Below are 57671 nucleotides of genomic sequence, written 5' to 3' on the forward strand. Positions count from 1 at the left end.
CATATGAATTTTGTATCGCAAAAATGCTGCAATTAAGATGCCAAACAATCATCTCTTTCTTGAAAATAAATCATGCAGATCACGTTTTTTAGGAGGTTTGTGTTCATGGAATATCGGGATTGGCTTATTATAAAAGTACTGTTTGAAGAAAAAAACATTACTAAAACTGCCAATAGCTTATTTATATCCCAGCCCGTACTTACCGTACGTTTGCGCCAAATCGAAGAAGAATTTGGTGTAAAAATAGTACATCGAGGTAACAAAGGCGTTTTCTTTACCCCAGAAGGTGAATACTTAGCACATTGTGCTGAAAGCGCATTAGCCGACCTACATAAGATAAAAGAACGTGTTGCCAATATTGGCAGTGAAATGACAGGCACTTTACGTTTAGGCGCATCAAATTATGTGACTAAATATCAGTTGCCCTGTTTGCTCAAATTATTTAAAGATAAATACCCCAATGTTGAATTAAAAGTGACTACTTCTTGGAGTAAAGACATACTTAACTTAGTCTACAATCAAGAAATACACGTAGGTTTTGTAAGGGGAGACTATAGCTGGCGAGATGAAAAAGTTCTACTCTTTACAGAGCCAATCTGTCTTGCATCAATGGACGAAATACATCTGAAGGATCTGCCTAATCTCCCTAAAATCGATTATCGAACGGAAAATACAATTCAGACTTTACTTGATAATTGGTGGAGAGAGAATTACTCAAGACCCCCCTTAATCAGTATGACTGTAAATAATGTTGATACATGCAAGGAAATGGTCATAAATGGTTTGGGTTACGCCATATTGCCTGATAGAATTGTAAATGAGATACCAGGTATTTATAAAATTTATATAAGAGATAAAAAAGGAATACACGTTTTACGAAATACCTGGATGCATTTTCAAAAAGAATCCTTGGAAACAAAGATCATTCATGCTTTTGTTAATTTTGTTAAAGGTTATAAATTTTAGAAATATTTATAAGGATTTCATAAAGAAAATGGTAAAGGCCTCCTCGTTGGTGATACAACGTCGGAGGCCTTTACCATTAGATAGTACTTGCATAAAAGTACTGATTTTCTTTTTGTATAAAACTACTTTTCACACAGTCTACCGTCCCCTCGTCCTTGTGTTAGGATCAGCAAGCAGAAAAACGATATTTCTCAAACCATCTCCTTTTGTCCCAAAATCTAGTGTATTATATATAATAGAGCCTTTTTTTGCAACTTCAGTAATATCATTTTATTGCTGTATACGAATTATCTACTTAGATTGGAGATTTCTATGAAAGTTACTAAATTTATAATTTTGCTGATTAGTATTACCTTACTATTTAGTTTTACCTTAACATTAAATTCTTCCGTAACATCGAGTGTTTCTGTAGTTCAGACCAATAAGATCTATCTTGCATGGAAAAATAGCGAAGATGCCGTTGCTTATGAAATGGAGATCACGACCAAACCTTATAAGCCAAGTGATTCCGTACCAGCTGAAGAGATCATCTACCATACAGTGGGTATTTTTACTCCTGGCATTGAATTAGACTTAAATCCCCTTCCGATTCAGCATATTGATAAGACATATTATAGAGTTAGACCCTTAGATTTAGACAGGAAGCCTCTCGCGACCTTTTCTGAACCTATGCCCTTATCAAGTGGGCAATTAAATCCTACTAAGCCACAGCCAACAGCTCTTTTTAATACGAATCGGCCAGTACCACTTTACCCGACATATTCTTGGATCCCAGTACTCGGAGCTGAGCATTATGTTGTTGAGGTTACTAAGGGCGTTCCTGAAAACCCGAATGGAGTTACCCCCTCAAAAAAACAAATATATAGTTACACCGTGGATGAAGGATTTGATTGTTATGACACACATGCTTATGTCGATGAAGGTACCTATTACTGGAGAGTCATTGCACTTAATAAAGACGATTCCCCGATAGGTACTTACTCAGATGCTATTCCTTTCCATATTTCGATAAAGCATTATACGTGGGCAGTTTTTGGTGACAGTATTACTCATGGTGGAGGAGCTATATCGAATTCACCTTCAGATATTAGATTTGATTACTCATCGTACCTACCGTATGAAATTAAAAACTTGGGGAGAAGCGGCGACAGCGTTGAATCGTTAGTTGAACGTTTCAATAGTGACGTTTTGCCATTTCATCCTAAGTATCTTTTTATACTTGAAAGTGGTAACAGTATAAGAGGCGGAACGAAGGCCGAGGATGTAATTAAGCAATTCCAACGATTAATCAATAAATGTAAGCAAAATGACATAACTCCAATTTTTTTAACGATTCCACCGATCAATCCAGACAGAATTGAACGAGTCTTTCATAAGCCCTCTGTTGAAGATTGGCAGAGCCAAACCGCTATCGTCAATACTTTTCTAAAAGAACAACAATATGTAATTGATGTTAATCCTTTATTAAGTGATAATAGAGGGTTTCTGCCAACTATGTATTCACAAGATGGCTTACATCCTGATATCTCAGGTAAAAAGGTAATAGCGGATGCTGTAATTCGATTCCTTCTTACTTTTGATAATCCTTCAGTTGTCTCCTATTAGGATCACCTCTTGTATACTATACAATATATACTCGACAAGAGCATTTCAAATTATATATTAGATATCCCGGCAGTTGAAAAATTATCTTCTGCTAGGATATCTAATAATAATTATCACATGCTGAATTGAAAAAGCACTATATCAAATAATTGGGCTTATCTGATATAGTGCCAAGTTGAGCGTACCACAAATACCCTAACGGAATAAACCACAAGGGGAGCATTTTAATTTCACGACTCTATTTTTTAGCCAGCATTTCAAGAATTGTTTGTGAAAATCAAAATTTAAATGGTGGAGGTGGTCTACAATCTTGTAAATTGATTATTCAGTAGTCAAATAGGTCGAAGAACAGCATCCAACTCATTTGCTTTAGCACTTCTAAATGATAAAATTAACATGTAAGCTTTACGAATACGATCTGCATCTGGATTATTTTCTTCCCACTCTTCTAAGTTATCAACTAACGTGGGAATATTGTATTTTACTTCTAACTCGGTAAGGATATCAACCAATCCTACGTCATTACCTTTGACCGATTCTGCACGATTGAGGAATTGTTCTAACTCAGATATGATTTCCATAATAATACCATCCTTTAGCTATTTATCTGCCAATTTCTCTTGTCTTGCTCTAGATGATTGAACTTCATCTGTATAAAGTTCAATCATCAAAAAGTCATCACGATTCCATCTAGATGACTGTATCTAACAATATTATACAAAAACTACATAAATTTTTAATCAAATAAGGAAATTTAGCAATTTTTTCGATAAAATTGACGAAATATAAAAAACCATGTATCGTATTGACACATGGCAAAATATCTTCTATTGATTATGCAGTAGAATGAAAAAACACTCTCTAGCCTTTTCCTTATGTATCCTACTAATTGGTATGACTGTACCATCTCTCAGTATAAACTTATCACTAACGTATTGCTCAATATATAAAAAATTGACAACATAACTTTTATGAGACCGTATCCACATTTTTGATTGATGATACTGTACGAATTCATCCAGGGTAGTGTAAACAGCGATTCTTTCTTTTGTCCGTGCTAGAACAATATTAACCTTATTTTTTTGACTTTCTAGATAAAGGATATCCGTTGTCAGTATTCGCTGTGTTACGCCACCTCTGCTAATCGCTATGCTTTCTTTCATTACATCTTTAATTTCGGCAATTGTTTTGTCCAATGCAACAGTTAACTTTTTCATATTTACAGGTTTGACCAAATAAGCTGTGGCATTGACCTCATAGCCCTCATAAACATAATCTGTAGAACTGGTTAAAAATATAATCTGGATCAGTTTATCCTGCTGGCGAATCCACCGCGCGCAAGTCATGCCATCCATGTCACCCATAATTATATCTAGGAAGATAATATCAAAATGTAATTTTTTATCCCCTATGGCAGAGATTAACTTTTCAGCACAATCAAAAACGAAAACTTTCCCGTCGATACGATGAGTTTGTATATAGTCTTCTATGGCATTACATACTTGAGTTCTATCTGTATGATTATCGTCACAAACCCCAATGCTTATCATTAAACTCCCCTCACAACCTTAATGGTAGTCTGCGAGCAATTGTCCTATTGACTGTGAATCCTTCGATACCACTCGCAATATGCAGTTATCCTATAAGAAGGAAAACCTTCGAATTATGTCGAACTATATTTTGTATATTCTACATAATTATGGATAGTCCTTCTTTTTAATGTAGCACTACTCTATGCTTTACCATAGGATTTTGGGAGGTTGTATGTCCGAATCTACGCTGATTTTATTTCATTTAAGCAGAGTTGTCTTTGCAATATCGAATATTTTGCTTACTTATTCCTTCTTAACATCAAAACGTCCTTTGTGGCTTCAGACGATAGCCTTTGCTAGTACAGTGATTACTCACTTTTTCTTGCGTGACTTTTTAACTCCAATGGGGCTCGACCCTTTTTTAATTGGTTATATACTGGTTTTATTGTATTTAGTTCCTATTACCCTAGTTTTTAAGGAAACAATTCATACTAAATTTTTTGTTGTTTTTATGGTTATTTCTTTGTCCCAATTTAATTTTCTTTTCTGTTTATTTTTAGAGCAATTAGTATTTGACCATATGGTTGGCGGTTTGATTTTGATAGGTCAATTGCTAGAACTATCCTTTATACCATTAATGAGAAAACATATAACGCCCCATATTAAAAACATTCTTGAAATTATTAATCACAAAAATCGTATTTTTACATTATTTCCGTTTTTTTCTTTTCTATTATTGGCTTTCTATGGTGTACAAAGAAAGTATCTGTTGTCTGCTTTTATTCCCTTAGTACTATCTACTATCATTATTTTCATTTCCTATTACCTAATCGCCATATCCATCACACAAACTAAGCGTCACCAACAGCTTGAGAAACAATTGACTTTGCAACGTGATCACTATCGTAATCTAAATGACAGTATTACTATGGCCAAAGCAACTCGCCACGACATGCGTCATCATCTAGTGACAATCTCGGAGTTTTTAGGCAAAAAAGATGTTGCTACCGCGCAAGAATATTTGAACAAGCTCTGTCATTCCTATGACGACAGTTCTATCCCTACAGTATGCCAAAACCAATCTGCCGATGCGCTTATCTGTTATTACTTAAAGCTAGCGAATCAACAAAAAATCAACTTTGTCGCCAATCTTCATATACCTGACAATTTAGGCATCAATGATTTGGATTTGTGCGTTGTTATCGGTAACGGTTTGGAAAATGCCATCGAAGCCTGCGGTAAGATGATCGATGGAAAGCCGCGTTTCATCGACATAAAAGCCAAAATAAGCAAGGGATATCTTGTCATTAAGATTACGAATTCATTCAATGGTCTCGTTCAGTATCAGGATGATGCTTTTATCTCTTCTAAAAAGGGTAATGGCAACGGAATCGGTCTTTTTAGTGTGAAAACACTAGCAGCTAAATACCAAGGGCATTGCATGATTTCCTTTGATCAACAGATTTTTGAAGTGTCTATCTCTCTAAAAACTTCATAAATCCTTACATCTACCCAAAAGGAATATAGGGGCAGGTGTATGTCATTAACTGGTCTCTTGTTCCATTATGAGATAATATTTACAGATAAAACACCACGGTGTCGATTTATTAAAATGACAAAAAGTATCGTACCCTGCATCTCAGCGTTTTATCCCATATCACAAGATTGATTTCAGTAACTTGCGGTGCCCACGCTGCAAGTTGACTTTCCCTATAATCTTTTGTATTGATTGAATGAACAGTATTAAACAGTATAAACCACTCATTATCTCCTACAAAGGTAGATAATGAGTGGTTTAATTTTTAAAAGACTTAGGCTATATACAAAACTCAGCCTCACACCCCACTACTTTCTAAATCTCCTAAATAAATCCTTAGAACGTTTGGAATTTCAAGATCCATTGTACCTGCACCATAAGCAATTTTATTAACCTTTAGCTCTTTAGATACGTGTCCGAAAGATTTTGCTAACGTTGCTACGATAGCTGCACCAGTAGGGGTAACCAATTCGCGTTTAATATCCCCTGTATAGAATGGAATACCTTTAAGTAACTCAGCTGTCGCTGGAGCAGGAACAGGCATACGCCCATGTTGGCATTTTACGAATCCACCTCCAGCGTGAAGAGGCGAAGCCTGTACATTTTTTATACCTAGATATTCAAGACCAATAAAAGTCCCCACAATGTCTATGATACAATCGACTGCACCAACCTCATGAAAGTGGACTCTATCAACAGGTATCCCATGGACCTTAGCCTCTGCTTCAGCCAATATAGAAAAGACGGAAATCGCACCCTGTTTTACGGATTCGGATACACTGCTGTTATTAATAATATCACGGACATTATAGAGGTTCCTTGATTTTTGAAACCATGATCTTTTTAACTCTACATTAAAATAGTTAGCACTTATCCCTTTTTTTGTTACTCTTTTATTAATGAGTCTATAGGAAGAAATCGGTAGCTTACTAAGCTCCGTCTGTAGGTATTCGAAAGGTAGGCCGGCATCAATCAAAGCACCTATCATCATATTTCCGCTAATGCCTGAAAAACAGTCTAAATAAATTGTTGTCATTTGTTCACCTCAATAATTGAATTGACGCTACTCGTCAGCTATTTTTACCATTTACAAGTCAACTTGGATCACCACGATATATATGTTACCGCCCTGAACAATTTAAATTTGTTCTGTGTTTTTTATGCTAACTATGTAAATTTCTATATCTTAGATTCATTTTCCTTTATTATATTAAGTAAAATATATACGTAGGCACAAAAACTATAATATAAAAATGCAGCCAACCTACACGAAAGTTGACTGCATTTTTATATTTTATTTCTTGTAAGCTATTATCTCATTGTTATCACGGGGAGCAAAGCTTTGTGAAAGTATCATACTTGTAACGCTTTAATGAGTCCTGTAAGTTCTTTAATTTCATTAATTTGTTTGCCATATAAAAGTAACTGTTCTGCTAACTTTATAATAAATTTCTGCCCAATTCCTCGTTTTTCTAGATCATCAATCCTTCTAAAATCAAAAGGTAATCCTTCATCATAGATGCGACTTATGGAAGAACAAGCAATGAAGCCTATGGTTTCTTTTAGTATGGATTTTCTGTAAAATTGATTGTAATATGTCTGATAATTATTGCTTTTATTAGAATGCTGTACCCATGCCTTATGAAATGTATCGCTGAACTCTTGGTAAATCCCTTCTATCATTTCCAATAAATACTCATGGTAATCCTTTTTTTCACTTTCGGATATGTCATCTAGACCAAGTAAGGAAGCATAGGTCAAAATAATACTGCCGAGTATTCTGCCGATATCAAAAGATATTGGCCCATATGTAGCATACTCGGTGTCAAATACTTTCATTTCATTATAATCTATAAAAATATTAGATGTATGGAAATCAGAATGGATTAAACATTGCATCTTGTTCACATAAATATCTCTTAATTGGATAACCTCTTGCCTTATCTTTCGATTGCTACAAAAAGTAGCTACATCTTTTTGTATATTTATATTCATGTGATAATTACTATTATCTAAAATAGCGCCCATAAACATAAAATCATCCCATAAATATTTTATATTGCAGGTAGTAAACCTATTTTTAAGATTGATTTTCTCCTTGTGGGTTAAAAATAAATCCGATGTATAAAATGCGGTTTTTCCCAAGAATGTTCCTAGTTGCTTAGGCAATTTAGGGAATTTTTTTCTTTTCAACAATTCTGAACTCATTATTTTTAATCTGCTTAAATCTTCCATTATAATGATTTTATGTACATCATCCCATACATAAATTTTAGGCACAGAATTGGGGCAAATCATATCCCAACATTTAATCGAGTCAACCTCTGCCTTGATTCTATCTAACGGTATTAGTTTATATACTTTATTGCCTGTAGAACTTTTGAGATGTGGCATTACCTGCTTTAAAATAACAGATTTATTATTTTTTACTGATTGAATGGCTATAATCACATTTACGTATCCATCCACACTAGGACTGTTTCCAGATACTTGTTTTGCAACCAATTCATCCTCTTTCGGAAACAGAGTAATGTATGTACGTATATAGCTTATCGCTTCTGCAGGAGTCAATACTTTATATGTATCCACAAAGTAACCTTCTTCCTCTTTGTTATAAATAAGCAAACTTATATATTATAATAAAGTTAAAGATCCGCATTGTAAATGGCAACAGACTAAAGCCTTATATCAATGCTATGTTAGAGCAAAAAATAACTGATTATCAAAAGCAAAACTCATGCAGCAATTTTATGATTGAATTACTGCATGAGTTTTTGCATTTTATTACTCATTCATTCTTTTCCTACCATGAAGAGTGACAAAAGAATATGATTTGTATAGTTATGAGCATTAATGAAATACTACTTATAGTTACTATTTTTCAGGAGGGATTTATAGTATGGCTGATCAAAAAGATACTAAAACAATAATGGATGATCATCAACCATCACTTTCTAACCGTGATGTAACGATGGATCATCATGATTACAGTGCTACTCATGATGAAGAAGGAACTACTCCACAGAAACTCCATGATGATACAATCTATGATAATATGATTTTCCCCAGTTAAATGAAAAGGTTATTGCTGCATCACTAGCAATAACCTTTTCATTTTCATCATTTCTTGTAAGTCTTGAGCTAATTTAGATACTAAACGAGTCCTACATATACTTTAATTTCAATATCATCTACTAAAAAATGAATGACAATTGTTTTAGGTACTGACAAAGTAGCTTGCCCCCCCTGAGCAATCATAAGAATTGGAGGTGAGATATCAAGGCCAGCTATACCGCTTTTACTATACTGGGTACAAGCATTGGCACAAACCATGTTACCCATTTCTGAAACTGCACTCTGTGCCAGTTGGTCAAATTCGAGAACTTCCATTCCCATCATCATTCTCGACGCAAAACGTTTTGCAGAATCAACATCCATGCCAATCATAATGACGCCTTTGATTGGACCCACTACGGAGAGACTAATCAATATTCCGTCATATTTGAAAGTAGATCCTACTACTGAAAGACTCTTTTTTTCGATGGTTTGGAAACCGATTTGTGGAATGATCTCACCAAAAGCAGATAGGATTGGATTAATAAGTTTTACATCCATAATACCGACCCCTTTTTAAACCCAACACCCAAAAATATACTTCCAAAATCAGTTTCAGCAATAGCTTTTTGAATTTTGACGCTTGGACTTACAATTTCTGCTGTATTACCGTGGAATAAACTAGGAGGAGATACGCGTAAACCAAAAGCTTTATCCTTTTTATTGAGCATAGAACAAGCAATCCCTGCAATGATATTAGCAAGTTCCGATACCATTGCTAATACCTCTTCTCGACTTTTTGAAGGACGTTTTAGAATTGCTTCCGCTATTTTTTCTGCAGACTCAACAGATAGATCCATAATCATTGAACCTGATGATTGTCCAATAATACCAATTACAGTTGTAATCCCTTGGGATATGTAAGGAGCATCGTTATTTTCGATTGCTGTAAAGGTTATTGGTGTTTTAGCCATACGTGTGACGTTTTGGGCAAGAGCTTCTTTGAAGGTTTCGAGTCCTCTTTCAATCAATTGTTCATAAAGAGAATCAGGTGACATGATATTAGTAATGACTTTAACCAAAGTTTCAGCATCCACTGGCTTTTGCACATAGCCAGAAACTCCAATGCGTTTAGCTTCAGCTTCCGTCTCTTCATCTTTCATGGAACTAACAAGTATTATTTTGGCTTTGGGATCATGTATACGAAGTTCTCGACTGCACTCAAACCCATCAGCCCCTGGCATTGCTATATCCATCGTTACAATGTCTGGCTTGCAAGTTGTGTATGTTTCAATTAAATCCTCTAATGTATCTACCTCGCCGACAACTTCGTATCCATTTTCCGATAACGCTTCTGAAATCATCATTCTGGAAAACGGAGAGTCATCCATAACCATCACTTTAATACTCATTTACTTCACTCCTTTAAATAAAACAGATATATTTTAAAAATTCAATATATTTAAATTTGAATAGATACATAGCAACCTGGAATGTCGATTATAATGTTTGTTTTTCACATAATGTTTAACACTCCTTTTACATTTGATTTAAATAATTATTACAAATTATATTTCTATATGAATTCGCGCTTTTTCGAGCCAATTCCTTTTAATTTTTAATATTTTTATTCAGATCTACCTAATTATTTTAATTTAATAAGATGAAAATTTCGTTTAATTATCTTAATAGTTAATCATCAAATACATTTAATTTTGTCTTAAAAAAAATACAGTACTCCCACAAGAGAAACTTGTTGGAGTACTGTATTTTTCTTAAGATTAGATTTTTGTAAGTGTATTATTGTGGGGCGGATTGCTTTCGACGATTGAAAATACAGAGCGTTCCACCGCGACGGAAACATTTGTTACAGGAAACGCATTTTGCAGATTTCATATCCCCATCTTGCCAGCGTTTAATTAAATCACTTTCGCAAATCAGCGGTCTGGAGAGGGCAATATATTCAATAGGCAGTTCATTAATCAGTTTAGTTATGGATGTGAATTCTCGATTTCCACCTACGGCGATAACTGGTACATGAATTTCTTGTCCTATTTCTGCAGCGTAGCGCTTAAAATATTCTTCTTGCTCAGGGGCCTTTATCCCTCGAACAACACCTTCGTTGAGTCGGGATGAAGGACTGCCGCCACTTATTTCAACTGCATTGATTCCTAATGCTGTTAGCTTTTGGCATACATATTTACATTCTTCAAAACTCATGCCGTCATCCATAAAATCATCGCTGTTGATTTTAATCAAAATTGGATATGTTGGTCCTACTTTTTCTCTGATGGCTTGATATGTTTCAAAAATCATTCTAGCCCGATTCTCAATAGTGCCACCATAGTTATCAGTGCGGCGATTATAATAAGGCGTTAAAAATTTACTTAATAAGTAGCCATGGGCCGCATGGAGTTGGATGCCATCAAATCCTGCTTTTTGAGCGCGGAGTGCAGCGTCAGCAAAAGCTGTTTGTAAGAAGGATATGTCTTCTAGAGTCATCTCTTGCGGCGTGACTTTATAGTTAGAGTCTTCTACTGCACTGGGGCCCCACACGACCTTACCAGTGGTTTCGCTAGGGGAATTTTGGGAACCGAGACTGGCAAGTTGAACAATAATATTGGTATCATGTTGGTGAATTACGTTAATTAATCTTTTATATTCAGTGATAAATGAGTCATCATAGATACCCATCTGACCCGGGCTAAGTTGCTCTCGATCAGTCACAGCGGTTAGACCTGTGATAATGGTACCGACTCCTCCTTTTGCCAAATTCTCATAGATTTGAAATAATTCTTCTGTTACGTGTCCGCCCTCATCGGCAACGCCATCATAGGTAGCCGATCGGATAAATCTGTTTTTTAACTTGAGTCCGGCAAATTCTGTTTGGTCAAATAATGATTTCATTTAAGTCTCTCCTCGTTTATAAAATTCATTGATATGAGTAGTTATAAAATTTAACATTCGTGTGTAAATTTTATGTGTATATACATGTAAAAGAAGAAAAATTTTATTCTACTATTTGCTCAAGCTCTTTCAGCATTTTCAGAAAGTCATGAAATCGTTCTTTACCCATTCCTTGTTCGATCTGCAATTGGGCCTGCTCCCACAATGGTATAGCTTCCGCAATTTTTTGCGCACCTTCATCTGTTATGGAGATGGATTTTTTCCTTGCATCACTTTCTTCTTTAATAATCGTAATGTACCCCTGTTTCTTCAATAAATTGATATTGCGCGTTACTGTGGTTTGGTCCATCAGTAGGCGGCTCCCCAACTCGCTGACTGAAATATTTTCGTGTAAGTAAATGTTGATTAGTAATGAACATTGGGTACTGCGCAAGCCTGTTGATTGCAGGTAACGGTCATAAAATTGTGTAATTGTTCGCGTTGTTTTTCGAACATTTCCACAAGCACAATATGCCATATGTTTTATATCTAATTGCTTTGAATGAGCTGGCATTAGTATCACTCCATATCTTTGCATGTATATGCATATGTTATTGTGTTGAAAGATAAATGTCAAGTATATTTTGGAAAATCTTCTCTGAAAATGAGATACTTTGATAAATTTATCATTTAAGTATTGACATTTTCTCAAAAAGTTCGTATTATATGTAAAGTAGTTAAAAATAATTGTTATTAACAAGGAGAAATTATTATGAAAAAGTTTATTTGTGCAATCTGTGGTTATGCTCATGAAGGCGAAGGTGCTCCAACATCCTGTCCACAATGTAAGGCTCCTAGTGAAAAATTTGTTGTAAAATCAACGACTGGCCTAAGCTGGGCAGATGAACATAGAATCGGTGTTGCGGCTGGTGTTGATCCTGAAATTATTGAAGGTCTTAGAATGAATTTTGTCGGTGAATGTACAGAAGTCGGCATGTATTTAGCAATGAGTCGTCAAGCAGATAGAGAAGGATTTCCGGAAGTAGCAGAAGCTTATAAAAGAATTGCATTTGAAGAAGCCGAACATGCTGCAAAATTTGCTGAATTATTAGGTGAAGTTGTATTTCCTTCCACTAAGAAAAATCTTGAACTTCGCGTTGAGGCCGAATATGGTGCTTGTGAAGGAAAATTAGGCTTAGCTAAAAAAGCTAAACAACTCAATCTAGATGCTATTCATGATACTGTACATGAAATGTGTAAAGATGAAGCTCGTCATGGCGCAGCCTTTAAAGGGCTTTTAGACAGACACTTCAGTAAATAATACATACTTAAAAAATAGAAGCTCATATCCTCATTTTTCGAGGATATGAGCTTCTATTGCATGATGGTTTAGAGTTAAGATACAACTCTATTCCCTATTACAGTTTCATGGCTTGATTGATTTGTGTCGCTAATGGATCGGCGACTGTACCCACGACAACTTGATAGTTTGTATTGTTCATTTTCATGACACCAGTTGCACCAAGCTGCTTTAATTTTTTTTCATTGACCAAAACGCCATCTTTTACTGCTACACGTAAACGTGTAATGCAGGCATCAAGGTTGACTATATTAGTTTTGCCACCTAGGGCTTCTATGATATCTTGCGCACGGAGGGTAAGATCGGATTGATTAAGACCCTTTAGTATTACTGATTCTTCCCCTATATCCTCTTCTCTGCCTGGAGTAGGCAGATTGTATTTTTTAATGACTGTCAAAAATACTACATAATAAATGGCTCCAAAAACTAAACCGACTCCTAGTAATTCCCATGGCTTAGTCGCAATTCCTTTGCTCAAAACCCAGTCAATGGCTCCCGCTGAAAAGCCAAAACCACATTTTATACCTAAACTTGCAGTAACGAACATTGCAAGACCTGTTAATACTGCGTGAACAGCATAGAGGGCTGGTGCTAAGAATAAGAAGGTAAATTCAATTGGCTCAGTAATACCTGTTAAAAAAGAAGTTAGTGCAATACCAAGTAACATACCCGTTACAGATTTACGTTTTTCTGGTTTCGCTGCCGTAATCATGGCTAAGCAAGCAGCAGGTAAGCCAAACATCATAATCGGAAAAAAACCAGTCATGAAAAGGCCAGCTGTAGGATCTTGGGCAAAAAAACGTGATAGATCACCTGTTACAATTTTACCTGCTTCTGTAGTGAACGTTCCAAATTGGAACCACACTAGACTATTCATTACATGATGAAGGCCGAAAGGAATAAGAGCGCGATTTAAAACACCAAAAATTAATGCGCCAAATGATCCAGAAGTTGCTATTGCATTACCAAAAGCATTTAATCCATGTTGTAACATTGGCCAAATATAACCAGCCAGAACACCAAAAATTAACATATAAAAAGACGTGATAATGGGTACAAAGCGTCGTCCGCCAAAGAAACCTAAAAAATCCGGTAAACGAATATCATTGTATTTATTATAAAGATAGCCAGCTACGATACCTGAGAAGAAACCTGCTAGTACGCCCATATTAATAGTTTTATCAAAACTAATCGCTACTTTTGTTAAGACAAAGTAACCGATCAAGGCCGCTAAGCCTGCGACACCATTATTTTCTTTTGCAAGACCGATTGCAATACCGACTGCAAATACAAGGGCAAGATTAGCAAAAATCGCATCCCCTGCTTCAAACATCCACTTCCAAGCCAAAATATCAGGGGCACCTAAACGCAGCATTAAAGCTGCCGCCGGCAATACTGCGACGGGAGTCATGAGAGCCTTACCAAGTTTTTGTACATAAGACATACTATTTGACATAAGATAGGCCTCCTTATTTTTAATAAAAATGGTTAGAAACTACTTTAGTTTGTAGGAAAAAATAACATCTTTACCAGTTGATACTTGCTTAACGACATTTACTGATAGTTGAGCGATATTCTCTTTTGTTGTAATGATAACAGGACTAATGATGGAACGACCAGAAGTTACGATCACATTACGATTAAAACGAATCACAGGATCACCAGCTTTTACGACACTCCCCTCCTCGACTAAACGTTCGAAACCTTCCCCATTAAGTTCTACCGTATCAATCCCGATATGCACAAGAATCTCAACATCATTTTTCATTTTAACTGCAAACGCATGATTAGTGCGAAAAATAAGAACAATCGTACCATCAACAGGAGCGCACGCAATATCACCTTGTAAATCGTCAATTGCTACCCCATCACCCACTATTCGTTGTGAGAAAACAGGATCTGGAACTGATTCGAGGGGAACCATTTTACCATTTAATGGTGATAGTACCTTGAACTCTTTTTTAAATAAGCCAAACATCTTTTTACCTCCTCAAAATGTTAAATGGATAAAATTCTATTTTTATGAATGATATAATTTGGGTTTTAATAGTTGTGCTGCATTTTCTTCTACGATGACAGTAACATCCTGATGAAGCTGTAAGATCGATGCTGGGACCTCTGGAGTAATTCCTTCAAAAAGAGCACGAAAAATAACTTCTGCCTTATTTTCACCGCTTGCTAACAAAATGATTTTTTTGGCATGCATAATGGTCTTAATACCCATACTAATGGCAAATCTTGGTACTTCCTCAATTGTTGAAAAAAAGCGAGCATTGGCATTAATGGTTTCATCATCCAACTTTACTTTGTGTGTTGTTGCTTCAAATTTAATATCAGGTTCATTAAAACCAATATGTCCATTTGTACCAATGCCTAAAACTTGCAAATCAATACCTCCTTTCTTTTGAATTTTATCATCATAATTTTTACATTCTAATTCGACATCGTCCATAATACCATTGGGTATGTAAATATTTTCCTTTTTTATATTAACATGATTGAAGAAATTTTGAAACATATAATAGTAATAACTTTGTTCATCTGAAATTGGTAAGCCTAGATATTCATCTAAATTAAAGGTGATCACTTCTGAAAAATCTAAACCAACCTCTTTATGCACACGGATTAGATCCTTATACATAGAGATTGGGGTGCTGCCTGTTGCAAGCCCTAATACACTATTGGGTTTCAAATAGATTTGTCCAGCCACAATTCTTGCTGCTCGTTGACTCATATCTTCATAATCTTTTGCAATCACAACACGCATTTTAGGTCCTCCTGTATAATAAATTACCACGCACAAGAGTGGCAAATATCTCTAAAGACTCGTCGAAAATAGCAAAGTCGGCATGTTTACCAAGCTTAATACTGCCTTTAGTATTTGCAATACCAATTTGCCGAGCGGGATTTATCGTGACTAATCGGATTGCGTCGATTAAATCAAGGTCTGTATTGTTCATAAAATTTTTCACTGCTTGATTTAAGGATAATACACTACCGGCAATGACTCCATCTGCCAATCTTGCTTCATTCTTGCTGACGGTCACGAGCTGCCCACCCAAATCATATTGGCCATCGCCAAGCATACTCGCTCGCATAGCATCCGTAATCAAAATCATCTTGTCGAGACCTTTGTTGCGCAGCAAAAGTCGTTGCATGGCTGGATGTACGTGAATATTATCAACAATCAGTTCACAAACGACGCGATCGCTCTCCATGGCAGCTGCAATCGCACCAGGTTGACGATGATTGAGAGGCGGCAGTGCATTAAAGGTATGTGTCATATGAGATACTCCCGCAGAAATGGCAGACATCATTTGTTCATACGTTGCATTACTATGTCCAATGGATACGACAATTCCCTTTTCTACACAAGTTCGAATAAAGGAATCATCAGTAGCTATTTCGGGGGCTAGGGTAATAATTTTAATTACATCGCTATATGTCTGAATCTTTTCGAAATCAAGCATAATAATATGACGTTGATCCTGTGCACCTTTATAAACTTCGTTGATAAAAGGTCCTTCCAGATGGCAACCTAGAACTTCGGCCCCCTTCATTTCGCCCATTGCGTGCCGAATGCGCTTTAGGGTTTGAGTGATCTTCGATAGAGTCATGGTCATCGTTGTTGGCAAAAAAGCGGTAACACCTGTTTTAAGTACACTATCACGGATGATTTCGAGGGCATTTTCTTCATTATCCATGGTATCAAAACCACTACAACCATGTACATGAAGATCAATAAATCCAGGTGATACATAACGCCCTTCGGCATCAAATTTCTCGGAACATTCATACTGACTCAATTCAGTATCAGGTAAAATTGCAATAATCGTTTCATCAAAAATCACTGTATGATCGGTTAAAATTTCTTGTTCTGTAATAATTTTTCCATTAAAGATTGCTTTCACAATTGTTCATCCTTTATTGCCTTTTTTAGAAATCCATCATGTTTTTTTAGTAGAGTGTAGACTGTCAGCGCATTTACATTTAGCGTTAGCATTAAAATGGCAGCTTTGGTATTTCCTTCGACTTCATCTAAAGTTTGTTTGGCAAGACTTTCGTCTTTACCTGTTGCCAGCATGACAATATCCAGTACTCTTTTTTTGAGTTTCATATTAATCGGTCTAACGTCAACCATTAGATTCTGATAGGTCTTGCCCAGTTTGATCATGGAACAGGATGAAAGCATATTAAGCACCATTTTTTGCGCTGTACCACCTTTGAGACGAGTCGACCCCATAATCACTTCAGGGCCTACATCGATGCCAATATAACAATCAGTCAGCTTTTCCAGTTTTCCCTTTAGGGAACAACCTAGACCAATGGTTTTACTACCTAAATTATGAGCATAACGTACGGCAGATAAGGCATAGGGAGTGTTAGCACTAGCACTAATTGCAACTAAGATATCCCTCGACCCAAAATTTCTTTCGGCTAAATCTCGCACCGCTAATTCTTCATCATCTTCTGTATCTTCTCGCCAACCAGATACCGCATCTTTTCCTCCAGAGATCACCCAAACGACCATATTGTCATGGATTCCAAAAGTAGGTGGACATTCTGTAGCGTCTAGTACTCCTATCTTTCCTCCTGTACCGCTGCCAATATAAAATAGTCGACCACCATTCTTGAGAGCTTGAACGATCATATCGACAGCAATTGCAATCATAGGACTGCACTTGTCGACAGCAAGCGCTACTTTTTGGTCTTCACGATTAAACATTTTTATCATTTCGAGAGTCGTCACTTCATCAATATGAATGGTATCCTGATTCCAATCTTCCACAACGCTCCTCCATACTACTTATTTCATTTACGATAGACGTTATCTTTTCAACATAATTTCAAATTTATAACGATCACTTCGATAAATCGATCGCGTAACTTCAATTGGAATATTTTGTTTTGAATAAGTAAGGCGCAAGAACATTAAAGCCAAGGTTTTCTGCTTTACCTTCAGTAGTTCACTCTCATAATCATTGACTAAGATGGGTTCAAGGGTCTGCCGGCCATAGTCAACTTGTACGTTAAATTTATTCTCTAAAATATGATAAAGAGAATTATTTTCTAACATTTCAGCCGTTAGCCCTTCGCATAAGCTAGTAGGAATATGAGCGATTTCTAAAGCATAAGGTTCATCGTCTACATTACGCAATCGTGCAATTTCAAATATTTCTTGCTGAGTTCCTAAGTGTAAATCTTGTTGCATTTTTTTTGTAGGAATTCTTCGTTGAAAAGAAATAATCTGAGTTGTCATGCTAATGCCACGTTGTTTCATATCCTCAGTAAAACCAAGTAAGTTTTGTAATGGATGTTTTTCTTTATTTTTAACAACAAAAGTTCCTTTACCGCGCTCACGATATAAGAGACCCTCATTAACCAAACTTGCGATTGCTTTACTAACCGTCATGCGGCTGATTCCATGGTATTCACAAAGTTCTCGTTCGGTTGGAACAAGCTCATTGGCTTTTAATTCTTCATTGTCAATTAACTCAGAAAGAATATTTTTTAATTGATAATAAAGAGGAATTTGAGAATCTTTATCCACTTTTTTCATGATGATCACCTTTTATCCTTCAATGCTATGTTGACATGTTGTTATATTGTCTATACATTTACATTCTAGCATTTTATCAGAATATTGCAAGAAATTTTTAGGATAGTAGTAGATAAAAACTGGGATAGCATCTTACTGCTATCCCAGTTTTATATTCATTTTTCTCATAGATTACTTATTTAATATCATTAAACTTAGCTATCTTTTGAATGAGGAAAAGAGGATTTTTCAAAAAATTTGATCAGTTCTTTTACAGCGAAAGTAGCAGAAAGAGTGCCATTCATAACAGATTCTTCAATAAAAGGTAATTTTCTGACTATATCAGGATGACTAAAAAAAATTTTCTGCAAATACTCCTGCACCATAGCATGTACCCAGCTTAGCATTTGTGTACGACGGCGTTGTGCGAAGATACCAGATGTCATAGTAATTTTATGAAATTTTTCGACTATCTTCCAGATATCTGCGATACCTTCCCCTGTTACTGCTGAGCAAGTATGACTTTTCGTCATCCATCCCTCTGTGGCAGGACGAAGATAATGAAGAATGCGATCATAGTCCACTTTTGCCATGAGTGCACGCTGTTTGTTATCTCCATCGGCTTTATTGACAACAATGGCATCAGCAAGTTCAATGACACCCTTTTTCATTCCCTGAAGTTCATCCCCTGCGCCCGTAATCATGAGTAGCATGAAGAAATCGACCATCGATCGAACTGTGACTTCGCTTTGTCCTACGCCCACTGTTTCAATTAATAGAACATCATAACCAGCCGCTTCACACAGTAAAATTGTTTCTCGACTTTTACGGGTTACACCTCCTAGAGTACCGCTAGAAGGTGATGGTCGAATAAAAGCACGTTCCCTGCGGGATAATTCTTCCATACGAGTTTTATCCCCCAAAATACTGCCTTTTGTTACTGTACTACTAGGATCGACAGCCAATACAGCCACCTTATGTCCATCATCACAAAGTTGACATCCTAAGGCTTCAATGAATGTACTTTTACCGGCTCCTGGTACACCTGTAATTCCCACACGAATAGATTTTCCGCCATAAGGTAAGAGTTGTTTTATCATCTCTTGGGCCATCTTCATATGAACTGGTAAATTGCTTTCAATTAAAGTAATAGCCTGAGATAAAATGACCCGTTCTCCATTGAGTACACCTTGAACATATTCATCTACAGTCAGTCTATGGCGTGCAGATTTAGAGCGCACTGGTTCGTGTAGCGTTCTTTGGTTAGGCATACCATCATGCACACTAGGAATTCCGCCCATGACCCGGGTCGCAAAAGCGTCCCCGGAATCAGGTGGAGTCCATTCTGGCTTACGGTCATCGTTAGGATTTTGATTACTCATCTTCAATCCGTATCCTGGATAGTTCGTTTCAATTCTTCTAGTATTTTTTCAGCGGCCACTGGTATTACGGTGCCTGGTCCAAAAATCGCAGCAGCTCCGCTTTCGCGTAAGAATTCATAATCTTGAGCAGGAATGACTCCGCCAATCACAACCATAATGTCTTCGCGCCCTAGTTTCTTTAATTCTCCAATCAATTGAGGTAATAAGGTTTTGTGGCCAGCAGCTAAAGAACTCATACCTACAACATGAACATCATTATCGACAGCCTGTTTGGCTGTTTCTTCAGCTGTCTGGAATAATGGACCGATATCCACATCAAAGCCCATATCTGCAAAGGCCGTGGATATGACTTTTGCTCCCCGATCATGACCATCCTGTCCCATTTTAGCAATCATAATTCGTGGACGGCGTCCTTCTCTTTTCTCAAAGTCATCAGCCATATTCCGCACTTTAGCAATGATTTCTTCATCAGCAAATTCGCTGCTATATACACCCGATATGGAACGAATAATCGCCTTATGCCGTCCTGCAACTTTTTCAATTGCATCTGAGATTTCTCCTAGACTTGCTCTCGCTCTCGCCGCTTCAATGGCAAGTGCCAGAAGATTTCCTTCTCCCGTTTCCATAGATTTTGTAATGGCTTCTAAAGAACGTTGGACTCTCTCTTGGTCTCGATTACTACGAAGTTTTTCCAAACGGCGAATTTGCGACAGACGTACTGCAGTATTGTCCACTTCAAGGATATCAAGAGGATCTTCCTTTTCTAAGCGATATCGGTTTACACCCACAATCGTTTCTTTACCTGAATCAATATGAGCTTGACGACGAGCAGCGGCTTCTTCGATTCTCATCTTCGGCAGACCCGTATCAATTGCTTTAGACATACCGCCTAATGCTTCTACTTCTTGAATATGACTCCAAGCTCTTTTCACCAATTCATTTGTCAATGCTTCTACATAATAAGAGCCACCCCAAGGATCAAGAACATTACATACCATGGTTTCATCTTGAATGTAGATTTGTGTATTACGGGCAATTCGTGCTGAAAATTCCGTTGGCAAGGCAATGGCTTCATCGAGTGCATTAGTATGCAGAGATTGTGTATGACCAAGGGCAGCGCCCATCGCTTCCATACATGTTCTTCCTACATTATTAAATGGATCTTGTTCTGTCAGGCTCCAACCCGAAGTTTGAGAGTGGGTACGCAGAGCCATGGATTTAGCTAATTTGGGATCAAATTGTTTGATGATTTTTGCCCATAATAGTCGACCAGCGCGCATCTTAGCGACTTCCATAAAGTAATTCTTGCCAATAGCCCAGAAGAAAGAAAGGCGTGGTGCAAAAACATCCACAGGCATACCTGCCTGAATACCTGTTTTGATATACTGCAGACCATCGGCTAGAGTATAGCCTAGTTCAATATCAGCTGTGGCACCCGCTTCTTGCATATGGTAACCTGATATACTAATACTATTGAATTTAGGCATAAACTCTGAGGTATAGGCAAAAATATCAGCAATAATGCGTATCGATGGCTCTGGCGGATAAATGTACGTATTACGCACCATAAATTCTTTTAAGATGTCGTTTTGAATGGTACCTGTCAAAAGTTCCTGCTTAACCCCTTGTTCTTCCGCTGCTACGATATAAAAAGCCAATACTGGTAATACTGCACCATTCATAGTCATGGAGACTGACATTTTATCTAAGGGGATACCAGAAAACAAAATTTCCATATCTAAAATAGAATCTACGGCAACTCCTGCTTTTCCCACATCCCCTACAACTCTTGGATGATCTGAATCATAACCACGATGAGTGGCTAAGTCAAAAGCAATGGATAAACCTTTTTGCCCAGCTGCTAAATTTCGGCGATAGAAAGCATTACTTTCTTCTGCCGTCGAAAACCCTGCATACTGACGTACGGTCCAAGGACGAGAGACATACATATTAGGATAAGGCCCACGCAAAAAAGGTGGTATGCCTGCTACATAGGGCAGATGATCAATGCCTGCTAAATCAGCCTTTGTATAGAGCGGTTTCAAATTAATTTGTTCCATAGTTCGGTATTCTAACTCATCAAGTAATTTACCACTATCGCCTTGTATTTGCATTTGCCATTCTGCAAAATCAGAAGCTATCCAATTTTTTTGGCAGGGAATTTTAGTGAAATCTGGCTTTATGAGCATTATATAATCCCTCTTTCTTTTTGCAGTTTCGCAAGAATCTGGTAGCAATTTGCCTTAATGTGAATAAAATCATCAACACCAGCTTCTTTATATAGATCTTGTAAATCCGCGGGAGGAAGACCTGCTAAGAACAATGTTATATCCGGTCTATGTTTTTTGATTCCTTTAGCTAATGCTGGAACCAGTTCGGGATAAGTAACATCTGTAGAACAAATAACAGCAACAGGTGCACCAGACTCAATGGTAGCGTGGATGGCATCGTCTATTGTTTTAAAACCATCATTTCTTAACATTTTAAAAGCACCGACTTCTAAAAAGCCGCTTACAAAATCAGCTCGTGCTTTATGTTGAGGAATAGGTCCCATATTGACTAAAAAAATCTCTAGATTTTTTCCTGTTCGATTTTTATAAGCCTCTGTATGTTCTCGTAATGTCCGATATTGTTCATCGGCTCGATGGCTAACGAGTGGGGTGACCACTGTTTTTCGTCCATTATTTTTGCGGATACTATTGGTAACTTCTCCTAAGGTGGCTCCATTAAAGATAGCTTGAATCACGACATCAGTGATAACGGCCATTCCTCTATCAACTTTGTCTAAGGTCCTCACTCGACGTTCACATTCTTGTTCGTCCATATCATTACGATATGTATACAATTCACTACTACGTTGTTTTTTGAAATCAGCATAATCAAATTGAGGAATATCTAATGGTTTTTCCAACAAATTTGGGTACATATTAGTTCCCAAAATGACATCCTTACGTTTAGCAAATCCTTCAGCGCGTTTTTTAGCGATAAATTCGATTTTTTCCTGAGGTATTTTTTGTAGTAAGGATTGAAACATACCACCAGCGCCTTCGATTTCTTGAAAGAGTTCCCAAGCTTTTTCCCCAATCATACTGGTTAATTTCTCTACATACCAAGATCCGCCAGCTGGATCAATCGGTTGAGTTAAATTACACTCTTGTTGTAGTACAATCTGAGTGTTACGAGCAATACGGTGGGAAAAGGTGTCAGCTGGACGTATTGCTTCGTCAAAATATCCTACATGTAAACTATCAACCCCACCTACTACTGCAGAAAAAGCCTCTGTTGTCGTACGTAACATATTGACGTAAGGATCATACACTGTTTTTGTAAAGGCAGACGTGCGAGCATGAATCACCATTTTTTGCCCTTCTTCATTACCGCCAAAAGCTTTGACAATCTGAGCCCATAACATACGTGCGGCCCGTAATTTAGAGATTTCCATAAAAAATTTAGTACCAACAGAGAAAGAAAAACAGATTTGTTTTGCAGCTACATCAATTGGAACTCCTCGTTCTTGCATACTCCGCAAATATTCAACGCCTGTAGCGAGGGAAAATGCCAACTCTTGTACAGCATTGGCACCACTATCATGATAGGCTTGGCTTTTTACTAAAATCGTTCTAAATTTTAAATTATTATAATTCACCCATGTCATCAGTCCTGCCATTTCATCATACAGAGTATCCAATGAATCAGGAAGTTCACCTGTCCTTGCGAGTTGGTCTAAGGGATCGACTCCAATGCATCCTCTTAACTTATGATCATCTTGCCCATTGGCTTTCATAAGAGCCATCATCAAACTAACCATCTGAATACCAGAAGTACCTACAGGCATAAATAAAGGAGTATTCTCTAAATCAATCCCTATAAAAGCTCGCTGCAGATCATCTAATGTTGATAAAGATAATCCTTTTCCTATGAGATGTTCATCAGCCTGATCAACATCTATTCCCAGTTGCGTAGCCTGATCTAAGACTACATTAATCCCAGTTCCCCCCTTATCAAGTTCTTGCTGTAGTACTTGATTAAATACATCCGCTAAAGGTTCAGAGCATTCCTGGGAAATATCCCAAGGCTTATCTAAATAACCTGCACTTTTTGTCCCACGGACAAAAGGAAAACTACCCGGCAGGGAATGGCAATGCTCTATTTCTTCAATATCTTCCATGCGGTACATAGGTTGCAATGCAATGCCTTCATAGGTTTGAGTGATTAGCTTTTTTTCCCAATTAGCTCCTTTGAGAGATTTTTCAGATTCAGCTCGCCATTCTTCATAGGTAGGGTAAGGGAATTCAGCAAAAAAACGTTCTTGAGGTTTATCATCAGCTAAATTTTCATTTTGTTTTTCCATGTTATCACCTTTCATTTCACTAATTTTGGCAAAATAAAAAACTCTCAGCACAGGCTGAGAGTTATACGCAAATGTTAAATTATACTTAATAAATCCCGGCTGAAAATATCAGCCGGGACGAAATAACGCAAATTTTGCGTGTAAATCTCCTCCCCATCTCTCGCAGGTCAAACGGTGATTGCTATATAGGCAGTTCTCCTGACTCTGGATCATTGCGCATCCAAACCTTCCCAAGAATTCATTCTCAGTGGTATACTATGGATTTGCTCCTCATTACAGTGGCGGGACCGTGTTGGCTTTGAACCAACTTCCCTATTAAGCCCCGAAGGGCACCTATATCATCATATGAAATTTTTCACAAAGTATCTGATTATTACTCTATAATAAAGTTTTCATTTTGTCAAGTGATTATATACATATAAAAATACACTCATATCTGTTTTTTAGAACCTGAAGTTTGTAATGAGATGATAGGAAGATTTATAGCTACTAAAAGTAGAGGGATCATATGGTTTTAAATTATAATATCTTGCTTCTACATTAGCATTTTTTGCAAATACATATTGTACACCAAAGCCATAACCTTGCGCGCCGTCACCGCCGATACCATTACCGCTATTTATGACTAAAGTTCCTGGGTTATTAGTAGAATCAACAGCGTAATTTCCTAAGTTTAAATAATCAACACTAATACCAAAGGTTCCTGGTTTGCTATTATCTATACCTTTCCATAAGACTCTTCCCCAATAACCATGATCTTGCGCATTCGCTGGCAAATGACTATCAGCATTTTTTACATATTCACCTGTAATGGTAAGATCATTGATTTTTGTATTGAATCCATAGGCTGTTTGCTCAAGGTTATAACCGACAGCATTTGTCATGGTATTCAAATGCCCTATCGTAATGTTAGTATTGTCTGCTACTTTTACTTTAAGATTTGCAAGAAATGCATTTGTCGTTGAGCCACTTCCGGTGTAGGCAGCCAGATCACCATACCCAGCAAACAATTGAGCTTTGCCAAAATCATAGGTAGCCATTGCTCCATCAATGGAATTAGAGTCCCAGATAATCCCTTGCCCCAAAAAGGGCAAAAACCGCCCCAAGGAAGTAGTCAGCTGCCCATTCTTCCATTGTAATTCTGCCCGCTCAAAGGTTGGACTACTTGATTGTGAAGTTTTAGAACTATCACTAGCCTTCTTATATTGATTAGAAGTATTGGTTGCATTAAGACGTCCAAAAAAAGTTAAATCATCAGCAACATCTGAGGTGAAATTCAAGCGGACTCGCTCTTGCATACGGGTAGTATTTTTGCTATCTGTATTTTTAGCGCCTTGGTTCCAATTTGTTTGATAACGGATTCGTACATCTCCTGTCATCTTTATCCTAGGATTACTTTTTTCTAATTTTTCAAGACGGCTATCTATTGTATTATTACTCCCCATGCCCATGGTAAGCTCGGGAGCAAATTCAGCCTGTAAACTTTCGATGATAGCTTTGTCCGTCCCATTAACTTTGTCTGATTTTGCCATAGCTTTTGCTACGATAGCAGCCATTTCACAGCGCGTTAGAAGCACATTCTCTTGATAAATACCACCACCAAAACCATTGATAATACCTGATTTCGCGAGTTCATTAACTGCACTATAAGACCAGTGATGTTCAGGTATAACCGCAAATAAATTAGCAGATGCTGCGAATCCAGTAGTCGCAACACTCAAACTGAATACAGTACCTAAAGCAAAAGCAATTTTTTGATTCATGTAAATTCTCCCCTAGTTTTTTATTCCGATACTTTATGTTAGTATTTTCTCCATATGAACGATTTCGGCACTGCCACCTTCATCAATCGTGATAACAAATCCTTGTTTTTCCCAAAAGTTAAATCCCCCAGGCAAAAACCGATGAGTATGAAGATACATGATAAGGTACCCTTGCTTTATACAAAAGTCAGTTAGGGTTTTGACCAAATTAGACCCTAGCCCCTGCCGTCTTAAACTCTTGTCAATATAAAAACGCCCTACTTCCGCCGTAATAGGCAGATCATATCGCCCTTTCAGCAATTCAATCCGATCATTATAGGTACAAATTGCTGCAGTACCGACAACTTCACCTAACCGCGTAAATACTCCCCACATGTTGCAATTTATAGGTTCTAAATATGTCTTTCTGATCCCCCAAATATCATTGGTTATAGCCAACTGACCTTCTTGGGCAAACAGTTCTTGAAGCTGTCCTAATAAGAAATTTTGCACAGCATCAATATCGGCTTCACGAATAGCCCGAATTACCAGGTCTTGCTTTTGCACAGGGAACAACCTCCTTTTCTAATAAGATAAAAACTCAGTTCACGTCAAAAAGCGTCAGTAACTGTTTGGTATAAGAATGCCTCTCTGGTGCAAAAAGTTCTTTTCCTGCACAAAAATCCACGATCTCTCCATGTTGCATAACGATCAAACGCTGGCTCATAAAGTGAACGGCGCTAAGGTCGTGGGAAATGAAGAGATAAGACAGCCCCAATTCTTCTTGAAGATCTTTTAACAGATTGAGTACCCTGGCCTGAATGGATACGTCCAAACTCGCCGTCGGCTCGTCCAGCACGATTAGGGAAGGCTCTACACTAATTGCGCGGGCAATCGCTACCCGCTGTTTTTGACCACCGCTAAGTTCTGAGGGATAGCGGTCCAAGTAGCTTGGTGACAAGTGAACTTTTTCTAGTAATTTACCTGCTATTTCTCGCTCGTTCTCATTTATTTTTCCTAAAAAGCTGGGACACCCTTTATTTTGGCAACGTATTGGTTCCAAAAGAGAGTCCATAATCGTCAATTTACTATTAAATGAAGCCGACGGATTCTGAAAAACCACCTGCATTTCCCGGCGAGCTTGGCGAAGATTAGAAGACGTCAATTCATGGAGGGGATGGCCATTCAGCCAAATTGCCCCTTTATCCATCCGTTCCAATGTCAACAGACAACGAGCCAAAGTACTTTTACCACTACCACTTTCACCAACCAGACCTAGGCATTCTCCTTGCTCAATGGCAAGAGAAATACCTTTGATCGCCTGATGGCCTCCATGATAGGTTTTCCAGATATTCTTCACCCTCAATACTTCTGGATGCTTCAAATTAGAAGTTTGAATTAGCGGCATAAAGAGCACCTCCTCCCAACCCTTCTTCTCCCAAGACGGGAAGGCGCTTAGGTACATTGCGAAGGGGCGGTACGGAAGCGAGTAGATTGCGAGTGTAGATTTCTCGCGGATTTTTGAGTATCTCTTCCTTTGTGCCAGTTTCTACAATCAGGCCCTTTTGCATAATAGCAACCCGGTCTGCATAACGACGAACGCAGCGTAAGTCATGAGTAATGAAAAGCACGGCGCAGCCTTTTTCATTTTTTAGCCGGGCTATGAGTGACAGCACTGTCGCAGCACTCATAGCATCTAGAGCAGTAGTAGGTTCATCAGCAATCAATAGTTTAGGCTCCATCATCATTGCTAACGCCAAAGCAGCTCGCTGGAGCTGCCCACCACTGAGTTGGAAAGGATAACGCTGATATACTTTTTGTCCTTCCAGTCCCACTTCATTAAGAGCAGTCCAGGCTTTCTTCTTTCTCTCCTCTTTACTCCAATCCCGATGGGTCTGTATGACTTCATCCATCTGCTTTCCCAAAGTAAAGTACGGCGTGAAAGCACTTTGATAATCCTGAAATACATAAGCTATATCTGTACCTCGAATTTTTCTTAGTTCTGCTTCCGAAAGGCGAGTCAAATCTTGACCTAATAGCTTTATCTCCTTTGCTTCTCGCCGTAGTCCATCTGGCAATAGAGCTGCCAATGCAAAAGCGCTAATACTTTTACCACTACCGCTTTCGCCAATCAGAGCAAACCATTCACCAGCCCGAATGGAAAAATTGATACCATGAACCAAGGAACAATGATCAGAACCGAAGATGTTTAAATCACAAACTGTTAGTAATTCCATCTCTATCCTCCTCTCGGCGGTCTGAACCGAATTTTTCTACTAAGCGATTTCCTAGTATATTCATGACAAATACAACTAAAAAGATAGCCACTCCAGGCACGATCATCAGGTAAGAATCTCGAGCGAAATAGGCCCGACCTTCGTTGAGCATAGATCCCCACTCTGGATGAGGTGGCTGGATACCAAGGCCAATATAGGAAAGAGAAGCTACCAACAAGATCACCTTGCCGATATCGAGGGTTGCCAAAGCCAGAACCGGGCCGATCACATGAGGAATCAAATGACGCCAAAGAGTAGCGCAGCTACCAGCACCGCTAATTTTAGCGACTAACAAATAGTCTTTGGACTTTTCTTGAAACACCACACTGCGTACCAGCCGAGCATAACCGACCCATTTCACAATGAGAATGGCAAACAGCAAGTTAAAGAAACCCGAGCCCAAGAGGCCGCTAATTACAATGGCAACGATATATTCGGGAAAAGCCATGAACGCATCCACTAGACGCATTAGCGCCCAATCTACTCGCCCTCCCCAATAACCAGCAAAAAGTCCGATTGGCACTCCGACCAAAATGGCCAGTGCCAAAGCGAGCAAACTAATTCCCACTGTAGTCTGCCCCCCTGTTAGAATTCGGGAAAGCTGATCCCGTCCTAATTGATCAGTCCCTAGCCAATGGTCCCAGCTCGGTACTTGAAGACGGATAGAAAGATCAACTACATTAGGATCCATTGGTGCCAGCCAAGGGCCAAACAAAATAATGAGCAGAAAGACACTCGTCAGCCAGACGCTCCAGGAAAAATTCCATTTCATCGACGTTCAGCCTCCTTCAAAGAAATTGCTGGATTTAAGTAACGATAGGATACATCTACTGCTAAATTAATCAAAAAAATTAAAATACCAATGGATAATACAAACCCTTGAATGATGGCATAATCACGACGAGTGACGGCTTCAATCGCCAACTTGCCGATGCCAGGGAGGCCAAAAATCACTTCGATTACTACTGACCCTCCTAGCACACTGCCTAGGCTGACTCCTAAAATAGTCACCACGGGGATCAAGCTGCCTTTTAAAATATGCCGCATAAAAATTACCCTTTCGGAAATTCCTCGAGAACGGGCCGCTCGAATAAACTCCTGACGGGCACAATCAAGCAAGCTATTGCGAAAAATTTTAATAAATGGCGGTGCAATGGCAATGGCCAAAGCAAAAGACGGTAAAATAAGACCTTTTCCATTGGCCATTCCTACTGCTGGAAGCCAGTGCAGACGAACCGCAAAGAGATCAATTAGTAGCAAGCCCAGCCAAAATGTAGGGATCGAAGCCCCCATGAGGCAAAATCCAGTGCTGAACTTATCGATCCCGCTCCCAGCATAGCGAGCGGATAAAGAACCAAAAATAGCGACGATCATGACTGTCAGCCCTAAGGAAGATCCAGCCAATAAAAACGTGGTAGGAAAAGAGCGGGAAAGTTCTGTCACTACAGAACGTCCCGTCATGATTGATTCTCCTAGATCTAGTTGCAGTAACTTCCCCATATAGTGAAAATACTTCTTATAGATCGGATCATTCATTCCCATTTCTTGCCTTAGCGCTTCTACTTGTTCGATAGTCACAGCGACGGAATCTACTCGGAGAAGTGATAAAGCCGCATCTCCTGGAGCTACTTGCACAATTCCAAAGCTAACCAGTGAGACAATCCACAAAAGAAGCATCCCTTCACCTAGGCGACGAATCAGCCAACTGTTACTGTGCCAAGTCCAAATCCTTGGTAACCATCTGGAACTCAAATTCATTTGAAGGAGTCACCCAACCTTTCACTTTTTTTCGGTAAGCAACCGTTTCATAAGGAGATGTAATATAGGCATTATAAGCTCGCTCTTCAATCATACTGGCGATTTCTTTGGCAATTTGATGCCGTTCTTTTGCGTCGATGGTCTGGTTGTATTTTTCAAGCAAAGCAGTCAATTCAGGCACATTGAGACGACCATGATTCTGCACCCCTTTAGGTGAAAAAGCAGCATTTAAGAAAAAAGCCCCATCCCCCCGGGTTGTCGTTAGTAGAGAGTACGTTACCAAATCCCAATTCCCTTGGGGCAGGTATTCATCAATGTTATCTGCTACATTGATTTCCATTTCGATTCCTACTTGTTTCGCTGAAGCTTGAACGATTTGAGCAATTTGAGGAAGTTCTGGACGAGCGATATAGGTTGCCATTCGCAGTTTAATACTCTGACCATCCTTAAGAACTTTCCCATCCTGCACTGTCAGACCAGCGGCCTCAAAGTGTTTTAATGCTTCAGCTATACCATACACATGTGGCTTAGATTCCGGCGAAAAAGGATAATTTCCAGGAAAAGGGTTAGCAGCTACAACGGCTTCTTTTCCCATAACTTTGTCAACAATCTCCTGCCTGTTGATAAGAGCATCTATCCCCTTGCGGAATTCTTCATTGGCCCACAAATCCTTATTTTTTCCAACATAATTATAAAGCAAGTGGTATACCCGTTTGCCGGGAACGCTCTCCACAACTAGCTTGTCATCTTTGCGCAAAGCTGGCAAATTTTCTAAAGCAGGACGATAAATGATGTCAGCATCACCAGATTGCAGTGCCAACAGACGGGCATTCGCATCATCGTTAAACGTTAGCATAACCCGATCTAGCTTAGCTACACCATTCCAATATTGAGGAAATTTCACCAACTCCGCACCTTTGGTTATGTCAAAACTTGCAAACATAAATGCACCAGTTCCGATGGGAGGTTTATCTTCCGGAGCAGTCACATCGATGATAACCGTGTTGTAGTGGACTAATTCCGACGGAAGAGCCGCATAGGGAGTTTCCGTAGTGATTTTTAAAATATCACCAGACGTTTCGATCGAGGCAATTTTTAACGAGGCTTTTACACCAGGATTTACTGCAATCGAGCGTTCTAGGCTAGCCTTGACCGTTTGTGGAGTCAATTCTTTTCCATTATGGAATTTGACTCCTTTACGAATTTTAAATTCCCAGTGCTGACCATCTTCAGACTTCCAGCTTTCTGCCAGCCAAGGATAAAGTTCTGTTGTTTTTGGATCCAGTCCAACGAGTGTCTCCATAGTGCCGGAATTCAATATAAAACTAAAGTGACACCGATGGGGATCCATCGTATTAGCTGGCCAAACCGTAATAAAGTTGATGCTTTTCTCCTTTCCATCACCACTGGTTTTTTTGTCAGAAGAACAACCAGCTGCAAATAACATCAAGCACCCCATCAATAGGGATACCATCCATAGATAAGAACGTTTTTTCATTTTTCTTCACCTTTCTTGTTATGTAATATTATTTTTTATTTTAAACAGTAGGATACCATTGAAACTTAAGCTCCTACGGAATAAAGACTGCTACACTGACACAAATGAGGGTCGATACCAACCAGCAGCTCAAACTAAGAGCTGGTATCCGTATCTAACTTTAGGACATGCCCATTCAGATTCGGTAAATATATCCATAAAAATAAAGACCGCCCTAAGCTAAATACAGTAAAAGCTAACCATACACCGTGATTGGCTAATTTAGGTACTCCAACCCACAAACAGGCAAAGAAAAAGATAAGAGAATAAATCATGGAATTTCTAATCGGAACAGCTACCGTAGCTCCAACAAAAATGCCATAAAGCTGCAATCCCCAAAAAGCAACCAGTGGGAATAGGGCAATCCAATAAATATAACTTTTTGCTACCTGCTGAATATCCGTGATCGTTGTAAATAGATGAATTAAAGGTTCTTGGAAAAGGATAACGCTGATTGCAAGCAGTACAGCCGTCAAACCGCTCCAGATGGCTGTTAACTTAATTGTTTTAAAGTAAAGCTCTTGATTTTTTTCACCAATGGCTTGGCCTACAAAAACCGTGCTGGCATTGGCAATGCCGCCAAGCAAATTAGCCATAACAAAATGTACTTGCATAAGTACTGCATTTACTGCTAAAATCGTATCCCCATACCTGATGCCATATACAGCAATAAGATTGTATACAGTAAGAAGGCATATGGTTCTTATAAAAAGATCCCGATTCACTTTCATCATGTCGATGAAGGTTGCTGGATTAAAGAATTTTAAAAGAGAAAGCCCGCTAAAACTTACCATTTGCATTTTTCTTATCATCATAACTCCAATACATGCTGTAGCAAATTCCGCTATAAGGGTTGCTGCTGCCACACCATCTGCATTCAAACCAAAGCCCACAACCAGAATCACCGCAAACAAAATATTTAATAGATTCATTAGTACTTGCAAAAACAAGGAAAGTTTAACTTTTGCCACGCCCATCAGCCAACCATTGATAACATAGTTGATCAGTACAAAAGGCGCCCCCCAAATCCTAATATTATAATACGTACTAGCTAAGGAACCTATTGTCTCATTAGGAGCTAATAGAATGAAAGCTACAGCTTTGATCGGCCATTGGCATACAACAATCAATATACCAAGGCAAAGAGCAATCACCGTTGGTCTTACCAGAGATAGAGCTATAGCCTGCTTGTCGCCAAGACCGAACGCTTGGGCGCTGAACCCAGCAGTACTGACGCGTAAAAAACCTAATACCCAATACAAGGTATTAAAAATAAGCACGGCAATGGATACACCACCAATATAGGCGGCTTGGGGAAAACGTCCCATAATAGCAGTATCTACAACCCCTAATAATGGTGTAGAAATAAAAGAAATAATCAATGGTATGGCTAAAGCCAGAAAAATTTTGTGATCATGCAGAGTAATAGTTGTTATAGATTGCTTCATTAACCCCTCCGTGATTTTATTGGATGGTAGAAATGGTTGACTATATGTAGAACAAATCACATATCAAAGTAATACTTATGAATTCTGGGGTAAAAAAAATCTCTCGACCCAAAGTCGAGAGATACAATTAAGAACATACCAGCTATATTTATAAAAATCTCGGCGCAAAAATACGCCGAGATATAAGTACAATACAACATGTAACACATGCACTTAATCCCCTCCCCATCGCTCGCAGGTAAAAACGGTGATTGACAAATAGGCAGTTCTCCTGGCTCTGGATCATCACTCGCCCAAACCTTCCCAAGACTTTCGTCTCAGTGGCATAACATGGGTTTGCTCCTCATTACAGTGGCGGGACCGCGCCGGCATTCAACCGGACTTCCCTATTAAGCCCCGAAGGGCACCTATTTCTACTATATTTTATTTTAAGTCAATTCAATGTTTCTTATATTATCATTATTTTGAAAATTTGTCAACTTAATACAGGTTATCTATAATATGAGATATACATTAGTCGCAACTATCCTCTCTATATCTCGCAAGTCAAATCATGATTGTTAGATAAAGTGCTTACGCAGATATAAAAATAAGCTAATTAGGATATACGTCAACTATAATTGTAATGCTTGTTGCTGTACCAAAATTTTTTGAGACCATTCTTCTATAGTGGAATACATGAACTCATGTACCAAAAAATCTGGTTTAATATAATTGATTAATCGTTGAACTTCACTAGTAGCAAAAGGCTGATGCTGATCTATTTGTAAGACGTGATTCATAATTTCAGTTATACTAAATTTTTCTGTCTTTCGGAGCTGGCTCTCTTTTGCATACTCTCCTGAAAGAGATTTGTGTAAATGAATACCTCGCACATAGGAACGATATTCGCCTAAATCATGTAATACAGTAAGAATATAATCAATACCCTCAGATTCCGTTTTTAACTCTTGATTGGTATTCATTAGATGTCCTGTATCCAACATGATTCCTACATTAGGGTGCTTCACACCGTTCAATAATCTAGCAGCCAATGTAGGATTTTTGAGAGTAAGTCCCGGCCACCATAAATTTTCAAATAATAGTGCTATATCTGTTGGGATCTCATCTGCTAGTTCATTAACGAGTTCAATGGTAGCTTCGATGACTTCACTGTCAGAAGAACTAAAATTCCCACTAAAAAATTCTGGTACTCTGGCATGACAAACATGAAAAACCATATATTTCGCACTGGCCTTTACTGCAGTTCGAATATTTTCTCTATAAATGTTAAGCCAATCACTACGTGTTAATCCTCCATAGCAGGCGATAATCCCTTCATTACTGCCAAACTGTTTGAGTAACTCTTGATTATCACCACGCCAAAAATCAAGCCAAGTAGGCCAAAAGCGTAGATGGACTCCTTGTACCCATTCTTTTTTATGAACAAATCGATCCCATGGCGCACAAAACATCATTTCTAATCCATCGATATGATGATGATTTAAAAAAGTCTGTAGACATTCTGCGTTATTATGAATCAGTTCATTATCACATGTATAATTAGATATATTAACAAGTTGTATCATTATCATAAATCCTTTTTTAATCGCTTGTCCCTAAAGATCGAGCAATTTTATTTTAAGGCTACCCTATCCAGTATTCTTTGCTATCATTCGATCCCTTGATTAATAACTCGTACCTTAGCGACCTTAAAACTTTCTTTTAGCATTGGTAAAAATTTTTTTTCGATGATGGAATAATACATTGCCTTACCTGTGATAAGGAGTAACAGATCTCCGCTTCTTTTTAAACTAATCAGTGAATTGATATATTTATTGAAATCCTGTTCACCAATCATCAATTTTAATTGATGCAAACCTGATGATAACTCTGGTAATTCTACAGCAATACGTTCTGTTAAAGGCGTAAATGGAACAATTGTGAAATTTGACATTATATTTTCCTCCAATTATAATTCATTTTTGTGCTTTTATATTATGTAAGCATTTAACTTATCACTAGGATCATCATAATGGTATTCAGGAGTTGATAAATAGGATTCTTTTAGTGAAATAAAAATAACTTCTTGATATCCTTCTCTTTGTAACCTTCTAAGAACCTGTTGGGTAGTATCGAGTTGCAGATCATTTTTCGGAGCTATTTTTCCAATGACAATTGGCGATGAGATAGCTCGGCGTACTTCATAATCAGGAAATTTACCCTTAATTTTATCTTCTATACTTTCCATACCAGCCTTTAAGATGTCATAATCATTTGTATTAGTACCAACAACTACAATGGCTTTTTTCATCTTATACACCTCCTAATTAAAATTTGAGATGCAAAAATCCCGGCACAAATTATGCCGGGACGAAATAAGTACAACAAAACTATGAAGCTATCGTACAAATCTCCTCCCCATCTCTCGCAGGTCAAACGGTGATTGTTATATAGGCAGTTCTCCTGACTCTGGATCATCGCTCCCCCAAACCTTCCCAAGAATTTCATCTCAGTGGCATACTATGGGTTCACTCCTCATTACAGTGGCGGGACCGTGCTGGCTTTTACCAGCTTCCCTATTAAGCCCCGAAGGGCACCTATATCATTATTATTAAATTTTAGTGATTTATCACACTAATTACTCTATAGTATCTATTGAGATTTGTCAATTATTATGATAACCTTTTTATTTTTACTGAATCTTCTTCATTATATCAATCTCTCTGTATTTTTCATTGTTGCCTCACTATGCAAAAATGCCCACTTCTTAGCTCGTCTTGCCATCTGTTTTATAAGATCTGGTATCGAATCCTCTTGACTTGTTTCATTCACAAACTGTCCGCTAGAAGGAGTACCTCCCCCGTGAGATATGTTATATCCTTCTAGTACAGGTACACCTAATTGATTTAAAAAAGTTTTATCAACGGGACGTCGTTTTGTTAAAGAAAATTCAAAACAATTGATGAGCACATCAATAATTGGTATACCGTGGTCATAAAAATATTTTTCGACAGTTTCATTAATACTAGGTATATTTTTATCATTATTACCGAACCAATGACTAAAAATTCCAATGACATTTAAATCTATTTTCTCTATTTCGTCAATTAACATACTGTAATTCCCTGTATCTCCCTTCACCCACTCATCGCGAGAAAAGATAATACCGACTGTCAGCCTTTTCCTTTGACAAAATTGATGATGATATCTTTTAGTATTTGTAAATACTTGGTTTGCCAGAGGGTGAAAAATACCATTCCATACTAAAGATCGGGACATTGGATCATCACACTCTTGCTGTGAATAATGCTGTAGTCCCCCATAAAGTAGATGACTACGTCTTATATTTTCCTTATAGGTAGTAGTTAACATATTATATCTCTCCTAAAGTAAAAAATCTCCATACTTAAGAAAGTTATGGAGATTCTGTAATGATTTATAGCAAATAAAATCCCAACGTAAAAATACGTCAAGATGAAATAAGCACAATAAATAAATCTGACTCTGGATCATTGCTCGCCCACACCTTCCCAAGACTTTCCTCTCAGTGGCATACTATGGGTTCACTCCTCATTACAGTGGCGGGACCGTGCTGGCTTTTACCAGCTTCCCTATTAAGCCCCGAAGGGCACCTACATCATTTGATATTTATTTGTGATATTTTTCACTTTATAGTAAATTGAAAACGTTGTCAAGACTTTTTTTGAGATGATGTGAGGCAACCTTATATGTTTTAGTAGTAACAAAAACACCTTCGCCCCTTTGAGATATAAAACTCCCAGTACAACATGTACTGGTTGAAATTCAGTGGTGAAATCACACTGAATTTCAACCAGCTTCCCGAATAAACTCTAGAAAGTATCTTAGGACAAGAATACTAGAATTGTTGTGTATAACCTAGACGATAAGAACGTGGCAATGCGTAATATGGTGTCGTACTATGAGTATTAATATCACGACGATCCAGTAAATTATCAATGGATAGATTAATGGTTTTATTCTGATCCATTGCGTAAGCTACTGTCAGATTCACCGGTAATTGAGGTTTGTCCGTATATGCCCGATCTCCTAAATAGCTCGCAGTTAGATTGCTTGTCCAACGATCATATTGATATTTCAATGACGTGTTAAATTGCACTCTACCATATTGTGAAATCCACTGATTCCCACTATAAATTTCCGGATTCCCATAACTAGCTCCTACTACATAACTAAAAGCTTTGTTAAGCTGTTTTTGATAACTCATTTCAATACCCGTATTACGAAAAGGTATATTTTCTGGTATGTAATATGGATCAGCATTGGTACCATGATTTACATATTTAATAGCATCATAATCCATGTTAAACACGGCAACTTTGATCGAACTATCTTTTCCTTCCCATTTTAAACCGGTTTCATAGTTCCATCCTTCTTCCGGTTTAAGATCTGCATTTGCCCCAGAAATAGTGCCAGCAGTATCATATAATTGATTAAATCCAGGCATTTTAAAAGATTTTCCTGCATTGATATACCAGGTTTTATTTTCTTCAAGCTTTTTTAAAACCTGCAATTGTGGGCAGAAAGCAGAAAGTGTATCACTATTATTTTTTACATATTCTTGGCGAACACCTAAAATCACCGTTGTGTCTTCACTTACTTTTTTACTACCTTGCAAAAACATAGAATATCCATCCCTAGACTCATTAAAATTGACTGCCGAAGCTATTGGTAACATCACTTTTTTACGATAATTTTCCCGGGAGTAGCCAATACCACCTAAAAAAGTAGCAAAAGAAGTTTCCCAGTTGGTTTGAGCATCTATTCCATATTCAGAAAATTTATACTTTTCACTATTACTATGTACTTTACTAGTATTTAGCCCAGTATATTTGTTATATTCTCGGTCCTGTACATTAGTGTAAACATTTATATCCCATTTATCACCATCATAATGCAAACGAGCATAATCTTTTACATCATCATATAAAGATGATTGCGTTTTCACATTCCAATTTATATTGGAAGTCGTGCCTGAATATTTATCAAAAGAATATTCATTTTCTACATGCTCATGGGTAAAAGTCAGCTGATCACTCACCTTATAAGACCATTGGAAAGAATTTTTATCGCTACCACCAGTACCATATCCAGTATCAGAGAGCCCCTTAACAAGCCCAATTTTCTGTTCTACTGCCGTTATATTAAACTTTCCGTCTTGCAAAGATAAACTATGGTTCTTCTGTCCAAAATTCCCCTGTGAATAGGTTATACTATTCTTAATATCTTTTTTGGTAATTACATTAATGACTCCGCCAAAAGCATCTGCTCCATATAAAACAGAAGCAGCACCTTTAACGATTTCCACTCGTTCAACATTTTGTACTGGTATGTCTTCTAAATTATAGTAGCCATCCATATTTATTTTTACACCATTTATTAATACCAAGGTTCCTTTTTCGGAACCTCTCATCACGGCTTTAGATGTCATCCCAGCCCATGATTGTCCCCCTGGTCCCATAGAATGGTAAATAATCCCTTCCGTATAACGTAGAGCCTCTAGTATATTCGCTGCTCCAGTTCCTTTTAATTGTTCTTCTGTATAAACAGTTACATAAGCAGGAGTTTCCAAATCTTTACTTTCAATCTTGAGAGCTGTGACAATTATTTGGTCTAGACTAAAGGTTTCGCTTGCTTCTGCGCATACACTAGGTAATAATAGACCAGCAGCTAAAGCAGTGCAAATCATTTTACTAAGTAATTTATGTTTCATATTTTCATTCTCCTCTACGTATCTCTTTCTTTAAATGAGCATCAAAAATCTCCAATGGTCAGTTTTATGCTATAAAAAATATTGCTTACTTTTATAAAATAGCTAATGTAGGTCACCTTAAAAATTTCGCCAAATAAAAAACTCCAGCCATAGGCTGGAGATAGTATTTATTAAGCAAAATAATCCATACAATTAGACTTTTAGGCATAAACATGCAAAAAAGAACTACAGTACAATACTAAGCACTTAAAACCCCCTCCCCATCGCTCGTGGGTAAAAAACGGTGATTGATAAATAGGCAGTTCTCCTGGCTCTGGATCATCACTCTCCCAAACCTTCCCAAGACTTTCATCTCAGTGGTATACCATGGGTTTGCTCCTCATTACAGTGGCGGGACCGCGCCGGCATTCAACCGATCTTCCCTATTAAGCCCTTGCGGGCACCTAAATCATTTCTATATTCTTTTGTGACTTTTTTCACTATGCAATATACAGAAAAGTTTGTCAATATCTTTTCACATATCCCCCCATCCTCTATAATTTTCTAAATTATAGAGGATTTGAATGGAGTTTATTACTTCAAAAGATTTACTCCCTCTTTATTGTATAGCAATCATCAAAGTGCTAAAATAAATCATAAACACAGCGGAGGTTGTCAAAAAGATATTATTACCTTACTAGAAAGAACGGCTAGCATCAAAGATTCTACTGCTACCATATCAGCAAGTATTGATGTTTTAAATGTTAGGACCTTCCAAAAAGAAACCAAATTACGACTTATCGAAATTGCAAAATAGTACTTAATCTTCCCTGCTAAATATAGAAATTCAGACCATAGCTCAAATGGCATCTTACACCAAAAGTAAGGTGCCATTTTTCCTAGGCTATACTTCCACCATGCTCAAATTTTTATTATTGACTGTGATGTGTTCCTTTTTGTTCTCCATGAGCTGTTTTTTTATGATGCCCATGATGCATTTCTATGGCTTTTAATACATCTTTGAGATGTTGAGCGAAAATGCCTTGTATCGCAGGATTTTCCCCTAGCCCCTTTGTATATACGCTCACGGTAAAACCCTTAGCTTCTAGTTGTGATTTAGGAGAGTCTTCCTTATCACCACCTATGTAATCAATTACATGTTCACTAGCTACGAATAGAAATGGCACTAAGATTACTTCTTTCACTTGATTGTCTTGAAGCTGTTTTATAACGCCTTCCAACGTAGGATATCCTTCAGCCGTATATACAAAAGCATTTTTTAGGCCTGCATCCGATAATTTTAACTGTAAAACAGAGTATTCCAGTTGTTGACTACCATTGCACATAAATACAACAGCTTTTTCACTAGAGAGTTCAGGTAGTTGTGTTTTGATTGCTTCGATGGCAATTGCATAATCATCAGGATGATTTTTAATGCCTACAGAAAGGAGCAACGGCCGTCCCATAGTTATTTTTTTGAATGTCTTTTCTTTGCTATGAGCAAGCTTACTCACATACTCTTTAATATGATGATAGGTTTTATCTGCAACGATATAAAGAGGCTGAATATATACTTCTTCATACTCTTCTGTAGCTAGTTTCTCTAGCGCCGTTGCCACCCCATCTACCTGAACACCATGTTTTTCCGCTAATTTTTCAATAACAGTTGATGAAGTAAAAGCACGCCTTATTTCATACTCTGGAAAAGCGACTTTAAAACGTTCTTCTGTACTTCCAATGGTTTTTTCCAAGGTATCAACATAAACAGTGCCAAAACTCACAACTAAAACAGCCTTCTTACTCATAAAGATTCCCCTTTTAAAGTATATTTTTACACATGTAATTGAAATAGGACAGGCATCGTAGTATAACAGACGATCGGTGTCCCTGATTCACGATCTTTGGCGGGAATAAATTTCCATTGCTTTACAGCCTTGACCGCTGCATCATCTAATAAGGAATTGCCACTAGATTGATATACACTAATATGACCTGGACGACCATTCTCAAGAATTTGTATTTTCAGCATAACGGTTCCCTCTTGGCCAGCTCGCCGTGCTTCTTCTGGATAAGAAGGATTCACACGGGACAAAATACCAGGAGAAATGACTCCTCCAGCTTTACCAGCTTTTCCTGATCCAGAGGTTCCCGCGGCTGAATTGCTACCTTCACCAGTACTTCCAGTACCTCCAATTACCCCGGTGCTACCAACCGACTCTCCTGCACTAGTGGAAGAGCTAAGGGGCTCTGCTGATAACACAGACATACTACTAGTAACGGCCTCCACTGTTGGCGCAAGTTCTCTCATGGTAGCAGATACATCCACTCTCGGAATCGTCACAGCAGCCGATGCGGGGTGAGCATTTTGTACAGCGATCTCCCTAGATGCTGTAGTATTAAAATTTTCACTTGCCCCACTGAATTCACTGATCAATTCTAGTTCAACGTATTGTTCAGGCGTCTCCTGTACGGTAAAGGCTTTCGCAGCTACCCATCCAAGGCTAGTCAATAGAATACCATGTAAAAACAGTGAAATCATAATCGCTTTTCGCCAACGTTTTCCCTCGGTCATCTCCTTTAATTCCCCTTCCGCTGGGTTGCAATGGCTACCCGTTGCGCACCAGCTAATTTTAATTCATCCAGTACGGCAACCACGTTGCCATGTTCTGCCTGCTTGTCGGAACGTAATATAAAAACCAGTTCCTTTTCCTTATGAAGTTCAATTTCAACCCGTTTTTTCACCAGTTCCAGAGGAATTTCTTCTTGTTCAAATAAGATCTTTCCTTCTTGGGTAACGGAGATAGAAATACTACGTGGCATATCACTTTGTGCGGATGTCGTTTGCGGTAAATTAACAGGAATCGTGCGCTGTTCTACCATATATAAGGTACTCATCATAAAAAAAATCAATAAAAAGAAAATAATATCAATCATGGGAATAATCATAAGACGCGGCTGACGCTGGGTACGCAAATTACGCAATTTCATGACGATTCTCCCGTTTAATTTGTTTGATTAACAATGTACAAACTTGCTCAATTTGAGTAATCGTTTTATCTAAGCGGTGATTAAAATAACTATAGACAGCCATAGCTAAAATAGCGACGCACAAACCCGAAGCAGTGGCAATGAGAGCTTCCCCTACACCACCAGTAATTGCCATTGGTTGCCCTGCTTTCACATTCATGACACTGAAAGATTGAATCATACCAACAACGGTTCCCAGTAAGCCAAGTAAAGGGGCAATGGTAACAATAGTATCTAAATGAGTTAAGTTTTCCTTAAGCCCTGCTACTGCCGCTGCCGCTTCTCCTTCTAGCACACTCTCCATGTGATACACATGATTCTGAAAGCATTGTATACCTTGCATAGCAACTGTGGCTACAATACCTTCTTCCTTTTGACATAGCTGAAGAGCACTTTGCCAATCAGAACGTTCTAAGACAGGTGTTATTTTCTCAATAAACCCCTTCATATCATTTTTCAAACATCGATAGTACATAAAACGTTCTATGCCAATGGTCACCACCAGTAAGGAACATAGTAAAATCAGATACATTACAGGCCCGCCTTTTTGAAAGACAGAGAAACATTCTTCAAAAAAATTCATTTTAACTCCCCCCTCGATCTAAGGATCTATCACTTACTGGAAATTTTGTACAATACGAAGAATACTTTGTCCTGATAACTCTTTTAAAGGATAATAGGTGGCCCCCATTTCAGAGGCTACTCGCCTAGCGATCCCGAGCTTAATAAAATCCATTTCTGTATCAATGACAACACTCAAAATACCTGATAACTTTATTTTTTCAGCCATTTTGAGAGCATCATCAATGGCATCACCACTGCCTTTTACACTACGATTGGCTCTGCCATCCGTAATCAAAACGATAATGGGCTGCATTTCTCGTTCTTTTTTTCTCATAGAAGTAAGTAGGGAAAGAGCGGTAGCCAATCCTTCTGCAAGAGGTGTCTTCCCCCCTGTCGGTAATTGTTGTAAGCATTTTTGCGCTAAATCTACGCTGCGCGTAATGGGTAATAAAACCTCGGCCGTTTCTCGCCGAAATGCCACAAGGCCCACTTGATCACGTTTTTGATAGGCATCTTGTAACATGGAAAAAATGGCCCCTTTTACCGAACGCATCCGTTCCCGCGCTCCCATAGAGCCGCTAGCATCCACCACAAATAAAAAGGTATTACCAATCCGTTTTTCTCGAACTTTTTGCCGTAAATCTTCTTGCACAATGGTCATATAGCAAGTCCCTTTTTCCCGTAGACGTTGATAAGGTGCAGCGGCTCTAAGAGTAGCATCAAAAGCTAAGTCTGTCAGTTTTCCCTTAGGCAGGCAAGACCTCACATATCGTCCTTGCAATAGAGCCGTACGTGTGCGCCCTCGTTTACCGCTTCCTTGTCTAAGCTGGCGATCTTGTGGCAAGGTGACAGCCATTTTCAGATTTGAAAACTGTTTGTCAACCTCTGCTACACGATCTTCAGCAGCCCTATTCTCTTGTGAATCAGGCTGTGTTTCTGGTTGTTCCTCTGAATTATCCTTTTGAGAATCTTCTTCCTCCTGGGTATCAGAAGATGAATCAGGAGGAGGTGGTGGTAAATCAGGTTGATCGTCCCCATCCGTTTGATCAGAGTCTGTATTAGACTGCTCTTCTTGTTCCTCTGTCTGAGGTGGTGAATTATCGGTCTTGCGCATACGATGTGGCAATACAAAAAAAGCAGATCGCTCCATATCTATCGGCAGCAAATAGTTTCGCCCTGCCAAGGCAGCAATGGCTTTCGCTCCTTCTATGAGGAAAAGCTCAGCCCGATGTCCCACCGTATTCCCCTTCATAGAATATTGAGCAGCAAGTTCCATCATGGCACTACTTATCTCCATGGTATCGAGTCGTTCGCGGGCTTCTTGCACACGATCAATTAACTCCTTGGTCTCGGCTTCATACTGCTGACAAAATAATTCTGGTTCTTTCTCATAAGCCAAGACGCGGCACATAATTTCTTTTCTCGCTACGACTTCCGTCTCACGATGTACACAAGCAAAGAGGCCAAACCGATCGAGTACCGATGAAGTCAAGGTACCTTCTTCCGGATTCATGGTACCAATCAGAGTGAATTTACTTTCGTGCTGGAACGAAATCCCTTCCCGCTCTACCGTGTTGATTCCACGATCGGCAGCATCAAGGAGACTACTGACAATTTCCTGACGTAGTAAGTTAATTTCATCCACATAAAGAACTTGCCCATGAGCCCGACCAAGGATACCAGGAGAAAACTTTTTTTCCCCCTGAGTTACAGCATATTCAAGATCAATATGACCAAAGACCATATCTTCTGTTGCATTTAGTGGTAAATTAATGATGTTTTGCCCAGGAATGACTTGTCCCAAAGCACGTACCAGACTGGACTTAGCCGTTCCTTTTTCCCCAACAATTAAAAGGCCACCGGTTTTAGGGTTAGTCATAGAAATTAAAAGTGCTTCTTTTACATCTTCTTGACCGACTACCCCCAAAAAAGGGAAACATTCTTGTGTATTCATCCTGTTCCTCCTACTTATTGCTCTTGGAAAAGAGTTTCGAGTATCTCCCAGTTCAGTACCCCTTCTTCAAAAGGACGTCGGCGCATACGGTGAGGTAACACCAATCTAGCTGCTTTTTTGATGTCATCGGCAGTGACGCTACAACGACCATCAAATGCCGCTAAGGTCAAGGCTGTTTTAATGACGGTAATATCGGCCCGATGACCATCTACTTCCAGCTTGATTGCCATGTTAGCAACTAAAGTGAGGAGTGTATCGTCGATGACAACCTGTGGCAAGAGTTGACGTGCCTGCATAATCCTTTGACCTAACTCTTCTTGCTCTTTTTGATATATGCTCACAAATTCCTCTGAATCCTGTTCATAAGCAAGGCGTCGTTTAATGACTTCTACCCGTTGCTCGGCTTGGTGTTCCCCTGCCACTGTAATGGAAAGTCCAAAACGATCGAGAAGCTGAGGTCTGATATCTCCTTCTTCAGGATTCATAGTACCTACGAGCACAAAGCGAGCTGGGTGGGAGTAAGAAATGCCTTCCCGTTCTACCGTATTGATTCCCATGGCAGCCGCATCAAGTAACACGTCGACAACATGATCATCCAGTAAATTAATTTCGTCTACATATAAAATATTCCGGTTAGCCCCAGCTAAAATACCAGGTTCAAATTTCTTTTCCCCGCATTTGATAGCATGTTCGATATCAAGAGTTCCAACTACCCGGTCTTCCGTGGCACTAACAGGTAATTCTACCACTTTCATCTTCACCGATTGCCCTACTAATGTCCCTTTTTTACTTTTTTCCATACACGCTTCGCATAGATGATGACTATCCTGTGGATTACAATGAAAGCGGCACTCTTTTACCCCTTCCATGGCGGGAAGGAGATCAGCTAAGGCACGAACCGCTGTAGATTTTGCTGTCCCTTTTTCACCTTTGATTAATACGCCACCTAACGCAGGATTAATTACATTAAGGATTAGTGCCAGTTTCATATCTTCTTGTCCGACAATCGCAGTAAAGGGGTATACATTAGTTCTCATCATAAATCTCCTTTATTTTTGAAATTTTTTCTCTAATAAGGTTAAAAGTAGTATTTCCCAGGCAATAAGCTGATTCATATCAATAGTTACTCTAAATCCCTCTAGCTCATAGTGCTCACAAACACACTGGATTAGTTCTATTCCTGCTATTTGAACTTCACTCGAAGAAAGTAATCCCCATGCTTCTTGATCTAATAAATGAATATATAAGGACGTGTACGTCACAAGATAGCTATCCTGATCAAAACTATATAGACAATCTAAAAACTGAGCTTTTACAGCTGTATTTCCTCGTTCGAGATAGGTCTTCCACAGACGTTCTTCTGTAATCCCATATCTTTTTAAACGACGTAACACACTATGCTGATACGCAGGCGACAATTGAGTTTGCAAAAATAAAGCTTCTTTTACTGCTTCTTTCACTGCCTTCCCAATCAACTCGCCTAGCTTAGAATGTTTTCCTGCACTTTCAAAGTAGAGAGGAGAAGCTGGATTGGCGACTATAATGGTACTATCAGTACCTGAACCTGTGGCCAGCCCCGATGAATAATTACTACCTGCCATCAATTCTTGTAAGGCGGCCGTCTTAGCTTCTGTGCAGGTTACCAAGGCGCGAGCGAGTATACCTGGTGGCAAATCCGCGTCAATTACTAAGATAATATTAATGGTTCCTGGTTTTTCGAGTGTTACTTTATCAAGGGGTTGATAATAGGTTGCAGGATCACCCACCCGCCCACCGTTAACTTCCACTCCACCAGTCACAATGGCTGTCACTGTTAACTGTTCATAGGTACTGACACGTATAGCTACATTATCCATAGAGGCAGCGGTAGCTATTCCTGATGTTGTTTCGGGTGTAAGACCAAGTTCGTCAGCAACCAAACGCATATGGGCCTCATACGTGGGAGCACGTAAGGTACAAGCCATACCCGCTCCTGGATTACAATCGTGATTAAAAACAGAAGTTAACTCTTCATGATAACCACCATTTAACGTAGAGGTACTAAGAACTTTGCGCGGGGCCTCAAACAAAATAACAATGGATTTATAATAACGATATACAAGATCACCTGTTGACAACGTGTATAACTTCATATCCTTACCTCTTACCCTCTTGGTATTCTTGAATAAAAACATTTTTCAGCATGCATTCTGGTCCATATGGATTACCAGCAGAGTTGGCTCCATACCAACGAGCAAAGCAAGCACCACCGCATAGGGAAAAGGAGGAACAGCGAGGACAAAATTCCATACTTTTCTGAATCAAAACACCAATCTTTTCTTGTTTAAGTCGATCCATACTAGAATGAATATTCCCTAGCTTAAAAGCTGGAAAACCAGCAAGAGAGGCACAGGCATACATTTCACCCGTTGCATCCACAAAAGCAGCTTCACCATTCATAGCATGACAATGAGCAAAACCTGTCATATGTTTTGCGCCTAAGCTTTCCACACGTTCTCGATGAGAAAATATGATCTTTTTACCAGTCTGCTTCTCTAGATGATTTGCCCTTACTAATACCTCTTGCAATGCCAGCTCCAAGTCTTCCGCCCCAGCCGCTTTGATTCCTACCCCACGCCCTTGAGCACGCAGAAGATCAAAGCCAATTTTTCGCACATTGCCTAAATAATAGGCCATCTCCACAATACCTGATAAGTGGCGAACATTATGATCTGTGACCACGCAAGTAATACCAATTTCAACTCCTACCTGTGCTAGAATCTCTGCCCCTCGTAAAATTAAAGAACTGGTTCCAGCACCTGATGGTAATTTTCGATATACATCGTTTTGATCTGGGCGACCATCCAAACTAATTCCAATCCCCACTTTTGCATTGCGCAAATAAATGGCCATATCCCGTTCCATGAGAGAGGCATTCGTTTGAACTTGGAGAATGGCTGGTATTTTCTTCTGATGTACATAACCAACTAACTTTTGCATTACATCAAAGGCCAGTAAAGGTTCACCCCCACTGAACTGTAGCACAAAAGGTTTACCACTTTGCGCCGCCATATCAATGGCCTGTATCCCCGTGTCTACACTCATAGACTCTTGTGGATGTTCATGTGCGTAACAGTAGGAACAGGTAAAATTACATTGCCCTGTCAAACCTAAAATTAACATTTTCCATCCTTTATTTTGCTCCACCATATTCCTCCCATCCTCCTTGCTCTAGAAATTAGCAAACCTCATTATTCTTAATTTTTTCTAATAAGGTTTCCGAAGTCATTACCTGAACCTTAGGTTCTTTCATTAACTTTTGGTAAAGGGCAGTAGCCTTTCCCTTTGTAAAATCACGTTCAGTAATGGGCGTATCTTCAATGACAATCAATCGTGTAGCGAAAAAAGCAGCCGCTAAATTATCTAAGTTTTGCTCGCCATAACAAAGATTGCCTAAAATGACAACATGAGCCTGAGAAATTTTTTCTTTATGTTTCTGTAATTGAAGCTCCGTAATTTGACTAAAAGCTTGCCCTAGGACACAATCAATGCCAAAAGCAATAGCCACATCCGTATCTGTATCCCCCATTTGTAGTACACCAGCGCTTAGCTGGTAACACCCTTCATACAAGCCTCGCATAATAGTTCCAGTAGAACCACCACCACCAATCAGATGAATCAGGGTTTGATTGTTCGTGTTACAAGCCATAGCATAGGTGTGAATATCCAAATTTCCCGTTACTTTATTGAAAAAAACAGCCGAATGCAATCCATAGGCTTTTTCTAAATTTTCTACAGTCAATACATCGCTAGGCGCTCCATCGGCTACAATTTGTCCATGAGCCAGTAAAATGAGGCGGGAACAAAATTTTGCTGCCAATCGAATATCATGAGCAATCATAAATACGCTTTTTTCTTCTTTACAGATTGTCTGGCAATAGCGAAAAATTTCCTCTTGATACACTAGATCTAAGCTAGCCGTTGGTTCATCGAGAAAGATTAATGGCGTTTCCTGAGCTAACACTTTCGCTAGTAAAATCCGCTGTCTCTCCCCGCCAGAAACTTGATTTACAGGCTCATGCGCCAAAGGGGTAACGCCAGTGAAAGCCATGTATTTTTCAGCAATTTGTCGATCCGCATCCCGTTCATTTTCCCACCATTTTAAGTAAGGATAACGTCCAGCCAAAACGACTTCTAAAGCTGTGAAACCAAAGCCAACATTCACTTCCTGTTGCATATAGGCGACTAAACGGGCCGCATTTTTATCACCTAATCGATGAATCGGGTGGTTAAATACCTTAACCTCTCCCGCTGATACCGGTAACATCCCCCGTAAGCTTTTTAAAAGAGTACTTTTACCAGCTCCATTGGGACCAATAATGCCAATGAATTCACCACGAGTTGCTGTGAAACTGCAATGATGTACGATTTTTTTATCCCCAATCTGAACACATACATTGTCGGCAACTAAGGCATACTCTGGGTTTTTCATGATAGACCCCCTCCTTTTTGTGCACGACGCAGCAAATACAAAAAGTAGGGCGCACCAGCGAGGGCCGTCATAATACCCACACGAATTTCAGCGGGAGGAATCAAAATGCGTCCAATGGTATCACACCCCACCAGAAACAATCCGCCAGCTAGTGCACAAGCGGGCAATAATACTCGATGCTCTGGACCAATTAATAAACGCATAATATGAGGCACAATCAGACCGACAAAGCCGATGGATCCGCTAACACATACGGAAGTAGCTGTGGTAACCGATGCGACAAATAACAATAATAAGCGAAAGGCAAATACAGGTAAACCAACAGAACGCGCCTCTTGCTCACCTAATACTAAAATATTGAGGTGCCTAGCTAAAAAACATAAAATAATGATGCCCGTTATAATAGGTCCGACTGCTAACGCCACATGCTCCCAACGGCGATAATCAAGTCCTCCCACCATCCAGAATAAAAATTCTCGTAATCGATATTCATTCATAAACGTAAGAATTCCCGATGTCATAGCCCCGAGCAGCATACTGATCGCTACACCAGACAATAGCAAGGTCATGATTGGGATTTTTCCATCTCGCATGGACAGAGCAACGGTCAGTGATACTGCCAACAGTGCGCCTGTGAGTGCAAATAAAGGCATATAATATAAACCGTTAGCCGTTAACCCTAAGGCAATAGCACATACGGCGCCAAAGGTCGCACCAGCCGATACACCAATGATGCCAGGATCAGCCAATGGATTGCCAAAGACGCCTTGCATCACGGCACCAGATACCCCAAGGGCTGCTCCCACCAAAAGACCAACTAAAGTGCGGGGCATCCGAATATGCCAAACAACGGCTGTTTCTTCCTGGATCATGATAGCCTCATTAAAACCCGGTATCCCCAGTTGCTGGCTAAGAACGCCTACCATAGATGTGAGAGAAACATTGACTTGTCCTGACCCTAAAGACATGAAGATCACCAGCACCAGCAATACACCAAGAATGATAAAGATAAGTCCTCTACTCTTTTTCTTTTTTTCCATTTTGTCCAACCTTTCTCTTATTCCTTACTGAATAGCTCTGGATATGCAATGTGAGCAATCTCACTCACACCTTTCACAATATGGTGGGAAGTACAAAAGAGATAACGGTCGGATACTTGCTCCAGTCTTTTATTTTGTACAGCCTTGATGGTTTGTAATGCGGGGTCATTTTGGACTTCTTCTTTGTAGCGATTTAGATCTTCTTTCCCTTTATAATCCCAAGCCGGTAACAATAAAAAGTCTGGATTATTCTGCACGATCTGTTCTTTGGTCAAAGTCCCACTGGAGTCAAGGCCTGCCATTGCTGCTACATTTTTCACTCCTGCGTACTGGCAAATGCTATCAAAGGTACTACCAATACCACCGCTACCGCCCATATTGGAAAAACGAGCCACGATCTTTCGCTCATTGTCAGGGATATTCTTAACCTTATTTGTAATTTTTTCTAAAGATTGATCCATACGAGAAAGAATCGTAGCCCCTTTTTCTTCTTCTCCTACAATGCGTGCAATATCTTTAATATTTTGTCTCACTTGGTCAATACTTCGTGCACTTTTAAAAACATATACAGGTACACCTGCATCACGCATAATCTGAATGAGTTCACTAGGCTGCCAATCAGCAATCAAAACCAAGTCTGGCTTTAAAGCAATGACAGTTTCTCCATTAGCACGTATTTTAGTCTGTACTTGTTTCGCTTCTACAGTAATATTAGAAATGCTAGGTTCGTCAGCTAAATAGGTTAAAGCGGCAATGCGGTCTGGCGCCACTAATTCCATCAAGATTTCATCCGTCCCAATACTGAGTGAAACGATGCGCTGAGGTTTATTCGGTATCTTTATGACGACGCCTTGGCTATCCTTTACTTCAGATCCAGTAGTGCCTATATTTTTACTCTCTTCTTTCCCTGCGCAACCACTACATAGTATGAGAGCGAAGAGTAGAGAGATCACTACACTCAGCTTTAATGTTTTCATTTTCCACTCCCCTTTATATCAGGATATGCGGCATACATAATATCGCGAATGGCATGTACAATATCTTGAGAAGCACAGTATAAATACAAATCAGGAAGTTGTACTAGTCGTTTACTACGAATCGCCTTTACCGTCTGCAAGGCAGGATCATTTTCTAAGTCTGTTTTCACTTTATTTACATCCAATTTTCCACCATTCCAAGTAGGTACTAGTAGTAAGTCTGGATTGATTTTGATGATGCCTTCTTTACTGAGAGCTTCATTTTTTCCCAGTCCAGATGCAGATGCACCATTGATAACTCCTGCATGGGTGCATAGATCATCAAATAAGCTACCTTTACCACCATAAGCAGCCATATGGGAAATTAATACCAGAGTCTGGCGTTTTTCTGGCGGTATGGCCTTTACTTGCCCTGCAATATCCGCTAGCTCTTTATCCATATGGGCGATCATCTTCTTACCCGCTTCTTCTTCACCAATCGCCTGAGCAACCTCGCCGATGGCTTGTTTTACTTCCACCACACTCGATGGCCCTTTACTTACAAACACAGGTAACCCTAGATCACGCAAAGTCTGAATGAGTTCTGCTCGATTCCAATCTGGAGCAATGATAAGATCAGGTTTTAATGAACTAATCCTCTCCGCCTCATATTCTCGCATCCGAGCTGGTACACGCCCTGCTTGATCAGCAATGGTTGATATGCCAGGATCATCGGCAAGATAATGGAGGGCTACCATCTTTTCTGGCTGAGTCATCCCTAAAACCATCTCATCACTAGATAAAGCGAGTGTTACAATGCGCTGGGGTTTTCTTGGTAACGTTAGAATCTGACCTTGGGTATCTGTAACTTGATAACTAGTGGTTTCTGTAGTTTTTTCAGTATTTACCTTTTGGCTCCCAGTGCAACCTGTCAATACGAATGTACTGAGCAATATCATAAGGATTATAAGGATGCTACTGCACTGTTTTACGCCTCTTACGACTGGCAATTTACTATTGAGATTATGACTCATCACTACGCTCCTCTAGTTCTCCTTCAATAGAGAGATACAATTCTTCCAATCCCTGCTTTGTTTCTTCTTTCGCATTCCATAAGCCCCGCTGGGCTGCTTCTAGTAAAGTTTCTGCAATACGCTGTAGTGCCCATGGATTGACTTCTTTCATCCACTCTTGCATGGTAGGATCAAAGGCATATTTTTCTGCATACTTCTCATACATCCAGTCTTCCATAATATCACTGGTCGCATCCCATTGGTAACTATGAGCCACATAGTTTGATAGATCAGCAGCTCCCTTATAGCCGTGTTTTTTCATACCTTCCATAAATTTAGGATTGATGGCTTCGCCGCGAAACATTCGTTTGAGTTCTTCCTGCACGCTTCGCATCATTACTTTCTTACGATCTGAGCTATCACCACAATAAGAACGGGGCGCTTCTCCTTTGATGCTACGAACGGCAGCAATCATACCGCCGTGATAGGCATTATAGTCATCGGAATTTAGCATACTGATTTCCCGGTTATCTTGATTTTGGATCGTAACGTCCAAACTTCCCATACGACGACTAAACAATTCTGGCACATAAGCACCATTGCCCTTACCACTATAAGAATGAGCAGCCCAGCGAACATAGACCTGTGCCAGATCATCAATGGTTTCCCAATTTTTTGCTTCTAGGACAGCCCCAACACCAGCTCCATAAGTTCCCGGTGGATCACCAAAAATCCGCCAGCTAGCTTGTTCCCAAGCAGTAGCCTGGTCAACGCCTTCTTCTTCCATGATTTTCACATCATCTATAATGTGTTTTTTTACATAATTCATAGTGAGCTCTTCTTCTAGATTGGCAACAAGCTTAACAGCCTTATCCATCCAAGTTGTAGCCATTGGCATACTATCACGAAACAAACCGCTGATTCGCCCCGTTACATCGATACGTGGACGTTTGAGTTCTGAAAGTGGAATCACCTCTAGGTCTATGACGCGCATACTGCCTTTTTGCCATACAGGCTTTACGCCCATCAAATATAACAATTGAGCAATGCACTGACCGTGGCTACGCATATTACTAGTCGCCCATAATACAATACCAATATTTTCAGGATAACGCCCTTCTTCCCCAATGTAACGTTCAATCACCTGATCTGCCATGGTTTTACCGATTTCCCAAGCGGCTGGCGTAGGCAAGGTTCGTGGATCGATACTATAGAAATTTCGTCCTGTTGGTAAAATATCAGCTCCACCGCTCGTCGGTGCTCCTCCAGGTCCTGGTTCTACATAAGAACCGTCTAATGCTGCTAGGAGATTGCTGATTTCTTGGGTAGTTTTGCCTAAATTCGGAGCTATATTGTTGCAGACATATTTCAGAGAAAGTAGTAATTTGTCTCGCAAATCATCTGCAAGAGTTACTGCCCAAGGGCGGGTAAGGATTTGCTGAACCTCCTCTGGATCAAAGTCATACTCAGCGAGCATGATAAGGATTTCCCGGCAACGTTCCCGAACATCATCTGCCAGTGCACCATACGTCTTGCTCCCATCGGGTACCATCTTGCCACTGTCTTCTAACAGCTGATAATAGTCATATCCATATAAAGCGGCTATAGTTTGAATAAGAGAAGGAATATCACCATTATCTACCTTGGTCAGTGCTAATAAATATTCGATAAGAGTATCTCCCGTTGGAGCACACCCTAAGGTATGAAGTCCTGTCCGAATTTGCATATTTTTAATATCCGTCACATACACATGCAGTCGTCCTACAAATTCGTCAAAAGGCTGCTCTGGATCTTCAGGCACATCTTCCAGTAAATTTGCTTCCTCAGCTTTAGCACGAATGAGCTCTATAACCCCATGAATTTGCTCTGGTTGCGTTTGTTTAAAATGACAATATTCATCCAATAGTTTTTCTAGTTCTTCTAATTCATCATAAGTGCCAGCATGACTCATCGGTGGCGTTAAATAACTAATGAGGCAAGCGGCGCTACGCCTCTTGGCCTGAACTCCTTCGCCGACTACGGTGACCCAGTAAGGATATATATTGGGTACATCATCAATGGCGAGATCAGGATAACACTGCTTAGACAGTCCAGCACCTTTACCTGGTAACCATTCTAGTGAACCATGAGTCCCTACGTGGACAACGGCATCGGCTTGCCAAACATCCCGTAGCCAATAATAATATCCTAAATAATGATGGGTAGGAGCGCAGTCTGGGGAATGATATATTTTTCCTGGGTCTTCGCCAAATCCTCTAGGTGGTTGTACGGTTATGTATATATTTCCATTCATCATACCAGGAATTAAGAGTTTCCCATCATAATGAAAGACATCTCCTGGTGGTGTGCCCCAATCCTTTGTCAATTGCTCCTGAGTCTCAGTGGCTGTATGATCAAACCAAGTCTGATACTGAGAGGTAGTTAGCTGCCCGTCGGCGTTAGTAATTTGTTTTTCTGTCAAATAGCGTCGATCATTGGTAGCGTGGGCAATTAATTCGGTCATAAAAGATTGACTATCTTCAGGAATACGATCAATCTGATAACCTAATTCCCTCATCTTGGCGAGTAATCGACGAATACTTTCTGGTGAATCCAAACCAGCTGCACTGCCAATGTTGGAATTAGTCGGTGGATAGTTATGAAAGATGATACCGATCTTTTTCTCTTTATTAGGTTTACTGCGTAATGCAGCCCATTTTCTTGCCTTACGCACCATCATCTGAATTCGCTCTGTAATAGGAAGATAGATAGCACTACCATCCGACTGATACTCCCGCCCAGCAACAGGTACACCATGTAACGCTCCATCAAACTCAGGCATGGCAATGCTAACAGCCATTTCCATAGCCGTCATGCCTTCTATGGATTTTTTCCATTCTTCTCTGGATTGATACAAGGTATATGCTTGTAAAATAGGTACGTTTAATTGATTGAGTACTTCTTGTTCAATGGCTTTCATCGACGTCATCGAAAACTTTATGGTATTAAGCAAGACATCAATACTGGATTTTTGATCATATTGGAAAAACTCAGCCATCGTTTCTCTGAGACCTGGAGAACCTAATTCTTCATTTCTCATATATTGACAAAACACACCTAAGGCATTCATACCTTGTGTTTCAATTTCTTCAATTAACGCTGCCTGGTAGGCAAGATCCCCCCAGACCCATTCATCACGATAAAATAAGAGTCCAATGGTTGGTCGATCAGATTTACAAAAATCCTTCTGGTATTCCAGCAAATTTTCATAAGGACGGTCGGCACGGGGATGATAAATACCATGCCATAACAAAGGTTCTGGTTTTTTAGCCGAAAGAAGTTCATGGCAATACACCTCAGCTAACCAACACCATAATTGACGAAAATTTTCAAGACCACCATAGGATAAATAACTTTCTATGTTTTCCCGTTCTTCTGGAGAAACATCCCAAGATAAGTCACTTGCACTGGGTTCAGAAATAAGCATAAGATGGCGAATCTTTTGTTTTCGTAGAAAATCCGCTGACTTTTTCAAAAAAGTCGTATCCAGTCCACTGCCCATCCAAGTAAAAATTACCATATCGCTAGCTTTAAAGGTCTTCTGCCATTCGGCTCCCCATGGCACAGCATCGGTTAGAAGCACCATTCGTCCTTCTGACTTCATGCCTTCTTGAGACAGGCTATGCCGCGCTTTCTCTAGCATTTGATATTGCCGTTCCATATTCGTTAAAAAAATAATGCGTCCCATGATATACCCTCACTTTTGTTATGTACTAAGTAATGACTCTCCCCTGTGGATCTCTACGATAAGACAAAGAAACATCAATTCACTCCAGGCTTGTAAAGAGGTCTCCAGATTCCATTCTTTTAAAATAGGGCTTACTATATCAAACGTCTCAGCAATCGTAGCTAATAATGGATTGGCTGCTGATAAAACTTCCTCTGCAGATAATAAATTCCAAAGAAATTGATCTAGTAGATGAATATAAAGAGATGCGTAAGTGACAATTTGAGATTTTTTTTCAAAATCATATAAGTACGTTAAAAATTCCTGTTTTTCTAAGGGTTGCGTCGTACTAGAGAGGTATTTTTGCCATAGACTTTCTTCCGTGATACCAAAACGTTTAAAACGCCGTAGCATACTATGCTGTTTAGTAGGAGAAAGTTGATTTTGTTTTAGTAATGCTTCTTGCACCGCTTGTTTTACCGACAGTCCTATTAACTCCCCAATCTTAGAATGTTTACCTGCCCCTTCAAAGTAAAGGGGAGACTGAGGATTCGCGACAACAATACTTTGATCCGTGCCTGAACCTGTTGCCAGTCCTGTAGAATAAAGACTTCCCACCATCAATTCTTGCAAAGCGGCGGTTTTGGCCTCTGTACAAGTCACCAAAGCCCGCGCCATAGTACCTGCTGCCATATCTGCATCTAAAATTAACATAATATTGATCGTCCCAGGTTTGTGATTTCCCATCTTTTCAATCGGGGAAAAATGAGAAGTGGGATCTCCGACTCGTCCTCCATTGCCTTCTACTCCCGCTGTCGCAATCGCCGTTACTACGAGCTTTCGGTACTCTTTTACCACAATCGCCACATTTTTCATGTTTGCTGCTGTCCCCATCCCCGTCGTCCGGTCAGGGTCCAGACCACTTTCTTGTGCGATAAGTTTCATATGCTCTTGATAAGTAGCTGCCCGCAGCTTACAATGACTGCCATCATCAGGACAAGAATTATGATTAAAAATACCTGTTAACTCTTCATGATACCCACCATGTAATAAAGAGGTACTTAGTACTTTTCGCTTTTGGGTAAAAGAAATAGAAATGCTCCGCTGATCTGGTTGCCATATCACCTCATCACCTGTCGATAAGGTATGTAATATAGAATTTTTCTTCATATAAGTACCGCCTTTCAAAGAGGAACTATGGTAAACTCCTCAGATAGAAGTTCTTGTTTCTCTATATCCCAATCAACTAAGAGCATAGCCTCTACACCATGATAAGCCAATTGGAGTTTTCCTTTGACGATCACAGCACTCTGCGCTTTACTTAAATCCATTCTTTCTTGATTTCCAGTCTGGTTACAGACAAAAACAGGTAAGCCACTTACTGCTGAACACCGTTCCCAAGCGTTAACTGGCGGTCCACCACATCCTCCTGGTGGCCAAGCAGCAGGCACGATAATGACCTTAGCTTCTTTATCTCTAAGCGTCTGCCCATTTTCTTCAAAATAAGCATCAGCACACACTAACACTCCTGCTGACATCTCTTGACACAACATTGGCTCTAACACACTTCCCTTACTGGCCCAACCTTCAGCCCCCGTACCATGAGAACGCATTTTGCGGTGACGACCAATGACTTCGCCCTCAGGACCAATGACTAAACAACTATTATAGTAAAGTCCCGTACTCGGTTCCTGCTCCGCACAACATAAAAACACTGTCACTCCATAAGTGGCAATCAACTCTTGCAGAGGCTGTAATAAGGGGGCAGGCTGAACAGGAATGGAAAAGGGACGATCTTTTTGTGTAAAAAAATACCCTTGCAGCGCCGTTTCTGGCGTAACAATCCACGTTGCCCCCTCTTGAGCAGCCAAAGTAATGGCTTTAGTTAACAGCAATAGATTTTTTTCTTCTGGTCCACCACTTAGGTCTAAATGCAGTAAGGCAATACGCATGGTAAATTCTCCTTTTTGATACCATAGCCTGATAGTATAAAAAGAAGATGCCTGCCAAAAGGGTTGGCATCTTCTGAAAATCAAGATTAAAACTGATATTGAACGCCGACCTGATAATTACGTCCAGGCATTGGGAAGTTTCCAATGGTTGAATTGCCCCAAACTTCATAGGCCTGATTTGTGATGTTATTGACTTTAACATACGTTCTCGTTTGTTTGTTAACATCATAATTTACAGATAAATCCCATACCCAATAACTATTTGATGTGAATCTTGCTAGGCTGCGGCCAGTCGCTCCCGT

Annotated in this window: 51 protein-coding genes and 5 riboswitches (1 of these 56 only partly in view); of the genes, 5 read left to right on the forward strand and 46 right to left on the reverse strand. The window is 39.3% G+C overall.

Translation table 11 applies throughout. The features are described from left to right. Positions 1-105: 105 nt before the first annotated feature. Both ACAN52_RS04055 and ACAN52_RS04060 read left to right on the forward strand, forming a co-directional pair. A complete protein-coding gene (locus ACAN52_RS04055; RefSeq protein ID WP_378952618.1) occupies positions 106-966 on the forward strand; it encodes a LysR family transcriptional regulator in 861 nt (286 codons plus the stop codon). A 312-nt stretch (positions 967-1278) separates the two neighbouring features. Further along, positions 1279-2571 (forward strand): SGNH/GDSL hydrolase family protein, encoded by a 1293-nt coding sequence (locus ACAN52_RS04060; RefSeq protein WP_378952621.1) that lies wholly within the window; start codon positions 1279-1281, stop codon positions 2569-2571. 332 nt (positions 2572-2903) lie between these two features. Here the strand turns inward: ACAN52_RS04060 and ACAN52_RS04065 are convergent, their stop codons facing one another. Both ACAN52_RS04065 and ACAN52_RS04070 read right to left on the reverse strand, forming a co-directional pair. Continuing rightward, positions 2904-3152, reverse strand: a complete 249-nt coding sequence (locus tag ACAN52_RS04065; RefSeq protein ID WP_378952624.1) for a hypothetical protein — start codon at positions 3150-3152, stop codon at positions 2904-2906. A gap of 246 nt (positions 3153-3398) precedes the next feature. Next, entirely contained in the window at positions 3399-4121 is a 723-nt protein-coding gene (locus tag ACAN52_RS04070; protein ID WP_378952627.1) for a LytR/AlgR family response regulator transcription factor, read from the reverse strand. Positions 4122-4335: 214 nt separating this feature from the next. On the opposite strand from ACAN52_RS04070, the gene ACAN52_RS04075 reads away from it, so the two are divergent. Further along, positions 4336-5601: a GHKL domain-containing protein gene (locus ACAN52_RS04075; RefSeq protein ID WP_378952630.1), complete on the forward strand. Its 1266-nt coding sequence runs from the start codon at positions 4336-4338 to the stop codon at positions 5599-5601. Positions 5602-5938: 337 nt separating this feature from the next. On the opposite strand, the gene larC is transcribed toward ACAN52_RS04075, so the two are convergent. Together larC and mtnK are read right to left on the reverse strand one after the other, a co-directional pair. After that, the gene (larC, locus tag ACAN52_RS04080) at positions 5939-6676 is read right to left on the reverse strand and encodes a nickel pincer cofactor biosynthesis protein LarC (protein ID WP_378952633.1); all 738 of its coding nucleotides are present in this window, start codon (positions 6674-6676) and stop codon (positions 5939-5941) included. A 317-nt stretch (positions 6677-6993) separates the two neighbouring features. Beyond that, the gene (mtnK, locus tag ACAN52_RS04085) at positions 6994-8229 is read right to left on the reverse strand and encodes an S-methyl-5-thioribose kinase (RefSeq protein WP_378952636.1); all 1236 of its coding nucleotides are present in this window, start codon (positions 8227-8229) and stop codon (positions 6994-6996) included. A gap of 310 nt (positions 8230-8539) precedes the next feature. On the opposite strand from mtnK, the gene ACAN52_RS04090 reads away from it, so the two are divergent. After that, positions 8540-8713 (forward strand): hypothetical protein, encoded by a 174-nt coding sequence (locus tag ACAN52_RS04090; RefSeq protein WP_378952638.1) that lies wholly within the window; start codon positions 8540-8542, stop codon positions 8711-8713. 80 nt (positions 8714-8793) lie between these two features. Here ACAN52_RS04090 and ACAN52_RS04095 read toward each other — a convergent pair whose 3' ends face one another. The 4 genes from ACAN52_RS04095 to ACAN52_RS04110 form a co-directional block, all read right to left on the reverse strand. Beyond that, on the reverse strand, positions 8794-9255 hold the full coding sequence (locus ACAN52_RS04095) for a chemotaxis protein CheX (protein WP_378952641.1): 462 nt from the start codon (positions 9253-9255) through the stop codon (positions 8794-8796). Next, positions 9246-10106 carry a response regulator gene (locus tag ACAN52_RS04100; RefSeq protein ID WP_378952648.1) on the reverse strand — a complete coding sequence of 287 codons (861 nt, stop codon included), beginning with the start codon at positions 10104-10106 and terminating at the stop codon, positions 9246-9248. Before ACAN52_RS04100 ends, ACAN52_RS04095 begins: the two co-directional genes overlap by 10 nt. Positions 10107-10494: 388 nt before the next feature. Then, the gene (locus tag ACAN52_RS04105) at positions 10495-11601 is read right to left on the reverse strand and encodes an NADH:flavin oxidoreductase (protein WP_378952651.1); all 1107 of its coding nucleotides are present in this window, start codon (positions 11599-11601) and stop codon (positions 10495-10497) included. 103 nt (positions 11602-11704) lie between these two features. Further along, positions 11705-12154 (reverse strand): MarR family winged helix-turn-helix transcriptional regulator, encoded by a 450-nt coding sequence (locus ACAN52_RS04110; protein WP_378952654.1) that lies wholly within the window; start codon positions 12152-12154, stop codon positions 11705-11707. Positions 12155-12352: 198 nt separating this feature from the next. On the opposite strand from ACAN52_RS04110, the gene ACAN52_RS04115 reads away from it, so the two are divergent. Next, complete coding sequence (locus ACAN52_RS04115; RefSeq protein WP_378952657.1) at positions 12353-12901, forward strand: NADH peroxidase; 549 nt, start codon at positions 12353-12355, stop codon at positions 12899-12901. Positions 12902-12998: 97 nt separating this feature from the next. Here the strand turns inward: ACAN52_RS04115 and nagE are convergent, their stop codons facing one another. From nagE to ACAN52_RS04305, 38 genes are all read right to left on the reverse strand, one after another. Beyond that, entirely contained in the window at positions 12999-14396 is a 1398-nt protein-coding gene (nagE, locus tag ACAN52_RS04120) for an N-acetylglucosamine-specific PTS transporter subunit IIBC (RefSeq protein ID WP_378952660.1), read from the reverse strand. Positions 14397-14435: 39 nt separating this feature from the next. Then, a complete protein-coding gene (locus ACAN52_RS04125) occupies positions 14436-14918 on the reverse strand; it encodes a PTS glucose transporter subunit IIA (RefSeq protein ID WP_378952663.1) in 483 nt (160 codons plus the stop codon). 42 nt (positions 14919-14960) lie between these two features. Beyond that, entirely contained in the window at positions 14961-15707 is a 747-nt protein-coding gene (nagB, locus tag ACAN52_RS04130; protein WP_378952666.1) for a glucosamine-6-phosphate deaminase, read from the reverse strand. Position 15708: 1 nt separating this feature from the next. Continuing rightward, the gene (gene nagA / locus ACAN52_RS04135) at positions 15709-16851 is read right to left on the reverse strand and encodes an N-acetylglucosamine-6-phosphate deacetylase (protein WP_378952668.1); all 1143 of its coding nucleotides are present in this window, start codon (positions 16849-16851) and stop codon (positions 15709-15711) included. Then, the gene (gene murQ, locus ACAN52_RS04140) at positions 16848-17729 is read right to left on the reverse strand and encodes an N-acetylmuramic acid 6-phosphate etherase (RefSeq protein WP_378952671.1); all 882 of its coding nucleotides are present in this window, start codon (positions 17727-17729) and stop codon (positions 16848-16850) included. Before murQ ends, nagA begins: the two co-directional genes overlap by 4 nt. A gap of 39 nt (positions 17730-17768) precedes the next feature. Continuing rightward, on the reverse strand, positions 17769-18500 hold the full coding sequence (locus tag ACAN52_RS04145; protein WP_378952674.1) for a GntR family transcriptional regulator: 732 nt from the start codon (positions 18498-18500) through the stop codon (positions 17769-17771). 194 nt (positions 18501-18694) lie between these two features. After that, on the reverse strand, positions 18695-19861 hold the full coding sequence (meaB, locus tag ACAN52_RS04150) for a methylmalonyl Co-A mutase-associated GTPase MeaB (RefSeq protein ID WP_378952677.1): 1167 nt from the start codon (positions 19859-19861) through the stop codon (positions 18695-18697). A gap of 2 nt (positions 19862-19863) precedes the next feature. Further along, positions 19864-22050, reverse strand: a complete 2187-nt coding sequence (scpA, locus tag ACAN52_RS04155) for a methylmalonyl-CoA mutase (RefSeq protein WP_378952680.1) — start codon at positions 22048-22050, stop codon at positions 19864-19866. Continuing rightward, a complete protein-coding gene (locus ACAN52_RS04160) occupies positions 22050-24212 on the reverse strand; it encodes a methylmalonyl-CoA mutase family protein (RefSeq protein ID WP_378952683.1) in 2163 nt (720 codons plus the stop codon). Before ACAN52_RS04160 ends, scpA begins: the two co-directional genes overlap by 1 nt. 170 nt (positions 24213-24382) lie before the next feature. Then, a riboswitch (cobalamin riboswitch) is annotated at positions 24383-24564 on the reverse strand. 91 nt (positions 24565-24655) lie between these two features. Beyond that, positions 24656-25975 (reverse strand): S-layer homology domain-containing protein, encoded by a 1320-nt coding sequence (locus ACAN52_RS04165; protein WP_378952686.1) that lies wholly within the window; start codon positions 25973-25975, stop codon positions 24656-24658. A 33-nt stretch (positions 25976-26008) separates the two neighbouring features. Continuing rightward, positions 26009-26521, reverse strand: coding sequence for a GNAT family N-acetyltransferase (locus ACAN52_RS04170; protein ID WP_378952689.1), 513 nt, complete (start codon positions 26519-26521; stop codon positions 26009-26011). Between the two features lie 34 nt (positions 26522-26555). Beyond that, positions 26556-27362: an ABC transporter ATP-binding protein gene (locus tag ACAN52_RS04175; protein ID WP_378952692.1), complete on the reverse strand. Its 807-nt coding sequence runs from the start codon at positions 27360-27362 to the stop codon at positions 26556-26558. Beyond that, the gene (locus ACAN52_RS04180) at positions 27340-28191 is read right to left on the reverse strand and encodes an ABC transporter ATP-binding protein (protein WP_378952695.1); all 852 of its coding nucleotides are present in this window, start codon (positions 28189-28191) and stop codon (positions 27340-27342) included. The genes ACAN52_RS04175 and ACAN52_RS04180 overlap by 23 nt, the downstream gene beginning before the upstream one ends. Beyond that, a complete protein-coding gene (gene nikC, locus ACAN52_RS04185; protein ID WP_378952698.1) occupies positions 28169-28921 on the reverse strand; it encodes a nickel transporter permease in 753 nt (250 codons plus the stop codon). Before nikC ends, ACAN52_RS04180 begins: the two co-directional genes overlap by 23 nt. Positions 28922-28998: 77 nt before the next feature. Then, the gene (gene nikB, locus ACAN52_RS04190) at positions 28999-29988 is read right to left on the reverse strand and encodes a nickel ABC transporter permease (RefSeq protein WP_378952701.1); all 990 of its coding nucleotides are present in this window, start codon (positions 29986-29988) and stop codon (positions 28999-29001) included. Continuing rightward, positions 29939-31486 carry an ABC transporter substrate-binding protein gene (locus ACAN52_RS04195; RefSeq protein ID WP_378952704.1) on the reverse strand — a complete coding sequence of 516 codons (1548 nt, stop codon included), beginning with the start codon at positions 31484-31486 and terminating at the stop codon, positions 29939-29941. The genes nikB and ACAN52_RS04195 overlap by 50 nt, the downstream gene beginning before the upstream one ends. A gap of 134 nt (positions 31487-31620) precedes the next feature. Next, positions 31621-32973 carry an MATE family efflux transporter gene (locus tag ACAN52_RS04200; RefSeq protein WP_378952707.1) on the reverse strand — a complete coding sequence of 451 codons (1353 nt, stop codon included), beginning with the start codon at positions 32971-32973 and terminating at the stop codon, positions 31621-31623. A 243-nt stretch (positions 32974-33216) separates the two neighbouring features. After that, a riboswitch (cobalamin riboswitch) is annotated at positions 33217-33399 on the reverse strand. A gap of 188 nt (positions 33400-33587) precedes the next feature. Beyond that, entirely contained in the window at positions 33588-34541 is a 954-nt protein-coding gene (locus ACAN52_RS04205) for a sugar phosphate isomerase/epimerase family protein (RefSeq protein ID WP_378952710.1), read from the reverse strand. An 83-nt stretch (positions 34542-34624) separates the two neighbouring features. After that, positions 34625-34909 (reverse strand): hypothetical protein, encoded by a 285-nt coding sequence (locus tag ACAN52_RS04210; protein ID WP_378952713.1) that lies wholly within the window; start codon positions 34907-34909, stop codon positions 34625-34627. Between the two features lie 36 nt (positions 34910-34945). After that, positions 34946-35266 (reverse strand): sirohydrochlorin cobaltochelatase, encoded by a 321-nt coding sequence (locus tag ACAN52_RS04215; RefSeq protein ID WP_378952716.1) that lies wholly within the window; start codon positions 35264-35266, stop codon positions 34946-34948. Between the two features lie 124 nt (positions 35267-35390). After that, a riboswitch (cobalamin riboswitch) is annotated at positions 35391-35571 on the reverse strand. A 93-nt stretch (positions 35572-35664) separates the two neighbouring features. Continuing rightward, positions 35665-36327 carry a cobaltochelatase subunit CobN gene (locus ACAN52_RS04220; protein WP_378952719.1) on the reverse strand — a complete coding sequence of 221 codons (663 nt, stop codon included), beginning with the start codon at positions 36325-36327 and terminating at the stop codon, positions 35665-35667. A 101-nt stretch (positions 36328-36428) separates the two neighbouring features. After that, positions 36429-36606, reverse strand: a riboswitch (cobalamin riboswitch). A 226-nt stretch (positions 36607-36832) separates the two neighbouring features. Next, entirely contained in the window at positions 36833-38707 is a 1875-nt protein-coding gene (locus ACAN52_RS04225; RefSeq protein WP_378952722.1) for a TonB-dependent receptor plug domain-containing protein, read from the reverse strand. Between the two features lie 279 nt (positions 38708-38986). Then, a riboswitch (cobalamin riboswitch) is annotated at positions 38987-39169 on the reverse strand. A 449-nt stretch (positions 39170-39618) separates the two neighbouring features. Next, positions 39619-40491 carry a sirohydrochlorin cobaltochelatase gene (locus ACAN52_RS04230; protein ID WP_378952724.1) on the reverse strand — a complete coding sequence of 291 codons (873 nt, stop codon included), beginning with the start codon at positions 40489-40491 and terminating at the stop codon, positions 39619-39621. 26 nt (positions 40492-40517) lie between these two features. After that, a complete protein-coding gene (locus tag ACAN52_RS04235) occupies positions 40518-41258 on the reverse strand; it encodes an energy transducer TonB (RefSeq protein WP_378952727.1) in 741 nt (246 codons plus the stop codon). Between the two features lie 5 nt (positions 41259-41263). Next, positions 41264-41674, reverse strand: a complete 411-nt coding sequence (locus ACAN52_RS04240) for an ExbD/TolR family protein (RefSeq protein WP_378952730.1) — start codon at positions 41672-41674, stop codon at positions 41264-41266. Further along, positions 41661-42296: a MotA/TolQ/ExbB proton channel family protein gene (locus ACAN52_RS04245; protein WP_378952733.1), complete on the reverse strand. Its 636-nt coding sequence runs from the start codon at positions 42294-42296 to the stop codon at positions 41661-41663. Before ACAN52_RS04245 ends, ACAN52_RS04240 begins: the two co-directional genes overlap by 14 nt. A 33-nt stretch (positions 42297-42329) precedes the next feature. Beyond that, positions 42330-44231: a VWA domain-containing protein gene (locus ACAN52_RS04250; protein ID WP_378952736.1), complete on the reverse strand. Its 1902-nt coding sequence runs from the start codon at positions 44229-44231 to the stop codon at positions 42330-42332. 14 nt (positions 44232-44245) lie between these two features. Further along, entirely contained in the window at positions 44246-45271 is a 1026-nt protein-coding gene (locus ACAN52_RS04255; RefSeq protein WP_378952739.1) for an ATP-binding protein, read from the reverse strand. 9 nt (positions 45272-45280) lie between these two features. Further along, positions 45281-46363 (reverse strand): adenosylcobinamide amidohydrolase, encoded by a 1083-nt coding sequence (locus ACAN52_RS04260; protein WP_378952742.1) that lies wholly within the window; start codon positions 46361-46363, stop codon positions 45281-45283. A gap of 4 nt (positions 46364-46367) precedes the next feature. Then, positions 46368-47420, reverse strand: a complete 1053-nt coding sequence (locus ACAN52_RS04265; RefSeq protein WP_378952745.1) for a radical SAM protein — start codon at positions 47418-47420, stop codon at positions 46368-46370. A 28-nt stretch (positions 47421-47448) separates the two neighbouring features. Continuing rightward, positions 47449-48702, reverse strand: coding sequence for an ABC transporter ATP-binding protein (locus tag ACAN52_RS04270; RefSeq protein ID WP_378952748.1), 1254 nt, complete (start codon positions 48700-48702; stop codon positions 47449-47451). Further along, on the reverse strand, positions 48699-49742 hold the full coding sequence (locus ACAN52_RS04275; protein ID WP_378952751.1) for a FecCD family ABC transporter permease: 1044 nt from the start codon (positions 49740-49742) through the stop codon (positions 48699-48701). The genes ACAN52_RS04270 and ACAN52_RS04275 overlap by 4 nt, the downstream gene beginning before the upstream one ends. A 17-nt stretch (positions 49743-49759) precedes the next feature. Continuing rightward, complete coding sequence (locus ACAN52_RS04280) at positions 49760-50719, reverse strand: ABC transporter substrate-binding protein (RefSeq protein WP_378952754.1); 960 nt, start codon at positions 50717-50719, stop codon at positions 49760-49762. Further along, positions 50716-51732, reverse strand: a complete 1017-nt coding sequence (locus ACAN52_RS04285; RefSeq protein WP_378952757.1) for an ABC transporter substrate-binding protein — start codon at positions 51730-51732, stop codon at positions 50716-50718. Before ACAN52_RS04285 ends, ACAN52_RS04280 begins: the two co-directional genes overlap by 4 nt. After that, positions 51722-55438, reverse strand: a complete 3717-nt coding sequence (gene cobN / locus ACAN52_RS04290) for a cobaltochelatase subunit CobN (protein WP_378952760.1) — start codon at positions 55436-55438, stop codon at positions 51722-51724. The genes ACAN52_RS04285 and cobN overlap by 11 nt, the downstream gene beginning before the upstream one ends. Before the next feature lie 18 nt (positions 55439-55456). After that, entirely contained in the window at positions 55457-56587 is a 1131-nt protein-coding gene (locus ACAN52_RS04295) for an adenosylcobinamide amidohydrolase (protein ID WP_378952763.1), read from the reverse strand. A gap of 14 nt (positions 56588-56601) precedes the next feature. Then, a complete protein-coding gene (locus tag ACAN52_RS04300; protein ID WP_378952766.1) occupies positions 56602-57369 on the reverse strand; it encodes a carbon-nitrogen hydrolase family protein in 768 nt (255 codons plus the stop codon). A gap of 86 nt (positions 57370-57455) precedes the next feature. Then, positions 57456-57671 carry the 3' portion of a TonB-dependent receptor plug domain-containing protein gene (locus ACAN52_RS04305; protein WP_378952769.1) on the reverse strand. 1707 nt of this gene lie beyond the right edge of the window, so the window shows 216 of its 1923 coding nt (coding positions 1708-1923); its start codon lies beyond the right edge, outside the window; its stop codon occupies positions 57456-57458.

The sequence above is a fragment of the Pelosinus sp. sgz500959 genome (genome assembly GCF_042610375.1).
Classification (GTDB): domain Bacteria; phylum Bacillota; class Negativicutes; order DSM-13327; family DSM-13327; genus CTSoil-075.

Coding starts and splice junctions, on each gene's coding strand:
- ACAN52_RS04055 (WP_378952618.1), top strand. CDS start 106: ATGGAATATCGGGATTGGCTTATTATAAAAGTACTGTTTGAAGAAAAA.
- ACAN52_RS04060 (WP_378952621.1), top strand. CDS start 1,279: ATGAAAGTTACTAAATTTATAATTTTGCTGATTAGTATTACCTTACTA.
- ACAN52_RS04065 (WP_378952624.1), bottom strand. CDS start 3,152: ATGGAAATCATATCTGAGTTAGAACAATTCCTCAATCGTGCAGAATCG.
- ACAN52_RS04070 (WP_378952627.1), bottom strand. CDS start 4,121: ATGATAAGCATTGGGGTTTGTGACGATAATCATACAGATAGAACTCAA.
- ACAN52_RS04075 (WP_378952630.1), top strand. CDS start 4,336: ATGTCCGAATCTACGCTGATTTTATTTCATTTAAGCAGAGTTGTCTTT.
- larC (WP_378952633.1), bottom strand. CDS start 6,676: ATGACAACAATTTATTTAGACTGTTTTTCAGGCATTAGCGGAAATATG.
- ACAN52_RS04090 (WP_378952638.1), top strand. CDS start 8,540: ATGGCTGATCAAAAAGATACTAAAACAATAATGGATGATCATCAACCA.
- ACAN52_RS04095 (WP_378952641.1), bottom strand. CDS start 9,255: ATGGATGTAAAACTTATTAATCCAATCCTATCTGCTTTTGGTGAGATC.
- ACAN52_RS04100 (WP_378952648.1), bottom strand. CDS start 10,106: ATGAGTATTAAAGTGATGGTTATGGATGACTCTCCGTTTTCCAGAATG.
- ACAN52_RS04105 (WP_378952651.1), bottom strand. CDS start 11,601: ATGAAATCATTATTTGACCAAACAGAATTTGCCGGACTCAAGTTAAAA.
- ACAN52_RS04110 (WP_378952654.1), bottom strand. CDS start 12,154: ATGCCAGCTCATTCAAAGCAATTAGATATAAAACATATGGCATATTGT.
- ACAN52_RS04115 (WP_378952657.1), top strand. CDS start 12,353: ATGAAAAAGTTTATTTGTGCAATCTGTGGTTATGCTCATGAAGGCGAA.
- nagE (WP_378952660.1), bottom strand. CDS start 14,396: ATGTCAAATAGTATGTCTTATGTACAAAAACTTGGTAAGGCTCTCATG.
- ACAN52_RS04125 (WP_378952663.1), bottom strand. CDS start 14,918: ATGTTTGGCTTATTTAAAAAAGAGTTCAAGGTACTATCACCATTAAAT.
- nagB (WP_378952666.1), bottom strand. CDS start 15,707: ATGCGTGTTGTGATTGCAAAAGATTATGAAGATATGAGTCAACGAGCA.
- ACAN52_RS04145 (WP_378952674.1), bottom strand. CDS start 18,500: ATGAAAAAAGTGGATAAAGATTCTCAAATTCCTCTTTATTATCAATTA.
- meaB (WP_378952677.1), bottom strand. CDS start 19,861: ATGAGTAATCAAAATCCTAACGATGACCGTAAGCCAGAATGGACTCCA.
- scpA (WP_378952680.1), bottom strand. CDS start 22,050: ATGCTCATAAAGCCAGATTTCACTAAAATTCCCTGCCAAAAAAATTGG.
- ACAN52_RS04160 (WP_378952683.1), bottom strand. CDS start 24,212: ATGGAAAAACAAAATGAAAATTTAGCTGATGATAAACCTCAAGAACGT.
- ACAN52_RS04165 (WP_378952686.1), bottom strand. CDS start 25,975: ATGAATCAAAAAATTGCTTTTGCTTTAGGTACTGTATTCAGTTTGAGT.
- ACAN52_RS04175 (WP_378952692.1), bottom strand. CDS start 27,362: ATGCCGCTAATTCAAACTTCTAATTTGAAGCATCCAGAAGTATTGAGG.
- ACAN52_RS04180 (WP_378952695.1), bottom strand. CDS start 28,191: ATGGAATTACTAACAGTTTGTGATTTAAACATCTTCGGTTCTGATCAT.
- nikC (WP_378952698.1), bottom strand. CDS start 28,921: ATGGATCCTAATGTAGTTGATCTTTCTATCCGTCTTCAAGTACCGAGC.
- nikB (WP_378952701.1), bottom strand. CDS start 29,988: ATGAATTTGAGTTCCAGATGGTTACCAAGGATTTGGACTTGGCACAGT.
- ACAN52_RS04195 (WP_378952704.1), bottom strand. CDS start 31,486: ATGAAAAAACGTTCTTATCTATGGATGGTATCCCTATTGATGGGGTGC.
- ACAN52_RS04200 (WP_378952707.1), bottom strand. CDS start 32,973: ATGAAGCAATCTATAACAACTATTACTCTGCATGATCACAAAATTTTT.
- ACAN52_RS04205 (WP_378952710.1), bottom strand. CDS start 34,541: ATGATACAACTTGTTAATATATCTAATTATACATGTGATAATGAACTG.
- ACAN52_RS04210 (WP_378952713.1), bottom strand. CDS start 34,909: ATGTCAAATTTCACAATTGTTCCATTTACGCCTTTAACAGAACGTATT.
- ACAN52_RS04215 (WP_378952716.1), bottom strand. CDS start 35,266: ATGAAAAAAGCCATTGTAGTTGTTGGTACTAATACAAATGATTATGAC.
- ACAN52_RS04220 (WP_378952719.1), bottom strand. CDS start 36,327: ATGTTAACTACTACCTATAAGGAAAATATAAGACGTAGTCATCTACTT.
- ACAN52_RS04225 (WP_378952722.1), bottom strand. CDS start 38,707: ATGAAACATAAATTACTTAGTAAAATGATTTGCACTGCTTTAGCTGCT.
- ACAN52_RS04230 (WP_378952724.1), bottom strand. CDS start 40,491: ATGAGTAAGAAGGCTGTTTTAGTTGTGAGTTTTGGCACTGTTTATGTT.
- ACAN52_RS04235 (WP_378952727.1), bottom strand. CDS start 41,258: ATGACCGAGGGAAAACGTTGGCGAAAAGCGATTATGATTTCACTGTTT.
- ACAN52_RS04240 (WP_378952730.1), bottom strand. CDS start 41,674: ATGAAATTGCGTAATTTGCGTACCCAGCGTCAGCCGCGTCTTATGATT.
- ACAN52_RS04245 (WP_378952733.1), bottom strand. CDS start 42,296: ATGAATTTTTTTGAAGAATGTTTCTCTGTCTTTCAAAAAGGCGGGCCT.
- ACAN52_RS04250 (WP_378952736.1), bottom strand. CDS start 44,231: ATGAATACACAAGAATGTTTCCCTTTTTTGGGGGTAGTCGGTCAAGAA.
- ACAN52_RS04255 (WP_378952739.1), bottom strand. CDS start 45,271: ATGATGAGAACTAATGTATACCCCTTTACTGCGATTGTCGGACAAGAA.
- ACAN52_RS04260 (WP_378952742.1), bottom strand. CDS start 46,363: ATGAAGTTATACACGTTGTCAACAGGTGATCTTGTATATCGTTATTAT.
- ACAN52_RS04265 (WP_378952745.1), bottom strand. CDS start 47,420: ATGGTGGAGCAAAATAAAGGATGGAAAATGTTAATTTTAGGTTTGACA.
- ACAN52_RS04270 (WP_378952748.1), bottom strand. CDS start 48,702: ATGAAAAACCCAGAGTATGCCTTAGTTGCCGACAATGTATGTGTTCAG.
- ACAN52_RS04275 (WP_378952751.1), bottom strand. CDS start 49,742: ATGGAAAAAAAGAAAAAGAGTAGAGGACTTATCTTTATCATTCTTGGT.
- ACAN52_RS04280 (WP_378952754.1), bottom strand. CDS start 50,719: ATGAAAACATTAAAGCTGAGTGTAGTGATCTCTCTACTCTTCGCTCTC.
- ACAN52_RS04285 (WP_378952757.1), bottom strand. CDS start 51,732: ATGAGTCATAATCTCAATAGTAAATTGCCAGTCGTAAGAGGCGTAAAA.
- cobN (WP_378952760.1), bottom strand. CDS start 55,438: ATGGGACGCATTATTTTTTTAACGAATATGGAACGGCAATATCAAATG.
- ACAN52_RS04295 (WP_378952763.1), bottom strand. CDS start 56,587: ATGAAGAAAAATTCTATATTACATACCTTATCGACAGGTGATGAGGTG.
- ACAN52_RS04300 (WP_378952766.1), bottom strand. CDS start 57,369: ATGCGTATTGCCTTACTGCATTTAGACCTAAGTGGTGGACCAGAAGAA.